The organism is Gemmobacter denitrificans (genome assembly GCF_036964905.1).
GTDB lineage: Bacteria > Pseudomonadota > Alphaproteobacteria > Rhodobacterales > Rhodobacteraceae > Gemmobacter > Gemmobacter denitrificans.
Genome location: NZ_JBALHR010000015.1, coordinates 1 through 57,671 on the forward strand (window position 1 = coordinate 1; position 57,671 = coordinate 57,671).

Genomic DNA, 57,671 nt, shown 5'->3' on the forward strand with positions numbered 1-57,671 from the left:
CCCGCGAAACCCTCTTCGCAAACCCGCAGCACCCCTACACACAATCCCTCTTCGCTGCCACCCCCGTCACAGACACCACCGCAATCCGAAACCGCATCGAAAAACGAAAAAACGCCAGGGCAGTGGCCCCATCGTCCGACATGGCGGGCCGACAGAAGGTCGGCAGCGCGTAATCAGTTTTCTGGATAGAGGCGGCCAATGGTTCTGGGTACATTTCTCGATCTTCTGGAACTCAATCTGGGAGAGAATTCGCGTCCGGCCTTTACCTTCTTGCAAGGGGATGCCCGGCAGGATCTGAGCTATGCAGATCTCGGCCACAAGGCCCGGGCGCTGGCCGCGCGCATTCAGAAGCAGACCCGGCCAGGCGACCGAGTGCTGATCGTCCACGCGCCGGGTCAGGACTATGTGGTGGCCTTTGTCGCTGCCGTGTTTGCCGGGGTTGTGGCGGTACCTGCGGTCTCTCCCAGTTCGGTGAAGGGCTTGCCGCGACTGGACTTGATCGCCCGCGATGCCGGAGCGCGACTGATCCTCACCTCGACCGCCCTGGCCGAACGGATGGCCGGTTTTGCCGGGCCGCTGGCCGCGCTGCCCATGCTGACCGTTGGGGCAGACAGCCTGCCTGATGCCAGGGTGGAATGGCGCCGCCCGGTGACACGGCCCGAGGATCTGCTGTTTCTGCAATATACCTCTGGCTCCACCGGTGATCCCAAGGGGGTAATGATCAGCCATGCCAATGCTCTGGACAATCTGCGCCGCTGCCAGGCAGCCTTTGGTCTGGTGGCCGAAGATGTCATCGTGTCCTGGCTGCCGCCGCATCACGATTTCGGGCTGATTGGCGGCATCCTCTCCAGTCTGTTTGTCGGCGCCCATGCTGTGCATCTTGCGCCGCTGGCCTTTCTGACGCGGCCTGAACGCTGGTTGCGGGCCATCAGCGATTTTCGCGGCACTGTTACCGGCGCGCCGAATTTTGCCTGGGACCTATGTGCCAGCCGGATCGACGCGGAGCAAAAGGCGGGGCTTGATCTGTCCTCGCTGCGGGTTGCGATCAACGGGGCCGAACGCGTGCGCGCCGAGACGTTGGAGGCATTTTCGCAGGCCTTTTCCGATCAGGGCTTTGACCCCGGCGCCTTTACCCCCGCCTATGGTCTGGCCGAGGCGACGCTGCTGGTCAGTGCCTTGCGCGATCGGCACTCCGGTCGGATGCCGCGCAGCGTGACCTTGCAGGATGGCGGCCATGAGGAGGCCTTGCAGCATCGCGGCGCGCTGGTCAGCCATGGCGCGGCGGGCGGTCTGGTGATCGTGGATGCGCAGGGACAGGCGCTGCCACCGGGCGAAACCGGCGAGATCTGGCTGCGCGGCGGATCGGTTGCGCAGGGCTACTGGGGCAAACCGCAAGAAAGCGCACGGGTCTTCGGGCAGGTGGTCAATGGGCAAGGCGGCTATCTGCGCAGTGGCGATCTGGGTTTCATCGACGGGGGCGAATTGTTCGTGTCGGGTCGGTTGCGTGAACTGATCACGCTGGCCGGGCGCAACGTCTTTCCACAGGATATCGAACCGGATGTGGAGGCAGCACATCCGGCCTTTCGCGCCTCGGGCTGTGCAGTCATTGCGCGCGAACTGGGCGGCCAGACCCAGATCGTGATCCTGCAAGAGGTTCTGGGCAAGCGCGACCTGGTGACCGAGGGGCTGGTGGAAGACCTTCGCAGCCTGTTGCTGGAACGCCATGACATTGCCGAACTGGGCGCGATCGTCCTGCTGCGCACCGGCGATTTGCCGCGCACCACCAGCGGCAAGATCCAGCGCTATCGCTGTGCCGATCTGCTGGCGCGGGGGCAGTTCACGCCGCTCTGGTCGTGGGAAAGCCAGGGGCAGGTGGCGCAATCCGATTTCGCAGCACCACGCGATGAAACGGAAACCGCGCTGGCGGCGCTGTGGTCGGAATTGCTGGGGATGGAGCGCGTCTCGATCCATGACAATTTCATGGAGCTGAGCGGCAACTCCCTGCTGGCGACGCAGGTGATTTCGGCGCTGCATCAACGCTTTGGTGTGGATATCTCGCTGCGCGCCCTGTTCGAGAACCCAACCATCGCGCAACTCGCGCAAGAGATTGGCCGCGCGCGGGCGGAACAGGCGGCGCATGTCGCCGCTGCCGATATGGCGGCGCAGGCGATGCCGGTTTCCACTGCGCAGGCACGCGCCTTCTATCTGGATCAGTTCGCGCCGGGCGATCCGCTGTACAACCGGCGGCGCATTCTGGCTCTGGATGGCGAGGTGCGGCCCGCGGTGCTGGCCCGCGCCGCCACCGAACTGGCGCGGCGGCACGAGATCTTGCGGTATCGTTTCGCCATTCACGACGGCGCACCGACGGCTTGGCTGATGCCCCTGACCCCGGTGGAGCCGGTGCAACAGGCGGCGGACAGCCGACCAGAGATGGACCGCATCGCGCAGGCGTTGGCTGATGCGCCTTTTGATCTGATGACGGGGCCTCTGTTCCGGCTGGGTCTGGTGTCCGAGGATGAGGATACGCATCTGCTGGTGCTGGCGGTGCATGCGATCATCGCAGATGAACGGTCGGTCACATTGCTGATCGACGAGTTGGCGGCACTGTATACCGCTTATGCCGAAGGCTTTGCCACGCCGTTGCCCGACCCGGACCTGCAACATGCAGATCTGGTGCGCTGGCACGCAGGTTGGATGCAGGGGGCGATGCAGGCAGGGCTGACGGCCTGGTGGCAAGACCGGCTGGCCGATGCGCCGCAGGCCCTTGCCCTGCCGATGGATCACCCGCGCCCGCCAGTGCAAACCCATCGCGGCGAACGGCATGACTGGTTCCTGCCGCTCTCGGGGGATGATCTGGATCTCGGCGCGGCCTATGCGTTGATGCTGCATCGGCTGAGCGGGCAGAGCGATCTTTGCATTGGCATCGAACTGCCCCAACGCGGGCTGGAGGGGGCAGATAAGCTGGTCGGGCCGCTTGGCAATCTGGCGGTGCTGCGGGTGCAGGTGCAAACCGGCATGACCATCGCCGATCTGCGCCGCCACTTCGCCGAAGCGGTGCAGGGGGCGCAGGACCATGGCGCCCTGCCCTTCGATCTCGTGGTCGAGGCATTGCAGCCCGAACGGCGGCTGAACCAGTCTCCCCTATTCCAGGTCATGCTGCGGCTTGAAGGTGCCGGGGCGCCGCTGCCCCCCTTCCTGAACGCGAGGGCACGCGCCGTATCGCCGCAGATCGTGCGGTCGGAATTCGACATGACGCTGACACTGCGCAAGGTGGCGGGCGGGACCGAGGCACAGATCGACTATGCCGCCGATCTGTTCGATCCGGCCAGCATCGCGCGGATGGCGGATGTCTATGGCCGCTGTCTGGCGCAGATGGCGCAGCCCGATCTGGACGTGCTGGCAGCCCCCCTGATTGGCGCGGCAGATCATGCGCAGCAGATCGAGGTCTTGAACAATACCGGGCTGGACTTTCCCGGGCTGGCCCCCCTACCGCAGATGTTCGAAGCGCAGGTGGCGCGCAGCCCCGAGGCCGATTGCATCCTGTATGGCGATGAGCGGTTGAGCTTTGCCGAATTGAACGCCCGCGCCAACCGTCTGGCGCACGGCTTGCAGGCCATGGGCATCGGACCGGATTGCACGGTGGGCCTGTGCATCGAACGGTCCTTCGAGATGATGGTAGGGCTGGTTGGTATCCTGAAGGCGGGGGCGGCCTATGTTCCGCTTGACCCGGCGCTGCCCGCTGACCGGCTTGCCTTCATGGCCGAAGATGCCCGGGTTTCTGCCGTGCTGACGGTTGCAGCCTTGCAGGATCATCTGCCGCCGCTCCCGTGTCCGGTGCTGCTGCTGGACCGCGATGCCGACCGCCTGCCGCTCGAAGACAGCAACCTGCCCTGCCGCGTCGGCCTGCAAAATCTGGCCTATGTGATCTACACCTCTGGCTCCACCGGGCGGCCCAAGGGGGTGGCGGTGCCGCATGCCGGGGTGGTGAACCGGTTGATGTGGATGACCCATGCCTTCGGCATCGTTCCCGACGAGCGGGTGATGCAAAAGACCCCCTACAGCTTTGACGTCTCTGTCTGGGAGCTGTTCTGGCCGCTGATCTCGGGTGCGGCGCTGGTCATGGCCAAGCCGGGCGGGCATCAGGATGTGGCCTATATGGCCGGGCTGATCCGAGATCAGCGCATCACCACGATGCATTTCGTACCGCCAATGCTGGAGTTCTTCCTTAATTTGGCCGATCTGACAGGGGCCACGTCGCTACGGCAGGTGTTGTGTTCGGGGCAGGCGCTGCCGCTGGCCTTGCAGGATCGTTTCATGGCGCTGCTGCCTGCCGTGCAGTTGCGCAACATGTATGGCCCGACCGAAGCCAGTGTCGAAATCTCCAGCTGGGATTGCCGGGCCGATACCGGGCTCATGTCGGTACCGATCGGACGGCCCTTGGCCAATTGTCGGCTGTATATTCTGGATGCAGCCTTCAATCCGGTGCCGGTGGGCGTGGCGGGCGAGTTGATGCTGGCCGGTGTGCAACTGGCGCGCGGCTATGTGCACCGCCCCGATCTGACAGCTCAGGCATTCATCCCCGATCCCTTCGGGGCGCCGGGGGCGCGGCTGTATCGATCCGGCGATCTGGCGCGGTTCCTGGCCGATGGCAGTATCGAATATCTGGGCCGGATCGACGATCAGGTGAAGATCCGCGGTTTCCGCATCGAATTGGGCGAGATCGAGGCCAGGCTGCGCGCACAACCGGGGCTGCGCGATGCCCTGGTGATCGCGCGTGACGACATCGCAAATGATCGCAGACTGGTGGCCTATCTGGTGGCCGCTGGCCCCGCACGCGACAGTGACGCGCTGCGCCGCGCGCTGCTGGACAGTCTGCCCGATTACATGGTGCCCGCGCATTTCGTCTGGCTGGAAGCGCTGCCAGTCACGCTGAACGGTAAGGTGAACCGGCGCGCCCTGCCCTTGCCCGACATGAGCCGGTCGGACGCGGCCTTCACCAAGCCTAAAGGCGAAACACAGCAGGCACTGGCAGATATCTGGGCGCAGCTTCTGGGGCTGGACCGTGTCGGCGCTGAAGACAGTTTCTTTGCGCTTGGCGGCCATTCGCTGCTGGCGACGCAGGCGATTTCCAAGATCCGCGCGCGTTTTGGCGTGGATGTGCCGCTGCGTGCGATCCTGTTCGATCAGCCCAGCATCGCGGAACTGGCCCCGCTGGTCGAGGCGCTGGTGGCCAGCCAGGCCGGCTCGGTAATGACTGCGATCCAGCCGACCGACCGGCAGGGCGAGCTTGAGCTGTCCTTCTCGCAAAAGCGGCTGTGGTTCCTGGATCAGCTGGAACCGGGCAACCCGTTCTACAACATCCCCGCCCCGACCCGGCTGGAAGGGCCGCTGGACATCACCGCGATGGAGGCGGCGCTGAACCGGATCGTCGAACGCCATGACATCCTGCGCACCCGTTTCGTCACCCGCGACGCGCGCCCGACCCAGATTATCGAACCCGATTTCCGCCTGCAGATCCCGCTGATCGACCTGTCGCATCTGCCCCCCGCCGAAGCGATGGAAGAGGCGCGGCGTCTGGCTGTGGCCGATGCCCGCACCGCCTTTGATCTGGAGGCCGCGCCGCCGCTGCGCGCCACGCTGCTGCGGCTGGCACCCGAGGATCATGTGATCCTGTTCAACATGCACCATATCCTGTCGGATGGCTGGTCGATGGGCGTGCTGGTCACCGAATTCGTCGCGATCTATCGGGCCTTCGTCGCGGGGCAGCCCGATCCGTTGCCACCGCTGCCAATCCAGTATGTCGATTTTGCCGCCTGGCAGCGCCAATGGTTGCAGGGACAGACGCTGCAAGAGCAACTGGCCTTCTGGTCGGCACAGCTGCAGGACGCACCGCCTCTGCTGGAACTGCCTACCGATTTTCCGCGCCCCGCCGCGCAAAGCTATCAGGGGGCGACGCTGGATCTGGTGATACCGGCGCGGCTCTTGTCCGAGCTTTATGCACTTGGCGCCCGGCATCAAAGCACACTTTACATGGTGCTGCTGGCGGCGTTCAACCTGCTGCTGTCGCGCTATGCCCGTCAGCGCGATATCTGCATCGGCACCTATATCGCCAACCGCAATCGCGCCGAGATCGAGGGGCTGATCGGCTTTTTCGTCAACACACTGGTGCTGCGTAATGACGTTGACCCCGAGGCCCCGTTCGAGGACTTCCTGCGCGCGTTGCGGCATCGCCTGCTGGATGCCTATGCCCATCAGGATCTGCCCTTTGAATATCTGGTCGATCACCTGAAACCCGAACGGCATCTGAGCCATTCACCCTTGGTGCAGGTTGCCTTCGTGTTGCAGAACACGCCGATGGACGATCTGGATGCCTCAGGGCTGAAAACATCGCCGCTGGTTGTGGAAAGCCAGGTGTCCAAGTTCGACCTGACGCTGCGGCTGACTGAAAAGAACGGTCAGCTGGAAGGCTGTCTTGAATATGCCACCGATCTGTTCACGACACAGACCATGGCGCAGATGGCGACGCAATTCGGGCATCTGCTGTCCGAGATCGTGCGTGCGCCCCGCGCGCCGTTGCAGGCGCTGCGGTTGATGCCCGAGGCGGATATCGCCGGGCTTGCGGCGCTGGCCACCGGTCCGGCGGTGGCGCCTGAAACCCTTCCACGCTTCCTTGATGCCTTTGCTGCGCAGGTGGCGCGTGATGGCGATCACCCGGCGATTGACGGGCTGAGCTATGGTGGTCTGGACCACCGCTCCGACGCACTGGCGCGGGCTCTGGTGCAGCGCGGCATCGGCCGGGGCGATGTCGTCGGCCTGTGGCTGGGGCGGGGTGAAGGTCTGGTGACAGCGATGATTGCGGCTATGAAAGCGGGCGCTGCCTGGCTGCCGCTGGATCTTCAGGCACCAGAGGCACGGCGCGCTTTCATCCTGCAGGACGCAAAGCTCGCGCTGATTGTCAGCGATCTGGATCATCAGGCAACCTTGCCCGAAGGGACGGCCACGCTGCTGCTGGATGCCTTTGATCCGGCGCCCGCCTGCACTCTGCCCGGCGTCGGGCCGCAGGACAGGGCCTATATCCTGTATACCTCGGGCACGACCGGCTGGCCCAAGGGCGTGGAGGTGCCGCATCTGGCGGTGATGAACCATGCCGCGCATCACATCGCTTTGTGTGGGCTGACCCCCACGGATCGCGTGCTGCAATTCGCGGCAACCGGGTTTGACACGGCGGTCGAGGAGATCCTGCCCAGCCTGATGGCCGGGGCCAGCCTGATCGCCCGCCCCGAGGCGTTTCTGGATGCGGGGCAGGAATTCGATGCCCTGTTGCAGCGCCATGCCATCACTGTGGTCGATCTGCCGACCCAGTTCTGGCAGCATTGGGCACAATCCAGCACCGGCATTCCATCCAGCCTGCGGCTTGTCGTGCTGGGGGGTGAGGCGTTGACGGCGCGGCAGGTCAGCGACTGGTCTGCGCGGCCCGACACGGCGGGCATCCGCCTGCTGAACACATATGGACCGACCGAAGCAACGATCATCGCCACCGCGCAAGAGGTGCCGCATGGCCCCACGCTGGCCGATCCGCCTCTGGGTCGGGCGATTTCCGGCGCGGTGCTGCGCCTGCTGGATGATCGGCTGGAGCCGGTGCCGCCCGGCGTGCCCGCCGAGATTTTCATCGGCGGGCATGGTCTGGCCAATGGCTATCTGGGCCGCCCCGATCTGACTGCAGAACGCTTCATTGCCGATCCGTTCGGCCCTTCACAGGCGCGGCTCTATCGCAGCGGCGATCTGGGCCGGATGCTGGCCGATGGCACAATCCGGTATCAGGGCCGGATTGACGATCAGATCAAGCTGCGCGGCTTCCGCATCGAACCGGCCGAGATTGCCGCCGCCCTGCGCGCGGCGGGGGCCGAGGCCGCGCTGGTCACGCTGAGCGCGGGCGACGAACCCCGCCTGCTGGCCTATGTCACCGGCCCGGTGGAAGAAGCCGCGTTGCAAGAGGCACTGCGCGCCCGTCTGCCCGCCTATATGCTGCCCTGGCGGATTGTGGTTCTGGCGCAGTTCCCGCTGACAGCCAATGGCAAGATCGACCGCCGTGCCCTGCCCGCCCCCGAACGGCTGGCCCGCGAGGTGGGCCCACGCGATGCATTGACGGCACAGCTTGCCGCGATCTGGGGCGAGGTGCTGGGTCTGGACCCTGACAGTTTCGCCGATGACGAGAATTTCTTTGCGCTTGGCGGCCATTCGCTGCTGGCCACGCAGGTCGTTTCCAAGATCCGCAGCCGCTTTGCGATGGATCTGCCGCTGCGTGCCCTGTTCGAACAGCCAACCGTCGGCGGGCTGGCCCGGGTCATCGTGGCCGCGCAAGCCGACACTGCGCCGCAGCACAGCGCCATCCCGAAATGCGATCGCACGGGGCCTGTGGCACTGTCTTTCGCGCAACAACGGTTGTGGTTCCTCGATCAACTGGACCCCGATAGCGCGCAATACAACATCCCCGCCGCGCTGCACCTGGCCGGGCCGCTGGATCCTGCGGCGCTGACCCAGGCTTTCGCCACGGTTTTGGCGCGCCATGATGTTCTGCGCGGAGCGATCCGCCTGCAGGGCCATCAGCCGGTGATGGAGATTGCCCCGCCCGCGCCCTTCGATCTACCGCAGCTTGATCTGACGCATCTGCCCCCCGACGCAATTCAGACCCAGACCGATACCCTGTGTCAGGCGGAGGCCGCGCGGCCCTTCGATCTGGCGCGGGGTCCGCTGCTGCGGGCATGGCTGATCCGGCAAGGGCCGCAGGATCATGTGCTGCTGCTGGTGCTGCATCACATCATCGCCGATGGCTGGTCCATCGGCCTGCTGGTGGACGAAATCGCCGCCGCCTATGCCGCCGCCCGGCAGGGCCTGCCCGATCCCTTGCCGCCGCTCGTTATCCAGTACCCCGATTTCGCCCAATGGCAGCGCGACTGGCTGACCGGCGACCGGCTGCAGCGACAGGTGCATTACTGGCGCACCCAATTGGCCGATGCGCCGACCCTGCTGGCCCTGCCCACGGATCGCCCGCGTCCGGCGGTACAAAGCCATCGCGGCGCCACGCAGGATTTCAACCTGCCCCCCGATCTGACCACCGCCCTGCGCAATTTGGCGCAGGCACAAGGAGCGACCCTGTTCATGGTGATGCAGGCGGCCTTTGCGCTGCTGTTGCACCGCTATAGCGGCGAGACAGATATCCTGATCGGCACCCCGGTGGCCAATCGCAACCGCGCGGAACTGGAACCGCTGATCGGGTTCTTCGCCAATACCCTGACCCTGCGCAACCGGATCGACCCCGAGGCGCGCTTCGTCGATCTGCTGGATCACTGCCGCGAAACGGCACTGGCTGCCTATGGCCATCAGGATGTGCCCTTTGAACATCTGGTCGAGGCATTGCAACCCGATCGTCACCTGAGCCATGCGCCGCTGTTTCAGGTCATGCTGGTGTTGCAGAATGCGCCGCTGGGCACGCTGGCCCTGCAGGATCTGGCGATCACGCCGCATCCCGTTGCAGGGACCAGTGCCAAATTCGACCTGACGCTGGCCTTGCAGGAGGTCGCCGACGGGATCGAAGGCACTCTGGAATATGCCACCGATCTGTTCGATGCCGCGACCATCGCCCGGATGTTGCGCCATTTCCACACCCTCTTGGCGGCGATCGTGGCAGCGCCAGAACAAACGCTTGTGGCCCTTCCGATGCTGGAGGCCGAGGAGCGCAGACAGGTTCTGGACGATTTCAACGCCCCGGCCGTGGCCCCGCCCCCCGCGATGCTCGGCATCGTGGCACGGATTGCGGCCCATGCCGCCGAACGCCCCACCGCGATCGCCCTGCGTCTGGGCGATGCGCAGCTCAGCTTTGCCGCGCTGGAGGCGCAGTCCAATGCCCTGGCACATCGTCTGGTGGCGCAAGGGATTGGCCCGGACACTGTGATCGGCATCGCGGCCGAACGATCCTTTGCCATGGTGGTGGCGGTGCTGGCGGTGCTGAAGGCGGGCGGCGGCTATCTGCCGCTTGACCCGGATTACCCGGCGCAGCGGCTGGCGCATATGATCGCCGATGCCGAACCGGCGCTGATCCTCGCCACGCCCACGCTGGCCGCGCAGATGGCAGGTTTTGGCCGGCCCGTGCTGACGCTGGATCACCCCGAGGAGGCGGCAAACCCGCCTGCCGCCCGGATCGCGCCTCTGGCCTGTGGCTATCTGATCTACACATCGGGTTCGACCGGCACACCCAAGGGCGTCACCCTCACCCGCGCGGCGCTGGAAAACCTGATCCAGTGGCAATGCGCCACCCATCCCGCGCCCGGCCCGGTACTGCAATTCGCGTCGTTGAATTTCGACGTGTCCTTTCAGGAAATCTTCTCGACCCTGTGTGACGGCCAATGCCTTGTGTTGATCCCGCCCGGCCTGAACCGCGATCTGAACGCGCTGCGCGATTATGCGCTGGCGCAGGATGTGCGCCGGATGTTCCTGCCCAATGCGGTGCTGCAGCAATGGCTGTTGCTGGACCCGGTCCTGGATGCCCCTCCCTGCCAGATCATCAGCGCGGGCGAAGCGCTGGTGACGGGCGAGCATCGTGCGGCGCTTTTGGCTCTGCTGAACGGTGCCGATCTGTTCAACCAGTATGGCCCGTCAGAAACCCATGTGGTGACCGAACTGGCCTTGCCGGTTGCAGCAGCGGCTGACTGGCCCGACCGGCCACCGATTGGCCGCCCGATCTGGCACAGCCGCGCTTATGTGCTGGATGCCAGCGGTGCACCCGCACCGATCGGCGTCTGGGGGGCACTTCATATCGGCGGGCTGCCGCCCGCCCGCGGCTATCACCGGCAACCAGCCGCAACGGCGGCGCGGTTCCTGCCCGATCCGTTCAGCGGCCTCCCGGGCGCACGGCTCTATCGGACCGGCGACATAGCGCGTTGGCGGCCCGATGGGGCGCTGGAATATCGCAGCCGCGAGGATGACCAGATCAAGATCCGCGGCATCCGGGTGGAGCCGGGCGAGATCGAGGCCGCCCTGCGCGCGCTGCCGCAAATCGCCGATGTCTGCGTGATGCTGCGGCAGGATCACCCGGGTCTGGCGCAACTGGTGGCCTATGTCGTAGGCGCCGACGATACGCCACCGACGCCCGAGGATCTGCGCCGCAAACTGGCGGAAGTGCTGCCCGATTACATGATCCCCTCGGCCTTCATCCCGCTGGCGCGTTTGCCGTTGACGTCGAACGGGAAGGTTGATCGTCGTGGTTTGCCATTTGTGGAGCGTGGAGTTGAGGGGTCTGGCGATGAGTTGTTGGGGGTAGCGGCGGGGGTTGCCGGGATCTGGGGCGAGGTGTTGGGTCTGGCGCCGGGGTCATTGGGCGGGGAGGCCAATTTCTTTGCCCTGGGCGGGCATTCGCTGCTGGCGACCCAGGTGATTTCGCGCATTCGGGCCGGGTTTGGCGTCGAATTGCCTTTGCGGGCGCTGTTTGAACACCCGACCTTGCGCGCCCTGGCGGCGGAGGTCGAGGCGCTGATGACCTCGGGCGAGGCGGTTCTGCCCGCGCCGCAGGCCCTGCGCCACCCGCCGGGCACGGCGCTGCCCCTGTCTTTTGCCCAGCAGCGGCTGTGGTTCCTTGACCAGCTTTCCCCCGGCGATCCGGCCTACAGCCTGCCCATCGCCCTGCGGCTGGAGGGCGCACTGGACCCTGCCGCCCTGGCTGCCGCGCTGACATGGATCGTGGCGCGCCATGCCGTGTTGCGCAGCCGTTTTGTGCTGCAGGCCGGGGCGCCGGTGCAGGTGGCGCTGCCGCCCGGCCCGGTCGATCTGCCGGTCATCGACCTTTCGGCCCTGCCCGAACCGGCGCGCGACACGGCGCTGATGCAGGCGGTGCAGGACGAGGCCGCGACGCCCTTCGACCTGACCTCGGGCGCCCCCTTGCGGACGCGGCTGATCCGGCTGGGCCCGGATCACCATGTGGTCGCCCTGAACATGCATCACATCGTGTCGGACGGCTGGTCGATGGGGGTTCTGCTGCGCGAGATGGCCGCCGCCTATACCGCCTTTGCCACCGGCACCGCGCCCGATCTGCCCGATCTGCCGCTGGATTATGCCGATTACGCAGTCTGGCAGCGCGACTGGCTGCAAGGCCCGGTGCAGGCGCGGCAACTGGCCTATTGGCAGCGCCATCTGCAGGGTCTGCCAGGCCTTCTGGCGCTGCCCACCGACCATCCGCGCCCGCCGGTGCAAAGCCATCGCGGGGCCGCCCTGACCCTGCAGCTGGAGGCCCCTCTGGTGCAGGCCCTGCAAGATCTGGGACGCAGTGCCAATGCGACCCTGCATATGGTGTTGACCGGCGTACTGGCCGTGCTGCTGTCGCGCTGGAGCGGGCAGGACGATCTGGCCATCGGCACCCCGGTCGCCGGGCGCCGCCATGCCGCGCTGGAGGGGTTGATCGGCTTTTTCGTGAACACACTGGTGATGCGCTGCCAGGTCGATCCGGCGGCCGATTTCGCCACCCTGCTGGCCCGGCTGCGCGACGAGGCGCTGGCCGGTCAGGCGCATCAGGATCTGCCCTTCGAACAGCTGGTCGAGGCGCTGGCCCCGGCCCGTGATCTCAGCCATGCGCCGCTGTTCCAGGTGATGCTGGCGCTGCAGAACGCGCCCTTGGGCGAAATGGGCTTTGGCGGGCTGCGCCTGGCACCGATGGGCTTCGAGACGCGTCATGCCAAGTTCGACATCACGCTGAGCCTGCAGGAAGACCCGACCGGCACCGAAGGCGTCCGCCCGCTGATCGGCACGCTGGAATATGCCGCCGATCTGTTCGAACCCGCAACCATGGCGCGTTTTGCCGAACAGTTCCTGCATCTGGCCCGCGCCGTGGCGGGCGGGGCCGCCGGGCCGGTGGCGGCGCTGCCGCTGATGGATGCCGAGAGCCGCGCCCGCAAGGTCCAGGCCTGGGCGGCCCGACCGGCCCCCGAAGGCACCCGGCAGGGCGCCACCCTGGCCGCGCTGTTCGAGGCGACGGTGGCCCGCAGCCCCGACCGCATCGCCCTGCGTCATGAAGGGCACAGCATCAGCTATGACGCGTTGAACCGCCGCGCCAACCGCCTGGCCCATCGCCTGATCGCCCAGGGCGCCGGGCCAGACCAGATCATCGGCATCTGCACCGAACGCAGCCCCGAGATGATCGTGGCCATCCTCGCCATCCTCAAGGCCGGCGCGGCCTATCTGACGCTCGACCCCGACCACCCGGATGACCGCATCCGCTACATGATCACAGACGCCAAACCCCGCGCCGTGATCACAACCCGAAACCTCATCCCCCGCCTGCAAAACCTCGGGATACCAGACCACCAGATCCTCATCCCGGACGCAAAAACGACCGGCGCAAACACAGATACAAACCCAGAACAAAAGACAAACCCAGACACTCTCGCCTACGTCATCTATACCTCAGGCTCAACTGGCAAACCTAAGGGAACAATGGTCGCGCATCGTGCCATCGTGAACCGTGTCGTCTGGCTGGACCGGGCACTGGCGATCACGCAAGACGACCGCATCATCCAGAAAACCCCCTACGGGTTCGACGTGTCGGTGGGCGAGATCTTCCTTCCGCTGGTGGCCGGGGGAACGCTGGTGATCGCGCGGCCTGCCGGGCATATCGATGTCAGCTATCTGGCCAATCTGATCCGCGAGGAACGCGCAACCATCGCGCATTTCGTGGCGCCAGTGATGGAGGCCTCGCTGGCCGTCGCTGATCCTGCGGATTATGCCAGCATGCGTTTTGTCATGTGTTCGGGCCAGGCCTTGCCACGTGCAGCGCAGGACAGGTTTGAGCAGCTTTTGCCGCATATCCGCATGCACAACCTTTATGGTCCGACCGAGGCCGCCGTCGAAGTGACGCATTGGCCCTGCGACAGCGCCGATCCACGAACCGGGCCGGGCGTGCCGATCGGCCGCCCCATCGACAACGTGACGATCTACATTCTGGATGACGCGCTGAACCCGGTTCCGACCGGGGTGCCGGGGCATCTCTATATCGGCGGGGTTGCCCTGGCACGTGGCTATCTGAACCGCCCCGATCTGACCGCAGCGGCCTTTGTGCCCGATCCTTTCGGGCCGCCGGGGTCGCGGATGTATCGCTCGGGCGACCGGGCGCGCTATCTGCCGAATGGTGCCGTGGATTATCTGGGCCGCAGCGACGAACAGATGAAGGTGCGCGGCGTGCGCATCGAACCCGGCGAGATCGAGGCCGCGATCCTGGCCTGCGGCTTCCGCGAAGCTGCGGTGCTGGCAGGCGTTGACGCCAGCGGCGAATTGGGTGTGCTGGCCTATGTCGTGGCGCCCCGGATCGACGAGGCGGAGCTGCGCGAGGCGCTGTCGGCAAGATTGCCCGATCACATGATGCCTTCCGCCTTCATGGCGATTCCAGCACTGCCCCTGACCCCGAATGGCAAGTTGGACCGCAAGGCCCTGCCCGCCTTCGATTTCACCGCCGCCACCGAATTCGTGCCCCCCGGCACCCCGACCGAGATTCGGGTTGCGGCGATCTGGGGCGAGGTTCTGGGCCGCGACCAGATCGGCATTACCGACAACTTCTTCAAGCTGGGCGGCCAATCGCTGAAGGCAGTAACGGCGCTGAACCGGATCCGGCAGGAATTTTCGGTCGAACTCGGGCTGGAAAAGGCCTTTGCCCTGCAAACCGTCGGCATGCTGGCCCGGCACATTGACGGGTTGCAGGCGGCCAAGGCGGGCAGCAAGGCACAAGACAGAAAGACGTTGCGCATATGACCGCTGCAGAGCTGTTTCACCACCTGAAGACCCTTGGCCTTGATCTGTCGGTCGATGATGGCGACCTGATCCTGGAAGGACCGGTCGAACAGCTGGACGAGGCGGTGATCACTGATCTGCGCGCACAGAAGTCGGCATTGATCAGCTTGGTCGAGGCGCAGCACATCCGTCCGCGCGCCACCCTGGCGCAGGATTGCCCGATGTCGTTCCAGCAGCAGCGGTTGTGGTTTCTGGATCAACTGGCACCTGGGGAGGCGGCCTATAACATCGCGGCGGCCTACCGGCTGCGCGGCGCGGTGGAGACGGAGCGTTTTCAGGCGGTGCTGGATCGGGTCGTGGCCCGTCATGCCGCCCTGCGCACCAGCTTTGTCGTACTGCCCGAGGGGCCGGTGCAACGGATCTCGGCGCAAGCCCGCGTCTCATTGGAGCTGCATGACTTGCGCCCGCTGGGTGCTGCCCGGCATGAGGCGGCCCGAAAAATCGCGGCAGAGCATGCCACCCGCGGCTTTGATCTGACCGACGCACCGCTGTTCAGGGCGGCATTGATCCGGTTAGCTGCGGATGATTTCGTGCTGGCGATCAACATGCATCACATCATCTCGGACGGGTGGTCAATCGGGGTTCTGCTGCGCGATGTGGTGCAGGCCTATGCCGGGCTGGATCTGGCACCGGCCAGGCTGGACTATGGCGATTATGCGATCTGGCAGCGCGGCCCCGGCGGGGCGGTGCAGGCTGCAGACGAGGCCTACTGGCAGGCGGTGCTGGCTGATCTGCCGGGCCTGTCCACCCTGCCACCGGATCATCCGCGCCCGGCTTTGCCCGATCATGCCGGGGCGCGCGAGACACTCAGCCTGGATGCGGCGCTGGTAGCCCGGCTGCGGCGGCGGGCGGCCCAGCAGGGCGGCACGCTCTATATGCTTCTGCTGGCCGGATTCGGGCTGGTTCTGGCGCGTCATCTGCGACAGACCGATCTGTGCATTGGCAGTCCGGTCGCCAATCGCACGCGGCCCGGGCTGGACGAGATGATCGGCTTTTTCGTCAACATGCTGCCGCTGCGTATCGCGCCGCAACCCGATCTGACGCTTGCCGCCTATCTGGAACAGGTGCGTGACCGCGTGCTGGCGGGCTTTGCCCATCAGGATCTGCCCTTCGAGCGGCTGGTGGAACGTCTGGGCGTAGAACGGCAATTGAGCCATGCGCCACTGTTCCAGACCGTGCTGGTGTTGCAGGATGCCGGGACAGGCCCGATTGACCTTCCGGGGCTGGAGGTCGAAGCCCTGCCGCCCGAAACTGTGGCTGCCAAGTTCGATCTGACGCTGACCCTTGCCGAAACCGGCGAAGGCGGACTGGTGGGCGATCTGACCTATGCCAGCGCGCTTTATGATCCGGCGCGGATGGGCCGGGTTGCCGGGCATTTTGCCAACATGCTGCATGCCATCGCCGCAGCCGATCCCCAGACACGGCTGGCCGATCTGCCGATGCTGGCGTTGCCAGAGCAGGTCTTGCTGCAGGGCGCGCTGTCCCAGGGTCAGGTCCGCCCCGCGATGCGCGATCTGGCGGCCCGGGTCGCCACTCTGGCGACCGAGGCACCAGAGGCTCCGGCCGTCACTTGCGGCACTGACCACCTGACCCGCGCCGAATTGAACCGGAACGCGGATGCGCTGGCACTGCGTTTGCAACAGGCCGGGCTGGTGCCGGGTGAGATTGTGGGGATTTACGCCACCGCCTCCGTCATGCGGGTGGTGGCCATGCTGGCGGTGCTGCGCGCCGGAGGGGCCTGGCTGCCACTGGATATGGCCTATCCGGCGCAGCGTCTGGCAATGATGGCCGAAGATGCCCGGCCGCGCCTGATCCTTGCCGAGGGCGCGTTGCCCTTTGTCCCGACCTGTCCGGTGCTGGACCTGATGGCGCCCTGTCCGCAGGGCACGCCCCATACCGCCCCTCCCCATCCAGAAGCACCGGCCTATGTGATCTTCACGTCCGGCTCAACCGGACGGCCAAAGGGCGTGATCGTACCGCATCGTGGGCTGGAAAACCTGTGCCATTGGCTGATTGGCATGTTCACCCCCGGCCCCGGCCAAAGGATCAGCGCGCTCGCCCGCTTTGGCTTTGATGGCTCGGTTCTGGAATGCTGGATGGCGCTGGTCTCGGGGGCAGAACTCGTTCTGGCGCCCGAGGCGGTGTTGGCCGATCCGGCCCGCCTTCTGGAATGGTGGGCATCACAGCGCTTGCAGATCGGCTTTCTGCCGACCCCGCTGGCCGAACTCGCCATGCAGGGGAATGAGGTACCAGAGGGGCTGACCTGGTTGCTGACGGGCGGCGACAGGTTGCGCCAGACACCGCCCGCCGGGGCGGGCTATCGGCTGGCCAATCTTTATGGCCCGACCGAGGCGTCCAGCGTGGTAACGGCGGGGGCGATTGCGGCGCAAGACAGCCCGCCGCCTATCGGCACCCCGATCGACAATACCGGCATTCATCTGCTGGATAGCGCTTTGAACCGGGTCCCCATTGGCGCAATCGGCGAATTGTACATCGCCGGACCAAGCCTTGCGCAGGCCTATGCCGGGCGCCCGGACCTGACGGCGGAGGCATTTCTGCCAGATCCCTTCGGCCCCCCCGGCGCGCGCATGTATCGCAGTGGCGATCTTGCGCGTTTGCAATCCGATGGGCGCCTGGCCTATCTGGGCCGCGCCGATGCGCAGATCAGCCTGCGCGGCTATCGCATCGAACCGGCCGAGGTTGAACGGGCCCTTCAGGACCTGACGGCAAACGCACCCTGTCTTGTATTGGAACGTGGCGGGCGTCTGCTGGCCTATGTGCAAACCGCGGCCAGTCTGGATGCGGGGGCGCTGCTGGAACGTCTGGCACAGCGCCTGCCGGACTACATGCTGCCCGCAGCGGTGCTGACGCTGCGCGACTGGCCGCTGACCGCCAATGGCAAGCTGGACCGCGCGGCCCTGCCGGTGCCGGATCACGAGACAACGGAATTTGAACCGCCGCAGGGTCAGGTGGAGACCGAACTGGCAAAGATCTGGCAAGCGGTTCTGGGGCTGGATCGGCCGGTTGGTCGGCACGACAGTTTCTTTGCGCTCGGGGGGCATTCGCTGCTGGCGACGCAGGCGATGGCGCGCATCCGGGCCGTCTTTGGCACCGATCTGCCGCTGCGCCTGATGTTCGAAACCAGATCCTTGGCCAGCCTCGCGCGGGAAATCGCGGCAGCGGGTCCGACAAATGTACAGGCGCTGCCCCCCCTGTTGCCGCGTGAGGCCGGTCACGGGCCGGACCTGCCGCTGTCCTTTGCACAGCAACGGCTGTGGTTTCTGGATCAACTTGAACCCGGCAACCCGTTCTATTCCATCCCCGCCGCGTTGCGACTGAAGGGGCGGCTGAATGAAACCGCGCTGGAGGGCACGCTGGAGGCACTGGTCCGACGCCATGAAAGCCTGCGGACCACATTTCCGATGCAGGCTGGCAGCCCGGTGCAGCGCATTGCCACCGACATGGCGATCCCGCTTGTGCGACGCGACCTGACCGGCTTGCCGTCCGACCAGATCGAGGCCGAGGCGACGCGTCTTTCGCTGGAGGAAGCACATCGCCCCTTTGATCTGGGGCGCGGGCCGTTGTTGCGGGTCAGCCTGTTGCAGCTGGGCGACGAAGATGCCCTGCTGCTGTTCAACATGCATCACATCATCTCGGATGGCTGGTCGATGGGCGTCCTGATTGCCGAAGTGGCGGCACTTTATGGTGCCATGCTGCGGCAAGAGCCTGATCCCCTGCCTGCCCTGACAGTGCAGTATGGCGATTTCGCACTCTGGCAACGCAACTGGCTGACCGGAGCGCGGCTGAAAGAGGCCGAGGATTTCTGGCTGGCGCAACTGGGCGGCCTGCCGCCGGTGCCGGTGCAACTGCCCACCGACCGGCCGCGCCCCGCCGCACAAAGCCATCGCGGCGCGACCCATTCCTTAGATCTGGACGCCGAAACCACGGTCGGCCTGCGCCGCCTTGCCGCCCGGCACGGTGCGACGCTCTTCATGGTGCTGAATGCCGCCTATGCGGCGCTGCTCGCGCGCCATAGCGGGCAAAGCGACATCGTCATTGGCACACCGATCGCCAATCGGCGCGTACCCGCGCTGGAAGCGCTGGTCGGGTTCTTCGTGAACACGCTGGTCCTGCGCCATCAGGTCGAGATCAGCGAGCCCTTTTCCGCGCTGCTGAACCGCGTGCGCCAAACCGCGCTGGCCGCCTATGATCATCAGGATCTGCCTTTTGAACATCTGGTCGATCTGCTGAACCCTACGCGTGATCTGGCCCATGCACCGATCTTTCAGGTCGCAATGGCCTTGCAGAACATGCCGCGTCAGGCCCTGGATTTGCCCGGCCTGACCCTTACCACCAGCCGGGCCGAGGCGGTGACCGCCAAATTCGATCTGTCGCTGACCCTGTTCGAAACCGGCGACCATCTGCACTGCGATGCGGAATATGCCACCGATCTGTTCGATGCCGCGACCATCGCGCGGCTTTGCGCCGATTTCGTCCGGCTGTTGCGGGCGATTGTGGCCAACCCTGATCAGCCGCTGCATCTGCTCTCACCACCGGACGCGGCAGAGCTGGACCAGCTTGCCGCCTGGAACCGCACCGCCGGGCCGATTGCCGCGCCCTCGGTGATTGATGCCTTCCGCGCCCGCGCGGCTGCCCATCCGCATGCACCGGCATTGATCTGGCAAGACCAGCGCATGAACTATGGGGAACTGGATCGTGCCAGCAACCGTCTGGCCCATGCGCTGCGCGCCGCCGGGGTGCGGCCCGGGATGCTGGTTGGTCTGGGCACCGGGCGCGGCATTGCCCATATCTGTGGTGGTCTGGCGATCCTGAAGGCGGGGGCCTGCTTCGTCATGCTGCCGATGGACGCCCCGGCAGAGCGTCTGGCCTATGTGTTGGCGGATGCGGGGCTGGATCATGTGATCGGTTCGGCTTCCGGCCCCTGGCCCGAGCGGATCAAAGTCATCGACCCCGAGGGCCGGGGCTTTCCTGAAACCCCGTTGCCTCCCTTTGCCCGGGTGGATCGCGCCTATGTGGTTTACACCTCTGGCACCACCGGACAACCCAAGGGCTCGATCAACACCCAATCGGGGCTGGCGAATTTCTGCGATTGGTGGGGCAGGATGCTGGAACTTGCGCCGGGGCGGACCGTCTCGGCGGTGTCCAACGTCGCCTTTGACGGGAATATCTGCGAAATCTGGCCGACGCTGACCCATGGCGCCACGCTGGTGATCGTGCCCGAGGACACGCTGCGCGATCCGTGGCTGCTGTCGGACCTGCTCGCAAGGCATCAGGTGGATACGGTCTATCTGCCTATGGGCTATCTGGATGCCATTGCCAAATCCGGGTTCGACTGGCCTGCGTCACTGCGGCATGTGCTGGCGGGGGGCGACCGGATGAAGGGCTATCTGCTGCCCCGCGATCCAGGCCTGCCCCTGACCAATGTCTATGGCCCATCGGAAACCCAGACCGTCTCCACCGCCTTCACCCTGGGGCCCGACCATCAGGGGCCGGTGCCGATTGGCCGCCCGCTGCCCAACACCCGCGTCTATGTGCTGGATGCGATGCTGAACCCACTGCCCCTTGGCGCTGTGGGCGAAATCTGCATCGCGGGCCAAGGCGTGGGCGAAGGTTATCTGGGCCGCCCCGGCCTGACGGCAGACCGCTTCCGCCCCGATCCCTTCGGCCCACCCGGATCGCGCATGTATTGCAGCGGCGACATGGGGCGCTTCCTGCCCGACGGCAATCTGGATTTTGTCGGAAGACAGGATGGCCAGCTGAAGATCCGCGGCTTTCGTGTCGAACTGGCCGAGGTGGAGCGTGCCCTGCTGGATCAGGACTGTCTGGCCGAGGCCGTGGTGATCGCCGAGTCGGACCCGAAGGCAGGCCAGCGGCTGCTGGCCTATGTCGTGCCGCGCCCCGGCATGGGCGCGACACACAGCCATTGGCAATCCACCTTCGAACAGATCTATGCCCATGAGGATGCCACGGGCGAGAGCCCCGCTGAGTTCGACATCACCGGCTGGACCGACAGCTATTCCGGGGCCCCGATCCCCGCGCCAGAAATGGCCGAATGGCTGGAGGAAACCATCGCCCGCATCGCGGCACTTGCCCCCGGACGGGTGCTGGAGGTGGGTTGCGGCACAGGCATGATCCTGCATCGCATTGCCCCCATGGTGCAAAGCTACGCAGCCACTGACCTGTCGCAAATCGTGCTGGAACGGCTGAGCCGCAGCCTCGGCCCCGGCGCCCGCCATGTCGATCTGTACCATTGCCCCGCCGATGACTGGACACGTCTTGCCGGGCGCCGCTTTGATACCGTGATCCTGAACTCGGTCGCGCAGTATTTCCCGTCGCTCGATTATCTGGAGCAATGGCTGGCGGCGGCGGTGGCGCATGTCGATAGCGGCACGATTTTCCTCGGCGATATCCGGAACCTCACGCTGGCCGAGCCCTTTGCCCTGTCGGTGATTGACCACGGTGCCGATGCGGATGCCACCCTGGCCGGGCTGCGCGGGCAAGTGGCGCGACATCTGGCGATGGAGCCGGAATTGCTGGTCGATCCGGCCTGGTTCTTTGCCATGGCCGCGCAAGATCCGCGCATCACCGGCCTGCGTGTGCGGCCCAAACTGGGCCGGGCAGTGAATGAACTGACCCGGTTCCGCTATGATGTGGAACTGACGATCGGTCGTCCCGCGCCTGAGCGCAGCCCCGAAACCTGGCGGCCCTTCACCGATCTGAAGGACCTGGAGACACAACTGGCGCAAGGGGCCGCGCGTGTCGCCTTGCGCGACATTCCCGATCAGCGCTTGGCACCAATGCAGGCACTGCTGCAGGCGTTGCGCAGCCTGCCTGACTCCGCAACGCGGTCGCAACTTCATGCCCATGCCGCCGGCCTGTCCTTCGGGGTCGATCTGCACGACCTGATGGACCTTGCTGCGCGGCATGGCTGCCAGATTGATTTCTGCCTTGGCGGATCGGGGCTCAATGCCGTGCTGTGGCGCAACGGGGCGCCGCCCGACTGGACCAGCCTGTACCGGCAGGCGCCACGCCCGGCGGCGCGCCATGGCAATCTGCCCTATCAGCCCGAACGCAATACGGCATTGGTCGAACAACTGACCGAAGCGCTGGCCACCCGTCTGCCCGCCTATATGCTGCCCTGGCACATCACTGTGATGGCGCGTTTGCCGTTGACGTCGAACGGGAAGGTTGATCGTCGTGGTTTGCCATTTGTGGAGCGTGGAGTTGAGGGGTCTGGCGATGAGTTGTTGGGGGTAGCGGCGGGGGTTGCCGGGATCTGGGGCGAGGTGTTGGGTCTGGCGCCGGGGTCATTGGGCGGGGAGGCCAATTTCTTTGCCCTGGGCGGGCATTCGCTGCTGGCGACCCAGGTGATTTCGCGCATTCGGGCCGGGTTTGGCGTCGAATTGCCTTTGCGGGCGCTGTTTGAACACCCGACCTTGCGCGCCCTGGCGGCGGAGGTCGAGGCGCTGATGACCTCGGGCGAGGCGGTTCTGCCCGCGCCGCAGGCCCTGCGCCACCCGCCGGGCACGGCGCTGCCCCTGTCTTTTGCCCAGCAGCGGCTGTGGTTCCTTGACCAGCTTTCCCCCGGCGATCCGGCCTACAGCCTGCCCATCGCCCTGCGGCTGGAGGGCGCACTGGACCCTGCCGCCCTGGCTGCCGCGCTGACATGGATCGTGGCGCGCCATGCCGTGTTGCGCAGCCGTTTTGTGCTGCAGGCCGGGGCGCCGGTGCAGGTGGCGCTGCCGCCCGGCCCGGTCGATCTGCCGGTCATCGACCTTTCGGCCCTGCCCGAACCGGCGCGCGACACGGCGCTGATGCAGGCGGTGCAGGACGAGGCCGCGACGCCCTTCGACCTGACCTCGGGCGCCCCCTTGCGGACGCGGCTGATCCGGCTGGGCCCGGATCACCATGTGGTCGCCCTGAACATGCATCACATCGTGTCGGACGGCTGGTCGATGGGGGTTCTGCTGCGCGAGATGGCCGCCGCCTATACCGCCTTTGCCACCGGCACCGCGCCCGATCTGCCCGATCTGCCGCTGGATTATGCCGATTACGCAGTCTGGCAGCGCGACTGGCTGCAAGGCCCGGTGCAGGCGCGGCAACTGGCCTATTGGCAGCGCCATCTGCAGGGTCTGCCAGGCCTTCTGGCGCTGCCCACCGACCATCCGCGCCCGCCGGTGCAAAGCCATCGCGGGGCCGCCCTGACCCTGCAGCTGGAGGCCCCTCTGGTGCAGGCCCTGCAAGATCTGGGACGCAGTGCCAATGCGACCCTGCATATGGTGTTGACCGGCGTACTGGCCGTGCTGCTGTCGCGCTGGAGCGGGCAGGACGATCTGGCCATCGGCACCCCGGTCGCCGGGCGCCGCCATGCCGCGCTGGAGGGGTTGATCGGCTTTTTCGTGAACACACTGGTGATGCGCTGCCAGGTCGATCCGGCGGCCGATTTCGCCACCCTGCTGGCCCGGCTGCGCGACGAGGCGCTGGCCGGTCAGGCGCATCAGGATCTGCCCTTCGAACAGCTGGTCGAGGCGCTGGCCCCGGCCCGTGATCTCAGCCATGCGCCGCTGTTCCAGGTGATGCTGGCGCTGCAGAACGCGCCCTTGGGCGAAATGGGCTTTGGCGGGCTGCGCCTGGCACCGATGGGCTTCGAGACGCGTCATGCCAAGTTCGACATCACGCTGAGCCTGCAGGAAGACCCGACCGGCACCGAAGGCGTCCGCCCGCTGATCGGCACGCTGGAATATGCCGCCGATCTGTTCGAACCCGCAACCATGGCGCGTTTTGCCGAACAGTTCCTGCATCTGGCCCGCGCCGTGGCGGGCGGGGCCGCCGGGCCGGTGGCGGCGCTGCCGCTGATGGATGCCGAGAGCCGCGCCCGCAAGGTCCAGGCCTGGGCGGCCCGACCGGCCCCCGAAGGCACCCGGCAGGGCGCCACCCTGGCCGCGCTGTTCGAGGCGACGGTGGCCCGCAGCCCCGACCGCATCGCCCTGCGTCATGAAGGGCACAGCATCAGCTATGACGCGTTGAACCGCCGCGCCAACCGCCTGGCCCATCGCCTGATCGCCCAGGGCGCCGGGCCAGACCAGATCATCGGCATCTGCACCGAACGCAGCCCCGAGATGATCGTGGCCATCCTCGCCATCCTCAAGGCCGGCGCGGCCTATCTGACGCTCGACCCCGACCACCCGGATGACCGCATCCGCTACATGATCACAGACGCCAAACCCCGCGCCGTGATCACAACCCGAAACCTCATCCCCCGCCTGCAAAACCTCGGGATACCAGACCACCAGATCCTCATCCCGGACGCAAAAACGACCGGCGCAAACACAGATACAAACCCAGAACAAAAGACAAACCCAGACACTCTCGCCTACGTCATCTATACCTCAGGCTCAACTGGCAAACCTAAGGGAACAATGGTCGCGCAATCGGCTGTTCTGCGGCTGTTTGACACCACACAACCCGGCTTTGCCTTCGGGCCCGAAGATGTCTGGACGCTGTTCCATTCCTATGCCTTCGATTTTTCGGTCTGGGAGATTTTTGGTGCCCTGCTGCATGGCGGGGCGCTGGTCATCGTGCCCTGGCTGACCTCGCGCGATCCCGAAGCCTTTCACCGGCTGCTTCTGGAAGAGGGCGTGACGGTACTGAATCAGACGCCCTCGGCCTTTGCCCAACTGGCTGCACATCGGCTGGCACAGCCGGAAGCGGGAAAACTGGCCCTGAAATGGGTGATATTCGGCGGCGAGGCGCTGAATCCCGCCGGCCTGACGCCGTGGTTCGAGGCGCATGGCGATCAGATGCCGCAACTGGTGAATATGTATGGCATCACCGAAACCACAGTGCATGTGACCTGGCAGCGGCTGCACCACCCGCTTCAGGCCATCGGCAGCATCGGCCAGCCCATCCCCGACCTTCAGGTGCGCCTGCTCGATGCGGCGATGGAGCCGTTGCCGATCGGCGTTCCGGGCGAAATGTTCGTGGCCGGGCCGGGGCTGGCGCGCGGCTATCTGAACCGGCCCGCTCTGACGGCAGAACGCTTCGTGCCTGATCCTTATGGCCCGCCCGGCACGCGGCTTTATCGCAGCGGCGATCTGGCACGCGAATTGGCGGATGGGCGGCTGGATTATCAGGGCCGGGCCGATCAGCAGGTCAAGATCCGCGGTTTCCGCATCGAAACCGGCGAGATCGAAGCCGCCTTGACCGCCCTGCCCTTGGTGCGGGCCGCCGTTGTGCTGGCCCGCGATGGGCGATTGGTGGCGTGGCATTGTTCGCCCCTGTCTGAGGCCGAACTGCGGGCGGCGCTGGCGACCCGCCTGCCCGATTACATGGTGCCTGCCGGATTTGTCGCGCTGGAGGCGCTGCCGCTGACGGCGAATGGCAAGGTGGATCGCGCCGCCCTCCCCGAACCCCAGGCCGCCGCGATGCCGGATCATGTGGCGCCGCGCACCCCGCGTGAGGCCGCCCTCTCCGCGCTCTGGTCCGAAGTTCTGGGGCGTGACCGCATTGGCATCCATGACAATTTCTTTGCGTCAGGGGGGGATTCCATGCGCGCGGTCACCCTGTCGGCGCGGGCGCGGGAACAGGGGATCAGCCTCAGTCTGGCCAGCCTGTTCCGCCATCAGACCATCGCGGCGCTGGTGCAGGCCGATGAGGGCGAGACCGCTGCCCTCCCCCAGCCGCCCCTGTCGGAAGGGGACCGCGCCCAGATGCCGGAAGGGGCAGAGGCCCTGTGGCCGATGACACGGTTGCAACTTGGCATGGCCTTCCATGCCGAGGCCGACAGCGCGGCGGCGGTGTATCACGATGTGTTCAGTTTCCGTCTGCGCTTGCCTTGGGATGAGGCGAGTTTCCGACAGGCTCTGGCGCTGATCGTGGCACGCCACCCGATCCTGCGCACGCGGTTCGACCTGATGCGTTTCAGCCGCCCCATGCAGGTGGTGCAGCGCAGCGCCGAAGTACCACTGCAGATCACCGATCTGTCCACCCTGCCTGCGCCGGTGCAACGCGCCCTGCTGGCCGAAGCGATCGCGGCCGAGAAGGCGCGGCCCATCCCGCTGGACTTGGCGCCGCTGGTACGAGTGGCGGTGCATCTGCTGGGGCCGGAAGAGTTGGAGATCACTCTGGGCCTGCATCATGCCATTCTGGATGGCTGGAGCGTGGCGAGCCTTCAGGTGGAATTGCTGTCGGTCTGGGCGCAGTTGCGCCGGGGAGAACAGGTTGCCCTGCCGCCCCTGGCATCGGATTTCGCAGCCAGCATCGCGGCCGAAATGCAGGCGGTGGCCGCCCCTGCGCAACGCGCCTTCTGGGCCGACAGGCTCGCAGGGCAAAGCCCGCTGGTCCTGCCACCGCCGCGCCAGACCGATGCGCCCTTTGCACCGATCTCCATCACCGTGGATCACGGGTTGCAGATGCGGCTGCGCTCTTTGGCCGACCGGCTGGGCCTGCCGCTGCGCAGCCTGTTGCTGGCGGTGCATATGCAGATGCTGGCGCAATGGGCTGCGACGCGGGATGTGACGACCGGACTTGTCAGCCATATGCGCACCGAAGCACCCGATGCCGAAAAGGTTCTGGGCTTGTTTCTGAACACTCTGCCGCTGCGGATGCATCTGGTGCCGGAAAGCTGGCAAACGATGATCCGCCGCCTGTTCGCCTCTGAGCTGGAGCTGATGCGCCACCGGTTTTACCCGCTGGCGCAGATCGTCGAAGATCGTGGCCACTTGCCGCTGTTTGACGTGATCTTCAACTTCATCGACTTCCATGTCCTGTCGCTGGTGGCACCCGGCGAGAGCGGCGTTCAGGATGTCACCAGCTTTGAGGCCACCAATTTTGCGCTTGTGGTCAATGCCATCGCGCAGGGCGGCCAGTTGGTAATGAACTTTGCCGCCGATCCGCGACGGATGGACGCCGATACGGTACGGCGGATGGCCGATACCTATCTGCGCGGCCTGCAGCATCTGGCCGACGACCCCGAGGCCTTGGCCAATATGGCCTTGTTGCCCGAAGATCAGGCGCGTTTGCGTGCCTGGAATGAGACATCCCGCCCCGATCTCGACCCGGGCGAAACACTGACCGCGCGGATCGAAGCCTGTGTGGCGGCGCATCCCGAGGCGATTGCGATCGAATGTGCCGACGAAACCCTCAGCTTCGCCGCGCTCAATGCAAAGGCCAACCGGCTGGCGCATCACCTGCGCGGGTTGGGGGCCGGGGTGGATCGGGTCGTGGGCCTGTGCACCAACCGCTCGGTCGAGATGATCGTGGCGATCCTGGCCATTCTGAAGGCGGGCAGCGCCTGGTTGCCGCTGCCACCCGATGCCCCTGCCGAGCGTTTGGCGATGATGATCGAGGATGCACAGCCCGTGCTGACCCTGATCGGTCCGGGTGCTGAGGGGATTGACCTGCCGGGTGAAGTTCTGTCGCTGGCCGCCCCGATCAGCGGCCCGGACAGCAACCCCGCAGCGCAAGCGGGCGCCGAGGCGCTGGCCTATGTGCTGTTCACGTCCGGCTCCACCGGGCGACCCAAGGGCGTGGGTGTGGCGCATCGGGCCATCGTGAACCGGTTGCTCTGGATGGCCGAGGCTTACGACATCGGCCCCGCCGATACCGTGGCGCAAAAGACCCCCTACGGCTTTGACGTCTCGGTATGGGAACTGATCCTGCCGCTGATGACCGGCGCGCGCATGGTGATCGCCCGGCCCGGCGGCCATCTGGACCCTGCCTATATGGCAGACCTGATCCGCAGCCGTGCCATCACCGTGGCGCATTTCGTACCACCGATGCTGGATGTGTTCCTGGCCGTGACCAACCCCGCCGACAGTGCCAGCCTGCGCGCGGTGATCTGTTCTGGCCAGGCGCTGACCCGCGCCACGCAAGACCGCTTTCATGCAGCCCTGCCGGGCTGCGGGTTGCACAATCTCTATGGCCCGACCGAGGCGGCAGTGGATGTGACCGCCTTCACCTGTCGGCCAGAGGACAGCGGCCAGACCGTGCCCATCGGACGCGCCATTGCCAATGTGCAGATGCATGTGCTGGACGAGGCGCTGAACCCGCTGCCGCCGGGCGTGGCCGGGCATCTGTTCATCGGCGGCATTGCGTTGGCGCGCGGCTATGTGAACCGGCCCGACCTCACAGCCGCCAGCTTCGTGCCTGATCCGTTCGGCCCGCCGGGATCGCGGCTGTATCGCACCGGCGATCTGGCACGGTTCCTGCCCGATGGGACGATAGATTATCTGGGCCGGGCCGATGATCAGGTGAAGATCCGCGGCATGCGCGTCGAACTGGGCGAGGTGGAGGCGGCCCTTCTGGCCAATGGCGCGGCCGAAGCGGTGGTCATGGCGCGCCCCGATCCGGCGGGCGAAGCGATGCTGGTGGCCTGGCTGACCGGCTGGGATGGCGACGCGATCGCCTTGCGCGCGCGGCTGGCCCGTCGCCTGCCCGATCAGATGATCCCGGCGCATCTGGTTGCGCTGCCTGCCCTGCCGCTGAATGCCAATGGCAAGGTGGACCGCCGCGCCCTGCCCGATCCCACACCGCCCGACACGCCTTTCCTGCCACCGCGCACCGAAACAGAACGCATGTTGGCGCGGATATGGGCGGATCTGCTGCAGGTGGATCAGGTCGGTCGCGACGTATCGTTCTTCGCGCTTGGCGGCCATTCCCTCAATGTGTTGCGGATGCTGGCCCGGGTGCAAAGGGACTGCGGGGTGGTGATCTCGTTGCGCACCTTCCTGGCGGCACCCGATATCGCCAGCCTTGCACAGGCGGTGGAGGGCATCCGCGACAGCCTTACCCCGGACCTTGACTTGTCAGAAACAGAAATGATCCTGCTATGAGCCTCGCCGATCTTCTGCATGATGCCCGTACAAACGGGGTGCATCTCTCGCTCCGCGAGGGGCGCTTGGCGGTACAGGCCAAGGGCGGCGTGCCGCCTGACCTGCTGGTACGGATCAAGGGGCAACGGGACGCGCTGGTGGACTGGCTGGCACGGTTGGCCGAAGATGCAGGCCAGCAGCACGACGCGATCCTGCCCCAAACCACGCCCGATGACAGCCCGGAGCCCCTGTCCTATTCGCAAAGCCGGCTTTGGGTCATCGACCGAATGGAGAATGCCGCCGGGCTTTACAACGTGCCCTTCATGCTGCGTCTGACCGGACCACTGGATATCGCGGCGCTGGAGCGGGCCCTGGCCCGGCTGTTGGACCGGCACGCCGTCTTGCGCACCGTGTTTGACGAAGGCCCCGCCGGTGTCACGCAGCGGACCGTGACCGACTACGCCTTTGCCCTGCCGGTCTGGCAGATGTCAGGGTCTGAGCTGGCGGCGCTGACCGAGGCCGAGGCGCAGCGCCCCTTTGACCTGACCCGCGATCTGATGCTGCGGGCGGTGTTGGTCCGTCTGGCGCCAGAGGATCACCGCCTGCTGCTGACGCTGCACCACATCGCGACGGATGGCTGGTCGAATTCCGTATTGCTTGAGGAATTGATCGCTCTGTATCACGGGGCGACGCTACCGCCGCCCGCGCTGCAATTCACCGATTATGCCCGCTGGCAGCGCCGGATGCTGGCCAGCCGCGGCCCGGCGCTGGCCGATTGGTGGCGCAGCACCCTGCACGGCGCCCCGGATCTGCACGACCTGCCTTGCGATTACCCGCGCCCGCCCGTGCTCAGCGGGTCAGGGGCGCAACTGGCCGACCATGTGCCGTCAGTGCTGGCCGCCGCGCTGCGCAATCTGGCACGGGCGCAAGGTGTGTCGCTGTTCACGCTGCTTCTGGCCGCCTGGGCCGCCTTTCTGCACCGCCAGACCGGCAGCGAGGATATGGTGATCGGCACACCAGTTGCAGGGCGCGAACGGGACGAATTGAAATCGATGGTCGGATTTCTGGTCAACACCCTGCCGCTGCGCCTGCGCCCGTTGCCGGATCAACGCTTTGTCGATTTCCTGGCCCATGCTAGCAGTCAGATCTCAGACGCGCTGGCACATCAGGATCTGCCTTTCGAAATGATCGTGGAGCAGGTGAACCCTCCGCGCAGCCTGTCACATGCGCCGCTGGTGCAACTGGCCTTTACCCTGGTGCAGACGCCGACGCAGACTGATGCCACACCGCGCCCGGGGCCTGTGCGCTTCGAGGTGACCGAAACCGCCATGGCCAGCACAAAGTTCGAACTGTCGCTGGGTCTGGTGGACAATGGCACCGAAATGGCTCTGGGCTGGACCTATGCCACAGACCTGTTCGCCCCCGCCACCATCGCGCGGTACAATCGCGCCTTCCTGTCGGTGCTGGAGGGGATTGCCGCTGCGCCGGACACCCCGCTGACCGACCTGCCGCTCGTCTCGGCCACCGAACGGGACCAGCTTCTGGCGCTTGGCACGGGGCCGATCCGCGATGACGGGCCAAACCCGCCCGAGCCACATGCGCTGGTGGCACATTTTGCCGACACGACGCCGGATGCGGTGGCGGTCATCTGGCATGGGCTAGAACTGACCTATGCCGCGCTGAATGGGCGGGTCAACCGGCTGGCACACCATCTGCGCGCCCTGGGTGTTCAGGCAGGTGATGCGGTGGCCGTGGCCACCGGGCGCAATGCCGCGATGATCGAAGCGATCCTGGCGGTGAACCGGGCCGGTGCCGCTTTCGTGCAGATGCCGACGGATGTCCCGCTGGACCGCGTGACGGGCATCTTGCAAGACAGCAACAGCCGCCTGTTGCTGACCCTGTCGGATCGCGCCGATCTGCTGGCCCTGCCCGGTGCGCTGGCGCTGGACATGGATGCAGCCTGGCGCGATCTGCCCGCCACCACGCCAGAACCCTGGATCAACCCGATCAGCTATATCGTCTATACCTCTGGCACGACCGGGGCGCCCAAAGGCGCGTTGAACACGCATCTGGGCCTGCTGAACATGTGCCGCTGGCAGGCTGGTGATTTTGGCATGGACGCGCGGTGCAGCCAGACCGTCGCTGCCAATCCGGCCTTTGATGCGATCATGTGGGAAATCTGGCCCGCGCTGAGTGTCGGGGGCCGGTTGATCCTGCTGGACGCAGAAGATCTGACCGATGTCACTGCCCTGCAGGCGGCGCTGGATCATCACCAGCCCAGCCATTTCTGGCTTCCCACCGGATTGATGGAGGCGATGTGCGGCGCGGGCCTGCGGCTGCCGACCTCGGTCCGGTCGGTCTCGACAGGGGGGGACAGGCTGCAAGGCTATTGCCTGCCCGAAGGATGCGGTCTGCCGCTGGCCAATATCTATGGCCCTTCCGAAGCCGCCGTGATCACGGTGTGTGCGGTCTTGCAACCCCATGAAACCGCAACTGCCCCCATCGGGCGCCCGGTGCCCAATACCTGCGTCTATATTCTGGACGAACGCGGGCGGCTCTTGCCGGAAGGGGCCGTGGGTGAACTGTGCCTCTCGGGCCCCTTTCTGGGCCCCGGCTATCTGGGCCGCCCCGATCTGACCGCGCAAAAATACGTGCCCAACCCCTTCGCCAAGCCGGGGCATGAGGTGCTGTATCGCACGGGCGATCTGGCGCGCTGGCGCCCGGACGGCCGGCTGGAATGCCTGGGTCGCACCGATTTTCAGGTGAAGATCCGCGGCTATCGGATCGAACCGCAGGAAATCTCGGCGGTGTTGCTGGCACAGCCCGGCATTCAGGCCGCCTTCGTGGAGGCGATCGATCACGGCAGCCGACGTCTGGTCGCGTTTGTGGTGGCGGAACCCGGGCAGGATACTGTCCTGATGGAACCTGCGCTGAAAGCCGCTCTGGCCCTGCGGCTGCCCAGCTACATGATGCCGCACCGCTATGTCTGGCTGGACGCCCTGCCGCTGACCGATCGTGGCAAGATCGACCGCCGTGCGCTGGTGGCGCTGGCACCGGCACCGGGCCGACAGGTCAACACCGCCAGCCCGCGCGACGATCTGGAACTGAAGCTCTACAACATCTGGTCCTCGGTCCTGCTGCATCCCAATATCGGCCTGCGCGACAATTTCTTCGATATTGGCGGTACCTCGCTTTCTGCCATCAAGATCGTGCATCGCATCAATGCGGAACTGGGCACCGCGCTGGCCGTGACCGAAATCATCGCCCATCCCACGATCGAGGCTTTGGGGGCCGTGTTGCGGGCTGGCCGTGAACGACAGCGGCCGCAGAACCCGATCTGCTTCCGCAAGGGCGCGGGCGCGGTGAATGTCGTCTGCATCCATCCGGGCGGCGGCACGGCCTTTGCCTATCTGTCGCTGGCCAAGGAACTGCCTGCGGATCATGGCGTCTGGGGCATCCAGTCAGTCGGGATCTATCCTGGGGACGACATGCTGCCCGATATCGGTGCCATGGCCGATCACTATATCGGGCTGATCGACGATCTGCTGGACCGGCCCATGGTGATCACCGGCGCCTCATTCGGCGGGATGGTCGCCTATGAAATGGTGCGCCGCCTGCATCTTGCCGGACATGACACGGCAACGGCGGTGATGCTGGATGCACTCGGCTCCGACGATCCGGCGATCACCGGGAACGAGACCCTTTCGGATGCTGCCGAATTCCGCGCCAAACTGATCACCTATAACGGCATGTTCCCCGGCATCGACGACGCCCAGATCGACCAGTATCACCGCATCTACAATCACAACACGCTTGCGTCACGCCGCTGGAACTTTCGCCGCAGCGAGGGGCGCGTGATCCTGATTCAGGCGATCCGGGGCCGTAGCCGCCCGCAACTGCGCTTTTTGCGCTTTTTCTGGCAGATGCGGGCCAAAGGGCCGTTCCTGTTCAAATGCACGGCGGGCGACCATTCGACCATGCTGGAAGGCGATGACGTGCGCCGCATCGCGCGGATCATCGCCAGGGTCTTGGCGGGGCAGCTGATGCCCGGCAGGAGGAAATGATGACAAACTTGTTGGCCCATTTTGCAGCGCAGGTCGCCCGGACCCCGGATCATATCGCCATCGACAGCACGCCTGAGGGTTGCCTGACCTATCGCCAACTGGATGCGGCCAGCGACGCGCAGGCCCGCGCATTGGTGGCGCAAGGTTTGCGTCCCGGCATGGTGGTGGGCCTGCGGATGCAACGATCGGCGGCGCTGGTTGTGGCCATTCTGGCGGTGTTGAAGGCGCAGGCGCAGTATTTTCCGCTCGGGGTAGCGCAACCGTCAGAACGGCTGGCCAACCTGCTGGCACGGTCGGGCGCGCGCCTTGTCCTTTCCGATCCCGGCCTTCCTGCCTTGCCGCCCGGTCCCTGGGCCGACCTGGAGAAGATGCAAGACGCGCCAGAAGTGACGCTTCCGGCTGCCGACCCGCAGAAACCGGCCTGCCTTTTTCATACATCTGGAACCACCGGTACACCCAAACTGATGCAGATCGGGCAGGCTGGCATCCTGCGTATGGCGCTGGCCCCGGATTATGTGCCAATCACCGCACAAGACCGGATCGCCCTTCTGGCCAACCCGGCCTTTGATGCGCTGAATTTCGAAATCTGGGGCGCATTGCTGAACGGCGCCACGCTGGTGCCCTTTGATCAGCAGGCCGGGCTGGACCCCGATCTTCTGACCGAACGTCTGCGGGACCGGCAGGTGACCGGCGCCTTTTTCACAACCAGCCTGTTTCACCTTCTGGCCGATCTGCGCCCCCACAGTCTGCTTGCGCTGAATTGGGCCGTTCTGGGTGGCGAGGCGGCCAGCGCCACCCATCTGCACCGCCTGTTTTCCGTACGGCGCGACAGTCCGCTGGTGTTGGTCAACGGCTATGGACCCACCGAATGCACCACTTTCGCCGTGACACATCGGATGCTTGCGGCCGATTGGGCAGGCCCCGATCACCCTACCACCGTGCCCATCGGCAAACCGCTGCGCGACACGCCGGTTCTGGTGGTGGACCCCGACACGATGCAACCCGTCGCGCCAGGGGTATGGGGCGAGTTGCTGATCGGCGGTAGCGGTCTGGCCAATGGATATCTGGACCAACCTTCGGAAACGGACGCGAAATTCATCCATCTGGATGGCCAGCGTTATTATCGCAGCGGCGATCTGGCGCGCTGGCATGAAGGCGTCCTGCACTGTGGCGGGCGGCTGGACCAGCAGGTGAAGGTGCGCGGTCACCGGGTGGAACTGACCGAGATCGAGGCCCGCCTTCTGGCGCATCCCCAGATCGCCCAGGCGGCGGTGGCGCTGCAGGCCGGGCGCCTCTGTGCCTTTCTGGTGGCCGAACCCGGTCTGAACCCCGGCGATCTGCGGCGCGATCTGGCGACCAGCCTGCCCGATTACATGGTGCCGCAAAACTTTACCTTCCTGCCCCGCCTGCCGCTGACCGCCAATGGCAAGCTCGACCGCAGCGCGCTGACCGCCGGTGCTGCCCGCCCCTGGGAAGGCGAGATTCCCCCCGGCCAGAGCCTGTTGCAGCTGGGGGGCGACTCGCTCACCGCCGCGCGGCTGGCCGCCGAGTGGCGCGGACAGGGGCTTCACGTCAGCCTGACCGATCTGCTTTCAGCAACGCCGCTGGCCGAACTGCATCGCAACGCACAGACCCGACGCCAAACTGCCGCGCATCCCATCCTGCCGCCAGCGCAACAGACCTATCCCGCCGCTTCGGAACAGCGGCGGCTTTGGCTGGCCCAGCAGATGCAGCCCGACTCAACCGCCTATTCCATCCCGCTGCGCTTTGACTTCGACGCGCCGCCCGATCCGGCCGCGCTGCGTTCCGCGCTGATGGCACTGTTTGCCCGCCATGCCGTATTGCGCGCCCGCTTTGCCGAGGTGGAGGGCACATTGCAGGTGCAGATCACCCCACCCCGTCCGCTGGAGCTGGAACAGCCTGACAGCGAGGATACCTTCTTTGCCCGCGCCTTCGATCTGGATTCCGGCTGTCTGTTGCGCGCCGGCATGATCGGGTCGCGGCTTTTGCTGCTGGTGCATCATATCGTGGTGGATGGTGCTGCGCTGAACATCCTGCTGCAGGATCTGGCCGCGCTCTATCGTGGACAGGATCTGCCGCCCGCACCGGATTATTCCGGCTATCCGCTGATACAGGCCACAGAGTTTGCCAGCCCGGGATACCAGGCACGGCGGCAGGACCGGCTGGACAGCCTGGGCATCGCGCCCGATCGGACCAGCCCGGCCCTGCATCTGCCTGCGCCAATGTCGGGGCGGCTGCGCCATTTTCTGCTGCCCCCCGCAGTGCAGACCGGATTGCAGGATCTGGCAAGATCGCGCGGGCAATCGCTGTTCTCCCTGCTGCTCGCCGTCTATGCCTTGACGCTGACACGCGCGGGTCATGGGCGGCGCCTGTCGATCGGCCTGCCGGTCGGATTGCGTCCACCGGGGCACGAGGCGGTGGTGGGCATGTTCGTCAACACCCAGATCTGCCGTCTGGATCTGGATCCGACCCTCAGCCCCGACGATCTGCTGACCCATGTCGATGCCGAGGTGCAGGCGATGCGCCGCGCGCATGATGTGGCCTATGATGATCTGGTGGCCGATCTGCGGGCGACGGGCCAGCATGGCGCACCGTTCGAAACGATGTTCGTGCTGGAAAACACCGACTATCACCTGCCCGGCCTGCCTGCGCGTTTTGTGCCCCCCACGCAGGTGGACCCGCGCTTTCCGCTGACCCTCTTCGCCACCGTCACCGAAACGGGCCTGTCTTGCCAGATCGAACATGATCTGGCCCTGTTCGATCCGGCGATGGTGGACAGGATCGAAACCCTGTTCAGCCAGACCGCCCGTGCCTTTGCCAATGGCCTGCAGGATCTGTCGGGGCTGGAGCATCCGCTCGGCCTGATGGCACGGATCGGCCGCGCCATCGCGCAATGGCCTGACGCACCTGCGGTGATCTCGGGCGCGGATCAGCTCAGCTTTGCAGCGCTGGATGCCCAATCGGCCGCGCTGGCTTCCGCCTTGCAGCAACAGGGCGCACAGCCGGGCGACCGCATCGGCCTGTCGCTGCGGCCCGGCGTCTCACTTCTGGTGGGGCTGCTGGCCATCCTGCGGCTGGGTGCTGCCTATGTCCCGCTGGATCCCGATTACCCGCCCGCCCGGCGCAATTTCATGGTGCAGGATGCCGGGCTGCGGCTGGTGATCGCGACCGAGGCCGAAGACCTGCCCCCCGGGTTGCGTGTGGTGCCGCCCCTGGGCCATCACGGCCAGATGCCCTGGCCCACTGATGCACCCGAGGCCATGGCCTATGTGATCTATACTTCCGGGTCCACCGGCCAGCCCAAAGGGGTCTGCGTCAATCACAGATCACTGGCCAATTACATCGACCATGTTGCCACCTGCTATTTCGACCCCTTGCCCTTGCAGGGGGCGGTTGTCAGCACCTCGCTGAACTTTGACGCTACCGTGACCAGCCTGCTTGGCCCCTTGTGCCAGGGTTTGCCCGCGATCATTCTTCCCGGGGCCGATCTGCTGGCGCTGACCGATCTGGCCCTTGGCCCCGACCCTTTGCTGTTCAAACTGACGCCCTCGCACCTGGTGGCCTTCCTGTCTTATGCGGGGGGGCGCAGCAGCGCGGCGGCGCATCTTCTGGTGGTCGGGGGGGAACAACTGCCCAGCCATCTGGCGCATTCTGTGCTGGCCGTGCTGCCCAACGCACAGATCGTGAATGAATATGGCCCGACCGAGGCCACCGTTGGCTGCATCACCGCCTGGGCCAGCCGCACAACCGGCGTGCCCGATTGGCGCGGCGCCATGGTCATCGGGCGCCCGATGCAGGGGGCAGACATCCGCCTGCTGCATCCCGATGGGCGCGAGGCCGCACCGGGCGAAGAGGCCGAGATTGTCATTCAGGGCGTCTGCGTCACCCAGGGTTATCTGAACCGCCCCGACCTGACCGCCAGCCGCTTTGCCCCGCTGAACGGCCAACCCTGCTATCGTACCGGCGACCGCGCCCTGCGCCTGCCCGACGGCGACATGGCCTATCTCGGGCGCTTTGACGATCAGGTCAAACTGAACGGGTTCCGTATCGAACCGGGCGAGGTGGAGGTAGCGCTCTGCGCCCTGCCCGGCGTGCAGGCGGCAGCCGTGGCGCTGCATGAGGGGCAGCTTCTGGCCTTTTATACCGGCACGCCCCTGACCCCCGATCTGCATCAGCGGCTGGCCGATGCCCTGCCCGCCCATATGCGCCCTGCGCGTCTGATCGCGGTTCCTGCGATGCCGCTGACCCCGAACGGCAAGCTGGACAAACCCGCACTGATTGCGGGCCTTTCCGTCCCGAACCAGCCCACATCGCCCATCCCTGCCCTGCCTGCCACCGACACCCTTCAGCGGCTGTCCGGCTTGTTTGCGCAGGTTCTCGGGCATGCGCCGGAGCCGGATCTGCATTTCTTCGATGCCGGTGCAGGATCGCTTGCGCTGATGAAGGTCCATGCCCTGGCACGGCAGGATCTGGCCCCCGATCTGGCATTGGTGGAATTCTTCCGCCATCCGACTTTGGCGCAACTGGCCCGGCATATCGACAGCCTGCATCCTGCACCGCAGGCGCCTTCGCACCTGTCACCGCCCTCTGGCGACAGGTCGGGCGACATCGCGATTGTCGGCATGGCCGCAGGCCTGCCGGGTGCCGATGATCTGGCCGATTTGTGGCAGATGATCCGTGAAGGCCGCTCGGCCATTCGCCTAGGCGAGTCGAAAGGGCCAGGCCATGTGAATGCGGTCTCCTCGCTGGCGCGGCCTCTGGCCTTCGATGCCGATCATTTCCGCATTCCCCCGCGCGAAGCGGGCCTGATGGACCCGCAGCAACGGCATTTGCTGATGGGGGCGGTTCAGGCACTGGATCATGCCGGGCTGGATGCCGCGGCCTTGCGCATCGGCCTGATCGTCGGCAGCAGCGAAAATACCTATCATCAGACGCTGTTGCGCAATGGCGCAGAGGATATCTCTGCCTATGCTCTGGCCCTGCTGCAGGAAAAGGACTTTCTGGCCAGCCGCATCGCGCATCTTCTGGATCTGCGCGGCCCGGCACTGACAGTGCAGACCGCCTGTTCGTCCTCGCTGGTGGCTGTGCATCAGGCCTGTCAGGCCCTGCGCGCGGGCGAGGCCGAGGCGATGCTGGCGGGTGGCTGCAACATCTCGCTCACAACGCTGGATGGCTATCAGCATCAGCCCGGACATATCTTTTCCGCCGACGGCCATTGTGCGCCGTTTTCGGCGGCGGCCAATGGCACAGTGCCTGCCAATGGCTGGGGTCTTGTGGTGTTGCGCCCGCTGTCGGCCGCCCTTGCGGCAGGCGACCGGGTTCTGGCGGTCATCAAAGGATCGGCCATCAACAATGACGGCAGCAACAAGGTGGGGTTCACGGCCCCCTCTGCCACGGCGCAGACCGAGGTAATCCGCGCCGCCATGGCGCAGGCGGGCATCGGCGCCGAAGGGCTGGGCTATGTCGAGACGCATGGAACAGCCACTGCGCTTGGGGACCCGATCGAGGTCGAGGCGCTTGCCCAGGCCTATGGGCCGGGGCCACAGGGCGCTATCGCCATCGGCTCGATCAAAAGCCAGATCGGCCATATGGGCGCAGGGGCCGGAGTGGCGGGGCTTATCCGGGTGGTGCTGGCACTGCTGCATCGGACGCTGCCACCCACGCTGGGTTTTGCCGCGCCCCACCCCGCCATCGACTTTGCCCGCCTGCCTTTGCGCGTGCAGGGCGCTGCGGCGCCCTGGCCACAGGATCGACCCTATGCAGGGGTATCCAGCTTCGGCATGGGGGGCACCAATGCGCATCTGGTGCTGGCGCCGGCACCGGATGCCCCGCCCCTTCCGCCAGCGGGCAGCCAGGTCTTTGTGTTGCACGGCCGCACAGCTGCGCTGGTGCAGATGCAGGCACGTTCCCTTGCACAACGGCTGGAACACGGGGCCAGCCTGCCCGCGCTTGCTGCTGCCTGCTTGCGCGGGGCGCGGGACAGTGCCTTCCGCGCTGCGATCTGCTGCACCAGCGCCGAGGAGGCCATCGCCCTGCTGCATGCCGTTCAGCCCGTCAGTCCCGACTTGCGGGATGGACCAAGCCCACAGGGCACCCGGGCCGTGGCCGAGGCATGGCTGGCCGGGCTTCCCGCCAGCCGCTTGCCACGCAGTCAGGTGCCTGCGGCCTGGGATCTCCCCCCACGCCCGTTTGATCTGACGGATCATCTGCACCCGGCGGCCCTGCCGGGGGCCGCGCCAACGCCCGATTTGCGCCGTCTGCCCTGGGATGACTGGTTCCGCGCTCCTGTCTGGCAGCGCGTCGCGATCCCTGCCGCCTGCATGTCAGAGGCCGGGCTGGTGCTGGATCTGCAGCCCGATTGGCCGGACACCCTTCTGCCCCTCCTGCGCGACAAGGGCGCCGCAATGGCCCGGGCAGGCCGAACCCTTACCCTTCGCGCCCAACCCGATGCCGACGGGCAGTTGCCGCCCGATCTGGCCATGATTTCCGGTTTCCTGCGCGCGGTGGCCGCAGAACTGCCGGGGCTGACCGTGCGGTTGGTTGCGGCGGATCCGGGGGCCGCCTTGCCCGATCTGCCTGGCACCGGTTTTGCGCATTACATGCTGCGGCGGGGCAAGCTCTGGCTGGCGGGCAGCAGCACAGTCGCGCCCGCCGCCGAAAGCGGGCTGACGATCCGCCCCGGCTGCTACCTGATCACCGGTGGCAGCGGCGGTATCGCGCAATCGCTGGCGCGCTGCCTGCTGCAAACTCCCGGCACCGAGGTCATTCTGGCCTCGCGCAGCGGACGGGCCATTCCCGGCACCACGGGCCTTTCGCTCGACATCACGGATACCGCAGCGGTGGCAGCCTTTGCGCGTGGCCGAAACGGTCAACCGCTGGCAGGGGTGATCCATGCCGCAGGCCTGCCGGGCGGGGGCGTCGTGCAAGTGATGCAGCCCAAGGCCCTGGCCGCGACCCTTGCCCCTAAACGCGCCGGGGCCAAGGCGATCCTGCGCCATCTGGCCCCCCTGACCGAGGATTTCATCCTGCTCTGTTCCTCGCTTTCGGCGGTGGTGGGCGTGGCGGGCCAGGCGGATTATGCTGCCGCGAATGCCTGGCTTGACGCATGCGCCGAAATGGGAAGCGAAGATTGGCCATCACCCCAGGGCCCGCGCCTGCTGTCGGTCAACTGGCCTGCCTGGCGCGGTATCGGCATGTCGGCCCGGCTGGCGCAGGGCAGCGGCAAGATGACCGATCTGGCCCGCGCGCTGGAGGATGGTGCGCTGTCCGAGGCCGAGGGCTGGCAGGTGTTTCAGCACGCATTGCGGCTGGGATTGCCGCGCCTGATCGTCTCGCCCTTGCCGCTGGCCAGCCTGAACCCGGCCCCGCCCGCCGCATCGTCAGAGGATACCTCTGACATTGCAGGGGTCTTTGCCCGCTTCCTTGGGTTGGATGACATCGACCCGGACGCATCGTTCTACGATCTGGGCGGCGATTCCCTGCTGGGCCTCGACGTGCTGGAAGCTCTGTCCAGACAGGGATATGACCTGCCCGCCAGCCTGCTGTCGGGGCGGTTTTCCGTAAACGACGCCAAGGCTGCGCTGGCCGCCCCTGCACCCGCACAAGGCCCGCTGACCCTGCGTGACGGGGCCGGCCCGCCGATGGTGCTGATCCACCCGATCGGCGGTGATGTCGTCTCTTATCGCGCGCTGGCGGCGCAAGTCGCACCGGGCCGCCCGGTTCTGGCCATCGAGGATGCGGCTCTCGCCGATCCCGCTGCGCCGGATCTGGATATCGACAGCCGCGCCCGCGCCTATCTGCAACTGGTTGAAGGGCGGTTTTCGCTGGCAGGCTGGTCCTTTGGGGGGCTGGTGGCCTATGCCATGGCCCGCATCGCCCCGGACCGCGTGCTGGACCTGACATTGATCGACCCGCCCGCCCCCCTGACAGTTGGCCCGATCAACGCAGGACAAGCCGAGGCTGACTTTCTGGCCGAGATCACCCATCGCAAGCATCTGGGGTTGCTACCCGAGGACACGCTTGCCGCCAATCCCTATCTGGCCCGGCTGTCACGTGCCTTTTCGCGCAACAGTCAGGCGATGGCACGCTGGCAACCCCGGCCCCTGCCCGCTGCGGCCCCGCCCACCTGCCTGATCCTTGCCGAAGGTCAGGGCACGGTGGCGCAGCGCCGCACCGATTGGCTGCATCTGATGCCGAAGGCCTCTGTCGTCTGCCTGCCGGGGGATCACTTCTCGATCCTGCAAACACCGCACCTGACAGCTCTGACCGATGCGATCAACAGCCTGCACCCGATGCTGGAAGGGACCAGATGAGCGACATCACCGACCTGTTCAACGCCAGCCACCAGATGGACGCCGCCGAGATTGATCGGATCAACCGTGATTTCTACGGCAGGTTCAATTACCCTTGGTTGCCCATGGTGCTGCCGCAGATCGGCGATCCGGGCTTTGTGCCGCGTTTCATCGCGCAGGAAGTGGGGGATTTCAGCGGCCGACGCATCCCGCCAGATGGCCGGATCTGGGTTGCGGGATGTGGCACCAATCAGGCGGTGCTGACCGCGCTGCGCTTTCCCGGCGCGCAGGTTCTGGGCACCGATGTCTCGACCCGCTCCCTGCAGGTGGCGCGCGACACCGCCGATCAACTGGGCCTTGCCAACCTGACACTGGAGGAGGCCAGCTTGAATGATCCCCTGCACGAAGCCTGCTTTGATCATGTGATCTGCACGGGCGTCATTCATCACAATGCCGACCCGGAACGCCCGCTGGCCACACTGGCCCGCGCGCTGAAACCTGCTGGGGTGATGGAGCTGATGGTGTATAATTACTATCATCGCCAGCACACCACAGCCTATCAGAAAGCCATTCGCCTGCTGTCAGGCGCACGCGGCCACCAGGGCCTGCTGGAGGCCGAGCTGGCGATGACGCGCGACCTGATCGCCGATGGCCGCCTGCCCGGCAGCATGGCGGGTTTTCTGGCGGCGCAACGTGACCTGCCTGAACCAGCAGTGGCGGATTCCCTGCTGCAACCCGTCGAATACAGCTATACCGTGCAAAGCCTTGCCGCGATGTGCGACCGCGCCGGTTTGCAGATCCTGCAACCTTGCGTGAACCAGTTCGACAAGCTGTCGGGCCAGTTCAACTGGGACCCGCCACTGCCCGAAGGCCCGGTCCGTCAGGCTTTTGATGCGTTGGAGGATCTGCCGCGCTGGCAGGTGGCCAATCTGCTGATGCAGGACGCCTCTCCGATGCTGTGGTTCTATGTCCAGCAGAAAGGCGCCCGGCGCAGCCGGGCCGAAATTGATGCGACCTTTCTGGAACAGCGCTTCCGTCCGGCGACGACCCCCCTGCGCAACTTCGTGCTGGGTGCCGATCAGCGCTATGCCGACAGTGGCCGCGCGGGCCAATGGCCGGTGCCAGCCCTGCCCGCCGATCCGCTGGCGCGTGCGGTTCATGCCGCCTGCGACGGCACCACACCGATGGGCACCATCCTTGACCGGCTCTCTCCGGCACCGGATCGCAGCCCGGCAACGGTGACCCGGTTGCGGCAGATGTTGACGACACCCGCCTTCCCCTATCTGGTGGCGGCATGACCCTGTTTCCGCTGTTGACCGAAAACCCGTTTGGCCTGTCTGGATTGTTCTGGCGTGAAGGGCAGTTCCAGCCCGGCCCGCTGATGGGCGCTGTGGCAGAGCTGCTGCATCTGGGGGATCCGCTTGGTCCGGCCCGCGCCACCCTTCCCGACGTGCTGCGCAATGCCGTGCCCAAACGCCAACGCGAGTTTCTTGCCGGGCGGATCTGCGCCGCGCTGGCGCTGCGGGCAGCGGGCCTGCCCGAACGGTTGGGTCAGCAAGACCGCGCGCCGGTCTGGCCTGCCGGGGCCGCAGGGTCGATCAGCCATAGCGACAGCCGCGTCGTTGCCGCCGTCAGCCGCGACCATGCCGCCCTTGGTGTCGATTGCGAAATCATCATGCCCGACGATCAGGCCCGCGCCCTAGCACCGATGATCCTGACCCCGGGCGAAGCTGCCTTGCGCCCCGGTACCCTTGATTTTGCCGCCTTCCTTACCCTGATCTTTTCGGCCAAGGAGGCGCTCTACAAGGCCATCTCGGCCCGGCAGTCCAGGGTGCTGGAGTTTCACGATGTGCTGTTGACGGGCATTGCCGGGGATCGGCTGCATCTGGCGCAAGGCGCGCAGGATTATCAGGCCCGTTTCCGCCTGGACAGGACCGAGGTCCTGACGCTGGTTCTGGTGTCGGCATGATCGCGTTGATGGCCCATCTGTTCCGCGCCGCGCCGTTTCAGGCCGCTTTGGCGGTGCTGCTCGGGCTGGCCAGCGGCGGGGCGGCGGCGGCCATGGCCGTGCTGATCAGCCGCGCCCTGCAGGCAGACCTGCGCAGCCCAACCCTTGCCTTGTGGTTTTTCGGGGCTGCCGCCGCGCAGATGGTGCTGCGCATCCTGTCCGAAACCCGGCTGATCGCCCTGACCCAGAAGGTGGTGCTGGATCTGCGCCTGTCGCTGGGGCAGCGCTTGCTGGCCACGCCGCAATTGCGGCTGCAACAGATCGGGCGGCAGCCTCTGCTCACCATCCTGACCCGCGACATCGATGCCTTTGCCGGAGCGGTGCAGCTGATCCCGCTGATCCTTGGGAATGTGCTGCTGACCCTGGGCTGCTTTGCCTATCTGGCCCAGCAGGATATGGGGATATTTCTCTGGGTTCTAGCCAGTCTGCTGCTGGGCGCCACTGGCTTTCATCTTGCCGAACGCGGGCCACTGCACCGTCTGGCCCGACTGCGTGGCCATATCGACGACCTGTATATCCATCAGCGCGCGCTGATCGAGGGCAGCAAGGAATTGCAGTTGAACCACCGCCGCGGGGTGCAGTTCCTGGACCGCATCCTTGGCCCGGCGGCCAGTTCCGTGGCGCGCGAATATGTGGGTGCCATGTCATCTTATGTCTGGGTCACCAATATCGGCAACAGCCTGTTTTATCTGGTGATCGGGCTGGTGCTGTTCGGTCCCACCGGCCTGTCCGGGGCGGAATTGCTGTCGGTGGTGCTGATCCTGCTCTATCTGGTGCGCCCGGTGGCCGAGATCCTGATCTGCCTGCCGCCATTGCGGCAATCTGCCATAGCCCTGGGCCGTATCTCGCAACTGGCTGACGATCTGCCCGAAGGCACCCAACCGGCACCCGAGCCGATGCAGCCCCGGGTGATCACGCTGCAAGGCGTGACGCACAGCTACCGCTCTGATGCCGAAGATGGCGTCTTTACGCTTGGGCCCGTGGATCTGACGGTCCGGCGCGGCGAAATCCTGTTCCTGCTGGGCGGCAATGGCAGCGGCAAGACCACGCTGGCCATGCTGCTGTGCGGGCTCTACGCCCCCGATCAGGGATCGATCCTTGTCGATGGTGTGCCGCTGGCCGATGCCGCCCGCCCGGCCTATCGCCAGGCCTTCTCCGCCGTCTTTTCGGATTTCCACCTGTTTGCGCATTTGCCCGGCAGCGATGATCCGGGGATGCGGCAGCGCGCCACCGATTTCCTGCACCGTTTTCAGATGGCGCATAAGGTGCGGGTGGAAAACGGCTGTCTTTCGACCACCGATCTTTCCACCGGGCAACGCAAGCGGCTGGCGCTGGTGGCGGCCTATCTGGAAGATCGCCCCTTCTATCTGTTCGATGAATGGGCTGCCGATCAGGACCCGGCCTTCAAGGCGGTGTTCTACAATGACCTGCTGCCTGAACTGCGCGCACGCGGCAAGGGCGTCATCGTCATCTCGCATGATGATGCCTATTTCGGGGTGGCGGACCGGGTGGTCAAACTGGCCGATGGTCAGGTGACAGGAGGTGCAGCATGACCTCGCCCTGGTTGATCCGCGTGCCGAAACCTGGTGCCCGCACCCGATTGTATGCCTTCCCCTATGCGGGCGGCAATGCGGCTGCCTTTCTGCCGTGGTCGGCCCGGCTGGGGTCCGGGGTGGAGCTGTCCGTCATCAGCCTGCCGGGGCGCGGCCCGCGCCGGTTGGAGCCACCGCTGCGCGACATGCGCCAGGCCGCCCTGCAGATTGCGGCGGCGATCTCGGCCGACGGAGCGAGCGATTTCGCGTTTTTCGGCCATTCCATGGGTGCCGTGCTGGCACTGGAAGTGGCACGGATCTGCACCCTGATGCATCTGCGCCTGCCCCGGCTCATGGTCGCTTCGGGCTGCCGTTGGCCCGGCGCGCTGGACCGCGAGCCGCTGCATGATCTGCCGACCCCCGCTTTTCTGGACCGGCTGCGCGACTTGGGCGGGACACCCGAAGATGTGCTGGCCCATGACGAACTGATGCAGATCGTGTTGCCCGCCTTGCGTGCCGATTTTGCCATGCTGCACGATTATGTCTATCGCCCGGGTCTGGCGCTGAAACCGGCGCTGCATGTCTTTGCCGGGCAACAGGACAGCCGTGTCAGCGCCGATGATCTGACGGGCTGGCAACAGGAAAGCGCGGCTTTCGGACAGGTCCACTGGTTCGAGGGCGGGCATTTCTTCCTGCATCAGCACGAAACGGCGGTGCTGGCCACACTTTCGGGCCTTCTGGCCGGAACGCAGCCCGCCCCTACCCTATCCGATCACACTTGCAACTGAGAGGCATGCGATGACCAACGAACCGGAATATCTTGTCGTGGTGAATCATGAAGAGCAGTATTCCATCTGGCCGGCTGACAAGGAAATCCCCTTGGGCTGGCAGGCGGAAGGCATGCGCGGCGACAAGGCGGCCTGCCTTGACCACATCAACACGGTCTGGACCGATATGCGCCCCAAATCGCTGCGCGAAGCGATGGAGCGCGAAGGCCTGCCGCGCGGCATCTGAACCGCGGGGTCCTTCGCAAGCTCCGATCGCTGGGTCGCACCAGACATGGCGCGCGGCAGCCAAGGACATGGAAACCGGGGGCCGACTGCCCCCCGATCCATCGATGTGACAGTGCTGAGAAGGCGACAGCCATCGCCTTCGGACAGCACAGAGGATGCGGCATCCAGCCATCAGGCCCTGATGCCCTTCGCAAGCGTCTCCAAAGCTGCAAAAAGCAGGAAACTGATGGCCGCCAGCACGAAAAGCGCCGCGAACATGAGATCCGTCTGACCGCGCCCATTGGCCAAAAGCATCAGGTAGCCCAGGCCTCGTGACGCGCCGACCCATTCTCCGATGATCACGGCAAAGGGGGCATAGACCACCGCCAGTCGCAGCCCGGAGCCGAGCGCGGGCAGCGCATGAGGCACCTGCAGCAGGACCAGACGCCGCAGCGGCGTGGCACGCATCATCAGCGCAAGATCGCTCATCGGCGCAGGCAGACGCATCAGGCCATCAAAGAAGGCCGAGGTGACCGGAAAATAGATCACCAGCATGACGATGACGATCTTCGAGGCCGCCCCATAGCCCAGCCAAAGTGTCAGGATCGGTGCGAGCGCAAAAACGGGTACGGCCTGCGCGAAGATCAGCATCGGGCGCAGCAAGACCCGGGCGCCCGGCGACAGCGCAAGGTTCAGCGCCGTCACCACGCCAAGCGCGACCCCTGCGGCCAGGCCGGTCAGCAGGTTGACGGCTGTGAACTGCGCATGTTCCCACAGAAGTGGCGCCTTGTCCCAGAGGGCGGCACCGACGCGCGCCGGGCCTGGCAGGATGAACCCGGGGACGCCCGTCGCCCAGACGACAAAGTGCCAGAACGTCAACGCAAATCCAGCCGCCGCAATCGCGCGCAGGAGCAAATGGGTCAGCCAGCGCATGCGATGTTCCGATGCAGACGCGCCAGCAACGCCGCCTGCGCTGCCAGAACCTCGGGCGCACGAAAATCACGCGGGGTCGCGCCTTCTGGCAAGCCGAGATCCTCTGCCCCACAAGGCCCCAGCAGCCATGCGCGATCCGACAGGCGAATGGCCTCCAGCGGATCGTGGGTGATCAGGATAACCGTGCGCCCCTTGAGCAGGGCTGCCGCAAGGTCCTGCATGGCCAGCCGGGTTGCCGTATCCAGCGCCGAAAAGGGCTCGTCCAGCACCACGATCGGTGCATCCTCGATCAGCACCCGCGCCAGTGCCACACGCTGACCCTGCCCCCCGGAAAGCTCGGCGGGGCGACGATGTTCCAACCCCGCCAGCCCCACCTGCGCCAGCAGCGCATGGGCGCGGGCCATATCGGGCTGCGCCCCCCTCAACCTTGCGCCGATGGTCACATTCTGCACCAGATCGGCCCAGGGCAGAAGGTGTTCGCCCTGCGCCATCATTGTCACAGTGCCGGCAAGCGGCAGGCCGTCTCTGGCGATCAGCCGACCTTTCAGCCGCTGCGGCCCCGGCAGGCCCGCAATCAGCCGCGCGATGGCGGATTTGCCAACCCCTGATGCGCCCAGCAAGCAAGACCAGCGCCCCGCCGGGATATCCAGTGCCAGATTGCGGATCAGGGGGGCGTCGCCCATCCACAGGTCGCCCATGACACCAAGCGCGATCATGCGCCGTCCAGTCCCATCTGCCAGAATCCGACTTCAAGCCGGGTGGCGGTGGCAAAACGCCGAGACAATTGGCGGGCGCGTGGCAAGCTGGCCCAATCAGACCCCAGCCGGGTGATCAGCGCAGTATCGATCAACGCCCCCACATCGCGGCACAGTCGCTGATACCCTTCATCCGCATAGGCGTTGATCCAGTCGCAATAGGGGCCCCCGCTCCCCTTCAACCGGGCACCGATCTCGCCATAGCCCAGCACACAAGGGGCCAGCGCGGCCATCAGGTCCAGGAAATCGCCAGAATAGCCCGCCTCCAGCACATAGCGGGTATAGGCAAGGTTCGCGGGCGCTTCCTCGGTTGCCTCCAGCGCGGCGGTGTCGATCCCGGCACGGGCACAGACCTGCACATGCAGCGGCATCTCGTACTGCGCCAAAGCCTGCACAGTGGCGGCAGCGGCCTGTATCTCAGCCAAGGTCTCGGCCTTGGCGGCGGCCAGAGCCCAGGCGCGGGCAAACTGGATCAGGAAGAGATAATCCTGCCGCAGGTAATGCAGGAAATTCGCGCGCGGCAACCGCCCTGTCCGCAGCCCCTCGACAAAGGCATGATGGGTATAGGCGTCCCAGGCGGGCGCCTCTGCCCGCCAACGGGCAAAGGCTTGGCCATAATCGGGCAGATCGCTCATTGCAGCGCCCCGGCGGTGACATCGACCGCAAGGTCTGAAACCGGCAGCCCGCCTGCCGTTGCGCCGCGTTCGGCCAGAAATGCCTCGAAGCGCGCATAGCGCCCCGCATCCAATGCGGCGGGATCGGTCGCAAAGCGGGGCCAGGTATCTTCCCACGCAAGGGTGTTCAGATCGGTCTGCAATTCAGCGGCTGTCGCGGCGAACATCTCCCATGCCTGCGCGGGGTTGTTGCGAATATAGCCTGTCGCCCGTTCCGTCGCGCCCAGAAAGCGGTCGATCACGGCTGCATCCATCCGGTCGGGATTGGCAACATAGATCAATTCATCATAGGCGGGCACGCCCTCGGCTTCGGGGTTGAAACAGCGCCCTGTCATCCCCTCCAGTGCCAACTGGTTCAGTTCGAAATTGCGAAATGCACCGATGACGCCATCCACCTGCCCCGCCATCAGGGCAGGTGATATCGACCATCCGATATTGATCTGGTCCACATCTTCCGGGGCCATGCCGTGATGGGCCAGCATCGCGTTCAACATCACCTCTTGTATGCCCGCCACGGCAAAGCCCACCTTGCGCCCGCGCAAATCTGCCATGTTCCGAACTGGGCCATCGGCCAGTACGACAAGACAGGTCAAGGGTGAAGAAATCAGCGTGCCAACCCGGCGCAGCGGCAGGTCGTTATGACGGCTGAGATGCAGTTGCGGCTGATAGCTGATCGCCAGATCGACACGACCCGCAGCCACCATGCGCGGCGGGTCATTCGGGTCGGATGGGGTGACGATCTCGACCTCCAGCCCGGCCTCGTCGAAATAGCCCAGTTCCTGCGCCAGAATGATCGGGCCATGGTCCGGGTTCACGAACCAGTCCAGCATCAGGCTGATCCGGTCCTGTGCGGCGACGGGCAGGGAAAATGCAGCCGTCATGGCCGCAGCGGCAACAAGGATTTTCATGGCATTCCTTTCAGGACTGAATGGCCAGCAGGGCGATCTCGCCCGGCCAGCGGGCTTGCAGCTCTTGCCCGGCATTGTGCGCGCGCAGGCCGGTGGCACATGCCAGAACGACACGGCGGCCATCCGGGGGGGCCAGCGCCCAAAGACCTGCGGGCGGAACATGGCGCGCACCGGGGCTGAATGGCGCGGCCTCGGCCCGCAGATCGATCAGCAGGTCATCAGACCGGATCTGATTGCGCGCGATAAACCGCAACGGGCGTTCGGGTTCAGGGGCACGGTCAAACCGAAACCCTGCAAACCGCCAGCGGGCAGTATCAACGGTGATCATCTGGCCCAGCGGCGACGGCGCCAGCCCCAGCAGAACCGACAGCGCCATCTGTCCCTGCAACGCCCCGACCGCCCCCACCATGGGGCCCATTACCCCGGCGGTCGCACAACTCGCCCCGCGTTCGGGCAGATCGGGGAAAATCGCACGCAGCGAGGGTGATCCCCCACAACACCCTGCGACATAGCCCGCCTGCCCCAGTGCAGAGGCGGTAATCAGCGGTTTGCCCCGGTCGTGGCAATGGTCGGAAAGTGTCAGGCTGGCCGCGAATGTATCGGCGCAATCAAGCACCAGATCGGCCGCCCCCACCAGCGGCGGCGCATTGGCAGGGTCCAGCATCTCAATGACGGGAACAACTCTCACATCCGGGTTCAGGGCAGTCAGGACATTGGCCGCGGCCTGTGCTTTTGGCTGGCCAATCTGATCCATGCGGTACAGCGGTTGGCGGTGCAGATTGTGTTCCGCAACTAGGTCGACATCAACCAGCGTGATCGTCCCGATCCCCGCGCCAGCCAGGTATTGCAAGACCGGCACGCCCAGCCCCCCCGCACCGGCAACCAGCACATGCGCGCGCGCCAGACGCGCCTGTCCAGCCGCGCCGATCTCGGGCAATATCGTCTGACGGGCATAGCGGCTCATGCACAGACCCTCAGCCAGTCGCAGATCCGGGCCTCGGGGTCAGGGTGCAGCGTGATGTCAGTCACCGCCGCAACGATATCGGCCCCGGCATGAAACGCCCCTTCAGCGCGGGCGACCGTCATGCCGCCAATGGCGCACAGCGGAATGTCCCCCACCCGCCGTTTCCAGTCTCCGACACGATCCAGCCCTTGCTCGTGCCATTTCATCTGCTTCAGGATCGTCGGATAGACGGGGCCAAGCGCGATATAGTCGGGCGACAGGGCCAGCGCGCGATCAAGCTCCGCATGGTCATGGGTGGACAGGCCCAGTTTCAGGCCTGCGCGACGAATGGCCGGCAGATCGGCGGTGTCCAGATCCTCCTGCCCCAGATGCAGCCAATCTGCGCCTTCCTCGATCGCCAACTGCCAATGATCATTGATCACAAGCGCCGCGCCATGCGCCTGCGCCAGTGCCAGCCCATTGCGGATATCCGCGCGCAAGGCTTCTGCCGGGCGATCCTTGATGCGCAATTGCACCAGCTTCACGCCAAGCGGCAGCGCGCGTTCCAGCCACGCGACGGACTCGAAGATGGGGTAGAAGCGGGGAAGCGTCACAGCCAGGCCTTTCCGGGAACAGGGGTAGAAGGTACGGCCATCTCGCGCGGTGTCATCGGGTCTGCCTGCCGCGCCAATGCGCCCGCCCGGACCGCAAGGGCAAACCCCCGCGCCATCGCCACCGGATCGCCAGCCTGCGCGACTGCCGTATTCAGCAGAACGGCGTCGAAACCCATTTCCAGCGCATCTGCGGCATGGCTTGGCAAGCCAAGCCCCGCATCGACAACCATAGGCACATGCGGAAACGCCGCGCGCAGGGTTTTCAGCCCGTAGCGGTTGTTCAGCCCCAGCCCCGATCCGATGGGCGCACCCCATGGCATCAGCACCTTGGCCCCGGCCTCCAGCAGACGCGCGGCCAGAACCTGATCTTCGGTCGTATAGGGAAAGACCTCGAACCCGTCGGCGGCCAGCGCCTCGGTGGCATCCAGCAGCCCGAACGGGTCCGGTTGCAACGTGTCGGCATGGCCGATCACTTCAAGCTTGATCCAGTTCGTCTCGAACAGTTCGCGGGCCATCTGCGCCGTGGTAATGGCCTCGCGCGCGCTGTAGCACCCCGCCGTATTGGGCAGGACATGCACCCCAAGCCCGCGGATGATCTCCCAGAAGGCCTGTCCCTGCCCGCCCTCGCGGCGCAGCGAAACCGTCGCCACCGATGCGCCCGACTGGCGAAAGGCGGCCTCCATCACAGCCGGAGAGGGATATTGTGCCGTCCCCAGCATCAGCGGAAGATCAAGATTGACCCCATAGAAATCGCGCATCTTTCTACCCCCCCTGCATCGGGGCCAGCACTTCCAGCCGGTCGCCGTCTTTCAGGATCAGACCTGCCCGCATGGTCTTTGGCACGAACTCACCGTTCACTGCGGTGGCCACGCGCGCCGCGCCCCAGCCCAGTTCCGCCAGCGCCTCGGCCAACGTCTGCCCCACCACGGCGCGACCCTCGCCATTCACCTCAATCTTCATGCACCAGATCCCCCTTTATGCCCCTGGTCAGATACGCGACCGCCTGCGCCGCCAATGCGGGCGCGATCAGATAGCCATGGCGGAACAACCCGTTCAGATGCAGCACGCGCCCCCGCACCGTCACCCGCGGGACATTGTCGGGATAGGCCGGGCGCAGGTCCGCCCCGGTTTCCAGCAGTTCCGCCTCGGCAAAACGCGGGTCGAGCGCATAGGCCGCGCTCAGCAATTCCAGCACCGAACGGGCAGAAATCCCGCGCCGCTGGCTGCTTTCAAGCTGCGTGGCCCCCAGCATGAACAGCCCACCCGCGCGCGGCACCACATAAAGCGGGTGGCGCGGATGCAGCAGCCGGACCGGGCGCGAAAGCATGATGTCCGACGTGCGCAAGATCACCATTTCGCCGCGCACAGCGCGCAAGCCCGGCAGGGCCGCCGCCATGCCCCGCGCGTCGATCACCCACCCTTCCAGCGCATCCGGGGTAACCTCAGCCCGCTCGATCTCCACCCCGCGCTCTGCCAGCACCCTGACCAGATCAGACAGCGCGCGGCGCGGGTCGAGATGGGCCTCGCCTGCAAAGAACAGCGCGCCCTTGTGGGGGGCAAGGTCCGGCTCCAGGGCCGCCAGATCATCGACACGGCAATGGCCCGACGTGCGACGTGCAAACCGCGCCAATTCGCCCTGATCCCGCTGCAGCGCCACCACCAGCGATCCGCGATGAACCACCTCTGTCACCTCTGACCAGAACGCCGCAGCGGCCTGACCATGGGCCACGATGGCAGGTTCGGCCACGGCCCCTTCGCAAAAGGGCGCAAGCATGCCCCCTGCCCACCATGAACAGCCATGCGGCCCCGGCGGGCCCTTGCGGTCGATCAGGCGTATGGTCAGGCCCGCCTTGACCAGCGCATGGGCCGCGCACAGCCCCGCCACCCCTGCCCCGATGATCGTGACGTCACGCATGGGCCCAGACCGCGTGGAAATGATGCACCGGCCCATGACCAGACCCGACGCCCAGCCCGTCCGCCGCCGCGATGGCGCCCTGCAGATAGCCATGCGCGCGGGCCACAGCCCGGGATAGCGACATCCCCTGCGCCATCCCGGCCGCAATGGCTGCAGAAAGCGTGCAGCCTGTTCCATGTGTGTTGCGCGTGGCACGACGCGGCGCAGTCAGCCGGGTGATGCCATCGGGGGTGATCAGCAGGTCAACACAATGCGCACCCTCGGCATGACCGCCCTTCATCAACACCGCTTGTGGCCCGAGGGCACGCAAGGCATGGCCCTGGCGGATCATTTCGGCTTCATCCTGCGCGGGCGCGCAATCCAGCAGAACGGCCGCTTCGGGCAGGTTTGGCGTCAGAACCGTGGCGATCGGCAAAAGCTGGTGGCGCAAACCCGCAACGGCGTCTTGCGGCAACAGCCTGTCGCCGGATTTTGCCACCATGACCGGATCCAGAATGATGGGGCGCGCGCAGCCGCAAAGCCCCCGCGCGACTGCGGCAATCGCCTCTGCCCCACCCAGCATGCCCAGCTTGACGGCGCGCACATCCAGATCATCAAACACCGCCGCCATCTGTGCGGCGATCATCGCAGGGCTGGCAGGTTCGACCCGGGTGACAGCCCGCGTGTTCTGTGCGGTCAAGGCCGTGATGACACTCGCGCCGTAAACACCAAGCGCCGAAAAGGTTTTCAGATCCGCCTGAACACCCGCGCCCCCGCCCGAGTCAGAGCCCGCTATCGTCAAAGCTATCGGCACCAATGTCCGCTCCTCGCTGAATATCGGCGCAAGAATACGGACGTAACGCACGGCATTGATCGTGCTCACCGTTCCCTCCGCCGGTATGATCCGGATCAGGTTCGATGGGTTGGCTTTCACCTCTCAGCCCCGCAAAGGGCACCCCAACGGTTGTGCAGATGAGATATTCTCAATCCAGAACCCTGACAAGAGCGCCTGTGCAGGAATTGATCCGCCAAGTCCCTTGATGTTTCGGTGCCACCTGGTCATACTTCCGGCGTGGAGGATGCCATGACCATCAAAAGTTCCATCTCGCTTCGTGATGACCAGCATGCCTTCGCCAAAGCTCTGGTGGAAGGCGGTCGGTTCCCATCTGTCAGTGCAGTCGTGCAGCAGGGGCTTGACCTTCTGCGGCAGCAGGATGCCGATGCGCAGGCCGACCGGGCCGCCTTGCGCACCCTGCTTGCTGAACGTGCGACCGGTGATTTCGTGACCGGGGATGACCTGCGCGCGCGCATCGCCGCCCGCCGCGCCGAATGAGCGACACAGACTGGACAGTCGTCTTTGCGGCGGCGGCGGCAGATGATCTTGCCCTGATCGAAGACCACCTGGTCCGCGCCTATCGCACCTTCGGCGAAAGCATGCCCGAAGCACGCCACCGCGCCGGGGTTCGGATTGAAGCGATCATCACAACCGCCGAACGTCTGCGCATTGCCCCCTATCGGGGCAGCGATCAAAGCGACCTTTTGCCGGGGCTGCGAAATCTTGCACTCGACAACGCCGTCTACTGGTTCGTTCCCGACCCTGATAACCGGCAGATCCGTGTGCTGGCTGTCTTCTTCGGCGCGCAAGACCACCAGCGTCACATGCTGGTCCGGCTGCTGCAGAAGGGCCGGGGGTGAAAGGCCAGCCGATCTTGATAGGCCCGCAGGATTCGGATGATCCCGGCACCCTGCCCTGCGATCTATCACCGGATGAACGCCACCGCGCAGTGATCCAGCGGCAGTGGGCCAGACCCAACTTGACGCCATATCTAGAAATCACTTGCACGAATCTGACATTTCGCCCAATAGTCACGGAAAAGCGTGATCAAACGTAATTTTCCGTGAACACGATGCAGCGCCGAAAGCGATGCGGAAGGCACGCGAAACAAAGAGCAGAAGAGCAAGACCATGCCGCACGAGGAACTCAACTCGGTGATCCGCCAGCATTCTGAACTGCTGGCCGCGCAATTGCACGCGCAACGTGAAAGCATGTTCCCGCCGGATGCGTCCAAGACCCTGCGCAAATTCACCTCGGGCGAGGCCGCCGCGCTGCTGGGGGTGAATGACAGCTATCTGCGCAAGCTGAACCTGGAAGGCAAAGGCCCCTCGCCCGAGGTGACGCCGGGCAATCGCCGCCTCTATTCCGCCGAAGATATCCGTGACTTGCGGATTTTGCTGGAGAAAACCGCGCGCAAGCCGGGTGACTACCTTCCGGGCCGGCGCGAGGGCGATCATCTTCAGGTGATCGGCGTGATGAACTTCAAGGGCGGTTCGGGCAAGACCACCTCTGCCGCGCATCTGGCGCAGCGGCTGGCGCTGACCGGCTATCGCGTGCTGGCGATCGACCTCGACCCGCAGGCCTCGATGACCGCGCTGCATGGCGTGCAGCCGGAATTCGACCTGATCGATGGCGGCACGCTCTATGATGCGATCCGCTACGATTCGCCGGTGCCGATCCGCGAGGTCATCCGAAAGACCTATATCCCCGATCTCCACCTGATCCCCGGCAATCTTGAACTTATGGAATTCGAACATGAGACGCCGCGCGCCCTGTCGCAGGGCAATGCCGGGCTGTTCTTCTTCCGGGTGCGCGATGCCTTGCAGCAGGTCGATGCCGATTACGACGTGGTGGTGATCGATTGCCCGCCGCAGCTGGGCTTTCTCACCATGTCGGCGCTTTCGGCGGCAACTGGCGTGCTGGTCACCATCCACCCCGAGATGCTTGACGTGATGTCGATGTCGCAATTCCTGCGCATGACCGCCGATCTGATGGATGTGATCGCCGAAAGCGGTGCCGACATGTCGCATGACTGGATGCGCTATTTGCTGACGCGCTATGAACCGACCGATGCACCGCAAAACCGGATCGTAGCCTTTCTGCGCACCATGTATGGCGACCGGGTACTGAATGCGCCGATGCTGAAATCCACCGCGATCTCTGATGCGGGTCTGACCAAGCAGACGCTCTACGAAGTCGAACGCAGCGCCTTCACCCGTTCCACCTATGACCGCGCGCTGGAAAGCGTGAATGCGGTGAATGACGAGATTGCGCAGCTCATTCAGAAAACCTGGGGCCGGTAAGGGAGGCGGGGATGTCTGACAGCAAGAAGAAACGCCTGTCGATGCTGGATGGGCTGGCGGCCGTGGGGGCCGCGCCTGCGGCCAGCATGATGTCCACCAACCGGGCCCTGCGCTCGGCCCGCGATGCGGTGGATGCCCATCATGTCTGGGAGCTGGACCCCGAGACGATCACCGATCCGCGCCCGGCCGACCGGCTGGACCCGCGCGATATGGCTGATCTGCGCGCCTCCATCGAGGCGAATGGCCAGACCGTGCCGATTCTGGTGCGGCGCGACCCGGCAGATGCCGGGCGTTACCTGCTGGTCTATGGCCGTCGCCGGCTGGAGGCGATCCGCGCTTCCGACAAGGTGTCGAAGGTGCGGGCGCTGATTGCGCAGATGGATGACAGCGCCGCGCTGCGGGCGCAGATCACCGAAAATACGGCCCGGCGCGATCTGTCCTATATCGAACGCGCCCTGTTTGCCGAACAGCTGATGCAGGGCGAGTTTGGCACGCAGGCCCAGATTGCCGAAGTGCTGAACACCACGAAATCCGCCATCTCCATGGCCCTGTCAGTGGCGCGGGCCGTGGGGCCTGATCTGGCGCAGGCCATTGGCCCGGCGCCGGGCATCGGGCGGCCCCGCTGGGAGGCGCTTGCCCGCGCCCTGGAAGAGGGGGCGCATAATCACCAGGATCTCGCCTGGATCGCGATGCAGGCGCGCATGGGTTCGGATGCAACAGGTGAGGACGCGGGCTCCGAAGGGTTTGAGGCCGTGCTGGCGCATGTGACGCGCCGCCCGGCCACCGCGCCGAACGAACCCGCAGCGCCATCAGCCACAGAAAAGCAGCCGCTGACGCTGGAGGGCCGCGTGGTCGGCCATCTTCAGGCGGGGCCAAAAGGGCTGCGGCTGGATCTGAAACCGGATGCGGAGGGGTTTGCCGATTTCGTGGCAGCCGAGGCCCCTGCCCTTCTGGCCGAACTTCACGCGCGCTGGAAGCAGCGCGCGTAAGGGCACGAGCAACAATAACAGGAACAGGAGGCACGACCCCGGTAAAAGAAAGGCCCCGCAAAGCTTTCGCCTTACGAGACCCCCTTTGATCTTAGCACCTTCAAGGTAGCGGTCCCCGGCAACTTCCGCAAGTCCGAAGTGATTCGCGGGTGGGTTTTTTATTGCCGTCGTGAAATTGAACATGGGATACAGCCCAGTCACGCCGTTCCGGCGCGCGGTGGATGCTGCGCTTCTGGAACGTGACCGCCGTCAGGCGGCCAATTCCTTGCCGCCGCAAGGGATCAACAAATGGGAGGCTCTGCGCGAAATCGGCGTGGCCCGCGCCGCGCTTGGGCTTACTGACCGTGACATCGCGGTGCTGCAGGCCCTGATCAGCTTTCACCCCCAGACCATTCTGGCGGGCAACCGTGCCGACCTGGTGGTCCATGCCTCCAACGAGGCGATTTGCGCGCGTCTGAATGGCATGCCCTGTTCAACCATGCGGCGCCATCTGGCGGCGCTGGTGGCGGCCGGTGTGGTGGCGCGGCGCGACAGCCCGAATGGCAAGCGCTATGCCCGGCAAACGGCAGGCGGCAAAGTGGCCTTTGGCTTTGACCTGACGCCGCTTGTGCAGCGCCATGAAGAATTCTGCGCCATGGCCGAGGCCGTCCGGGCCAAGGCCGAGCGGTTCACCCGCCTGCGCGAAACCGTCAGCCTGATGCGACGTGATCTGGCCGGGCTGGCCCTATGGGGCGAGGAATGCCGCCCCGATCTGGGCCTCTGGCCCCGGCTGCAAGACCTTGCTGCCCTGACAGCCCGGGCGCTGCGGCGCAAGCTGGATATGGAAGACCTTGCCGCGCTTGAAGCTGCACTGGCCAAAGCCTTGACCGAGGCCAGGGATATTCTGGAACCTGTTTCCGCAGAACTGAGCAGCAATCATGCCCAAAATGAGCAGCACCATCAGAATTCAGATACAGAACTAAAAGAACTTGAAGATCGCAAGGAACACGCAGATGCGGCGGCGGCACCTGATCCCGACCGCCCTGCCCCACGCCTTCCGCTGGGCTTGGTGCTGTCGGCCTGTCCTGAAATCCAGACCTATGCAGAGACCCCCTTGCGTCACTGGCACCAACTTGTGCGCCTGGCGGAAACCGTGCGCCCCATGATGGGGATTTCCCCCGATGGTTGGAACGAAGCGCGCGAGGCCCTGGGGCCGGAAGAAGCCGCCGTCGTTCTGGCCGCAATCCTGCAAAGGTTCGACCAGTTGAAATCGCCGGG

The 57,671-nt window shown here is 65.7% G+C and carries 24 protein-coding genes and 1 riboswitch (1 of these 25 running past the window's edge); of the genes, 14 read left to right on the forward strand and 10 right to left on the reverse strand.

Translation table 11 applies throughout. The features are described from left to right. The first annotated feature begins 198 nt into the window (after positions 1-198). The 9 genes from V6590_RS17645 to V6590_RS17685 are packed head-to-tail and all read left to right on the forward strand — an operon-like array spanning position 199 to position 45,588. Positions 199-14,787 (forward strand): non-ribosomal peptide synthase/polyketide synthase, encoded by a 14,589-nt coding sequence (locus tag V6590_RS17645; protein ID WP_335425005.1) that lies wholly within the window; start codon positions 199-201, stop codon positions 14,785-14,787. After that, the gene (locus tag V6590_RS17650) at positions 14,784-28,679 is read left to right on the forward strand and encodes a non-ribosomal peptide synthetase (RefSeq protein WP_335425006.1); all 13,896 of its coding nucleotides are present in this window, start codon (positions 14,784-14,786) and stop codon (positions 28,677-28,679) included. Before V6590_RS17645 ends, V6590_RS17650 begins: the two co-directional genes overlap by 4 nt. Continuing rightward, positions 28,676-32,722: a non-ribosomal peptide synthetase gene (locus V6590_RS17655; protein WP_335425007.1), complete on the forward strand. Its 4,047-nt coding sequence runs from the start codon at positions 28,676-28,678 to the stop codon at positions 32,720-32,722. The genes V6590_RS17650 and V6590_RS17655 overlap by 4 nt, the downstream gene beginning before the upstream one ends. Next, the gene (locus tag V6590_RS17660) at positions 32,722-41,055 is read left to right on the forward strand and encodes an amino acid adenylation domain-containing protein (protein ID WP_335425008.1); all 8,334 of its coding nucleotides are present in this window, start codon (positions 32,722-32,724) and stop codon (positions 41,053-41,055) included. Before V6590_RS17655 ends, V6590_RS17660 begins: the two co-directional genes overlap by 1 nt. Further along, positions 41,052-42,332, forward strand: a complete 1,281-nt coding sequence (locus V6590_RS17665; RefSeq protein ID WP_335425009.1) for a class I SAM-dependent methyltransferase — start codon at positions 41,052-41,054, stop codon at positions 42,330-42,332. The genes V6590_RS17660 and V6590_RS17665 overlap by 4 nt, the downstream gene beginning before the upstream one ends. Next, on the forward strand, positions 42,329-43,003 hold the full coding sequence (locus tag V6590_RS17670) for a 4'-phosphopantetheinyl transferase family protein (RefSeq protein WP_335425010.1): 675 nt from the start codon (positions 42,329-42,331) through the stop codon (positions 43,001-43,003). Before V6590_RS17665 ends, V6590_RS17670 begins: the two co-directional genes overlap by 4 nt. After that, positions 43,000-44,595: a cyclic peptide export ABC transporter gene (locus V6590_RS17675; protein ID WP_335425011.1), complete on the forward strand. Its 1,596-nt coding sequence runs from the start codon at positions 43,000-43,002 to the stop codon at positions 44,593-44,595. Before V6590_RS17670 ends, V6590_RS17675 begins: the two co-directional genes overlap by 4 nt. Beyond that, entirely contained in the window at positions 44,592-45,362 is a 771-nt protein-coding gene (locus V6590_RS17680) for a thioesterase II family protein (protein WP_335425012.1), read from the forward strand. Before V6590_RS17675 ends, V6590_RS17680 begins: the two co-directional genes overlap by 4 nt. A 10-nt stretch (positions 45,363-45,372) precedes the next feature. Next, a complete protein-coding gene (locus tag V6590_RS17685; protein WP_335425013.1) occupies positions 45,373-45,588 on the forward strand; it encodes an MbtH family protein in 216 nt (71 codons plus the stop codon). A gap of 170 nt (positions 45,589-45,758) precedes the next feature. On the opposite strand, the gene V6590_RS17690 is transcribed toward V6590_RS17685, so the two are convergent. The 10 genes from V6590_RS17690 to thiD are packed head-to-tail and all read right to left on the reverse strand — an operon-like array spanning position 45,759 to position 53,104. Next, the gene (locus V6590_RS17690) at positions 45,759-46,499 is read right to left on the reverse strand and encodes an ABC transporter permease (RefSeq protein WP_335425014.1); all 741 of its coding nucleotides are present in this window, start codon (positions 46,497-46,499) and stop codon (positions 45,759-45,761) included. Beyond that, on the reverse strand, positions 46,487-47,212 hold the full coding sequence (locus V6590_RS17695; protein ID WP_434063281.1) for an ABC transporter ATP-binding protein: 726 nt from the start codon (positions 47,210-47,212) through the stop codon (positions 46,487-46,489). The genes V6590_RS17690 and V6590_RS17695 overlap by 13 nt, the downstream gene beginning before the upstream one ends. Continuing rightward, positions 47,212-47,889 carry a TenA family protein gene (locus V6590_RS17700; RefSeq protein WP_335425016.1) on the reverse strand — a complete coding sequence of 226 codons (678 nt, stop codon included), beginning with the start codon at positions 47,887-47,889 and terminating at the stop codon, positions 47,212-47,214. Before V6590_RS17700 ends, V6590_RS17695 begins: the two co-directional genes overlap by 1 nt. After that, positions 47,886-48,836 carry an ABC transporter substrate-binding protein gene (locus V6590_RS17705; protein WP_335425017.1) on the reverse strand — a complete coding sequence of 317 codons (951 nt, stop codon included), beginning with the start codon at positions 48,834-48,836 and terminating at the stop codon, positions 47,886-47,888. The genes V6590_RS17700 and V6590_RS17705 overlap by 4 nt, the downstream gene beginning before the upstream one ends. A 10-nt stretch (positions 48,837-48,846) precedes the next feature. Beyond that, positions 48,847-49,800 (reverse strand): ThiF family adenylyltransferase, encoded by a 954-nt coding sequence (locus V6590_RS17710; RefSeq protein ID WP_335425018.1) that lies wholly within the window; start codon positions 49,798-49,800, stop codon positions 48,847-48,849. Continuing rightward, the gene (locus tag V6590_RS17715) at positions 49,797-50,393 is read right to left on the reverse strand and encodes a thiamine phosphate synthase (protein ID WP_335425019.1); all 597 of its coding nucleotides are present in this window, start codon (positions 50,391-50,393) and stop codon (positions 49,797-49,799) included. The genes V6590_RS17710 and V6590_RS17715 overlap by 4 nt, the downstream gene beginning before the upstream one ends. Next, the gene (locus V6590_RS17720) at positions 50,390-51,151 is read right to left on the reverse strand and encodes a thiazole synthase (RefSeq protein ID WP_335425020.1); all 762 of its coding nucleotides are present in this window, start codon (positions 51,149-51,151) and stop codon (positions 50,390-50,392) included. The genes V6590_RS17715 and V6590_RS17720 overlap by 4 nt, the downstream gene beginning before the upstream one ends. Before the next feature lie 4 nt (positions 51,152-51,155). Next, positions 51,156-51,353: a sulfur carrier protein ThiS gene (gene thiS, locus V6590_RS17725; RefSeq protein WP_335425021.1), complete on the reverse strand. Its 198-nt coding sequence runs from the start codon at positions 51,351-51,353 to the stop codon at positions 51,156-51,158. Next, a complete protein-coding gene (locus V6590_RS17730) occupies positions 51,343-52,308 on the reverse strand; it encodes an FAD-dependent oxidoreductase (protein ID WP_335425022.1) in 966 nt (321 codons plus the stop codon). Before V6590_RS17730 ends, thiS begins: the two co-directional genes overlap by 11 nt. Then, complete coding sequence (thiD, locus tag V6590_RS17735; RefSeq protein WP_335425053.1) at positions 52,301-53,104, reverse strand: bifunctional hydroxymethylpyrimidine kinase/phosphomethylpyrimidine kinase; 804 nt, start codon at positions 53,102-53,104, stop codon at positions 52,301-52,303. Before thiD ends, V6590_RS17730 begins: the two co-directional genes overlap by 8 nt. 52 nt (positions 53,105-53,156) lie before the next feature. Next, a riboswitch (TPP riboswitch) is annotated at positions 53,157-53,257 on the reverse strand. A 114-nt stretch (positions 53,258-53,371) separates the two neighbouring features. Between thiD and V6590_RS17740 the strand changes: the two genes are divergently transcribed. The 5 genes from V6590_RS17740 to repC all read left to right on the forward strand — a co-directional run. Continuing rightward, positions 53,372-53,620 carry a ribbon-helix-helix domain-containing protein gene (locus V6590_RS17740; protein ID WP_335425023.1) on the forward strand — a complete coding sequence of 83 codons (249 nt, stop codon included), beginning with the start codon at positions 53,372-53,374 and terminating at the stop codon, positions 53,618-53,620. Beyond that, positions 53,617-53,982 carry a type II toxin-antitoxin system RelE/ParE family toxin gene (locus V6590_RS17745; RefSeq protein ID WP_335425024.1) on the forward strand — a complete coding sequence of 122 codons (366 nt, stop codon included), beginning with the start codon at positions 53,617-53,619 and terminating at the stop codon, positions 53,980-53,982. The genes V6590_RS17740 and V6590_RS17745 overlap by 4 nt, the downstream gene beginning before the upstream one ends. Before the next feature lie 270 nt (positions 53,983-54,252). Beyond that, positions 54,253-55,425 (forward strand): plasmid partitioning protein RepA, encoded by a 1,173-nt coding sequence (gene repA / locus V6590_RS17750; protein WP_335425025.1) that lies wholly within the window; start codon positions 54,253-54,255, stop codon positions 55,423-55,425. A gap of 11 nt (positions 55,426-55,436) precedes the next feature. Continuing rightward, complete coding sequence (repB, locus tag V6590_RS17755; protein WP_335425026.1) at positions 55,437-56,414, forward strand: plasmid partitioning protein RepB; 978 nt, start codon at positions 55,437-55,439, stop codon at positions 56,412-56,414. 181 nt (positions 56,415-56,595) lie between these two features. Next, positions 56,596-57,671, forward strand: partial view of a plasmid replication protein RepC gene (gene repC, locus V6590_RS17760; protein WP_335425027.1) — the 5' portion only. The gene runs 100 nt beyond the window's last position; 1,076 of the gene's 1,176 nt are visible here — the first part of the coding sequence; it begins with the start codon at positions 56,596-56,598; the stop codon falls past the right edge of the window.

Coding starts and splice junctions, on each gene's coding strand:
- V6590_RS17645 (WP_335425005.1), top strand. CDS start 199: ATGGTTCTGGGTACATTTCTCGATCTTCTGGAACTCAATCTGGGAGAG.
- V6590_RS17650 (WP_335425006.1), top strand. CDS start 14,784: ATGACCGCTGCAGAGCTGTTTCACCACCTGAAGACCCTTGGCCTTGAT.
- V6590_RS17655 (WP_335425007.1), top strand. CDS start 28,676: ATGAGCCTCGCCGATCTTCTGCATGATGCCCGTACAAACGGGGTGCAT.
- V6590_RS17660 (WP_335425008.1), top strand. CDS start 32,722: ATGACAAACTTGTTGGCCCATTTTGCAGCGCAGGTCGCCCGGACCCCG.
- V6590_RS17665 (WP_335425009.1), top strand. CDS start 41,052: ATGAGCGACATCACCGACCTGTTCAACGCCAGCCACCAGATGGACGCC.
- V6590_RS17670 (WP_335425010.1), top strand. CDS start 42,329: ATGACCCTGTTTCCGCTGTTGACCGAAAACCCGTTTGGCCTGTCTGGA.
- V6590_RS17675 (WP_335425011.1), top strand. CDS start 43,000: ATGATCGCGTTGATGGCCCATCTGTTCCGCGCCGCGCCGTTTCAGGCC.
- V6590_RS17680 (WP_335425012.1), top strand. CDS start 44,592: ATGACCTCGCCCTGGTTGATCCGCGTGCCGAAACCTGGTGCCCGCACC.
- V6590_RS17685 (WP_335425013.1), top strand. CDS start 45,373: ATGACCAACGAACCGGAATATCTTGTCGTGGTGAATCATGAAGAGCAG.
- V6590_RS17690 (WP_335425014.1), bottom strand. CDS start 46,499: ATGCGCTGGCTGACCCATTTGCTCCTGCGCGCGATTGCGGCGGCTGGA.
- V6590_RS17700 (WP_335425016.1), bottom strand. CDS start 47,889: ATGAGCGATCTGCCCGATTATGGCCAAGCCTTTGCCCGTTGGCGGGCA.
- V6590_RS17705 (WP_335425017.1), bottom strand. CDS start 48,836: ATGAAAATCCTTGTTGCCGCTGCGGCCATGACGGCTGCATTTTCCCTG.
- V6590_RS17710 (WP_335425018.1), bottom strand. CDS start 49,800: ATGAGCCGCTATGCCCGTCAGACGATATTGCCCGAGATCGGCGCGGCT.
- V6590_RS17720 (WP_335425020.1), bottom strand. CDS start 51,151: ATGCGCGATTTCTATGGGGTCAATCTTGATCTTCCGCTGATGCTGGGG.
- thiS (WP_335425021.1), bottom strand. CDS start 51,353: ATGAAGATTGAGGTGAATGGCGAGGGTCGCGCCGTGGTGGGGCAGACG.
- V6590_RS17730 (WP_335425022.1), bottom strand. CDS start 52,308: ATGCGTGACGTCACGATCATCGGGGCAGGGGTGGCGGGGCTGTGCGCG.
- V6590_RS17740 (WP_335425023.1), top strand. CDS start 53,372: ATGACCATCAAAAGTTCCATCTCGCTTCGTGATGACCAGCATGCCTTC.
- V6590_RS17745 (WP_335425024.1), top strand. CDS start 53,617: ATGAGCGACACAGACTGGACAGTCGTCTTTGCGGCGGCGGCGGCAGAT.
- repA (WP_335425025.1), top strand. CDS start 54,253: ATGCCGCACGAGGAACTCAACTCGGTGATCCGCCAGCATTCTGAACTG.
- repB (WP_335425026.1), top strand. CDS start 55,437: ATGTCTGACAGCAAGAAGAAACGCCTGTCGATGCTGGATGGGCTGGCG.